The following is a 57,671-nucleotide window of genomic DNA, read 5'->3' on the forward strand; positions in this document are numbered from 1 at the left end:
GTGAGCACAAGACCTCGATTGCTCTTGGTTGTTTTCAAGATTCGAGGGCTTGCCGTGGCCATCGAAAGCATCGTACGCCGTGTCCGATAGATCGCAAGACCAATCAGTCACAATAGGGGCGTAACCAGCAGAAAGGCGGAATTCGCGGCTCTCCCGGGCTGCAAGGCCCGTTTGCGGCATTTTCGCAGTTCTCAGGAGATTGAACCATGACGTTGAGTGTGTCTTTTTCCCTATCCTGTACCGGTGCCGACAGGCCTGGCGATTTCCAGCATACGCGATCGCTTCGTGATTGAGGGGTGGGTTGGCGCCTCGTCAAGGTCCTGGGAAGAGAAAGTGCGTGGAGGGGCGCCGGATGGACTCAAGGTCCAAGAAGGTTCTCTACTGACACTGAGTCAGGCATGACTTCTGGATCTCCGTGTCTTTGAAGCCCTGGCAGGTGCGGAGGCACTCGTCCTTGCGCCGGCGCCGGTCGCGCTCGCGTTCCGCTTCTTCGGGGGAGACCCGCGAACCGAAATTCCAGAGTGAAGAAGGGAGTTCGGTTCCCGGCGAGGCGGCAGCGCCCGGCCGCTGGGCCGAGGAGGCGGGCTGGCTCACGATCAGCGACTCCCCTTTGGCGTCGGTCATGGTGAATCCGGGCTGGCCGTCGTCCGCGATGAAAAAACTGGCCACGGATTTGGCGTTCTTGTGAGTGAGTACAAGGCCGGCGGACCCCTTCTGGGAGACCGTGAACTGGGTGCGGAGGACGCCCTCTTTGTCCATGATCCTCATGCCCACGGAGCCGTCGGGGAGGAGTCCGAAAAAGGCCCGATTCTTTCCCTGTTCGTCTTTCACCACGTAGAGCTGGGCGCGTGCGATAGGGGCATCCGGGCTGTGCTCTTTCTCCGCACGGGCGGTGGTCGTGGCCAGAAAGAGGGTATGGACCAGAAGTGTGGTCATGACCGAGGCCACGACGGCGGACCAAACGGGTTTGAAAACCAGCTTCTTCATCTCATTCATGAGGATCTCCTTTCCATGGGGGATGTTCACGGCAGATCCGGCGGGATGATCGAACGGTGCGAGAACAACCAGGCCAACGCGACGAGGGCGGAGACCGTCAAGATCACCGCATAACCCGCCATCATCCGCGGCAGAAATGATTTGGGATTGAAGTTGGCCCGCAGCGATCTCGAAAGACCGGTTGCGACGGCGGAGGCGACGGTTCCCGCTGTGAGCGCAAGGATGATCCTGCCGTAGAAATCCATTCCGACGAGGCTCCCCGAGGCTGCGAAACGCCAGACGCGTTCGACCGGTTCGTACCAGAGGAGTCGAGTGGGCACGAGATACGCATACAGGAATGCCGCGAGATATCCGGTGACAAAAGTGCTTGCGGCAAGATGGCGGTTGGTCGCCGTGGGCATGTCAAACCGCCCGGTAGGAGACAATGGCCAGGCCGGAGACCACGTTGAACAATACGATCAGCGCCGTGGCACCGGACAGGAATAAGTAGAAAGGAAGCCCGCTCCGGTCGTTCTTGGGATCGAAAGACGGCCCGATCCACGCGATGGCCAGAACGAGCGGAAGACCGACGGCGCCCCACGCCTCTTTGAGGTCGAACCAATTCGAGAGCCGCGGCAGGTGAGAGTCGAAATAGGCGGCGCGCACGCGATAACGATAGGTGGGATAGGTCAGAAGGCCCAAGGCAACCGTCGCAACGTACGCGGCCGGCAGGATCCGGGAGTGAAGTTTCTCCAGCCGGTTTCGGATCGTCGATCCACGCTGATACTGGATCAGGGCGGCCAGGTGGTGAAAACTGGACCCGGTGGCGGCGAAGGCGAACAGCGCGTGGAGTACGAGGAGCGGCTTTCGGAAGTCCTCAAGGAAGAGTCGGATGGGCTCAGTGTCCAACGGCGTCGCCCGAGATCCGTTCCCGGTGGTAGTCGATGACTTTGGGGCATTCGGGGTCCGGCTGACGGGCATCACCTGTCGCGAAAGCGGCGACCGCCCGGCATCCGCCCCGGCAAAGGTGAAGGTACGCGCAGGATTGACATGGTTCAGGCGCATCTTGATTCCAGTTCCTGAACACGGCAAAACGCCCGGGATCTTCCCATGTATTTGGAAGCTCGGCCAGCGGGGCCTCGGCGCCGGTCCAGAAGCTGCATCCGGAAGCCGAACCATCCGCGTGCACCGCCATGAGGTAGTTCCCCGCGACGCATCCCTGAACGGTGAAGTGCTCCAATCGCTCCACGCCGGGGTCATGATAGCAAAGGAATGGCACGAACGAGCAGTCGGATTTCAGCCGGATGCGGTGCCGGCGAGTCCATTCAAACAGGAGTGGAAAAAACGATCGGCCCTGGGCTTCCGTGAGGCGCGTGCTTTCGTAACTGGACGCCGCCGCACTCGCCGCGTCATCCGGCCATCCTTGGCCGGAGCGAGAGGTTGCGAGTGCCGCAGGCTTCCTGCCTGCGGCTCGCCCCGTCGGTTTGTACCGGAGGAATTCGACCTCGTTGAGCTTCAGCGATTTGGCGTAGCGAACGACCTCTTCGAGCACCTCGAAATTCTTCCGGCTCACCACGCAGTTGATGCCGACGCGTTTGACGCGCCGCCGGAGAAGCCGAAGGGCCCGATCGGCCGCCTCGAATCCCCGATATCCGCGATGGACCGCATACGCCTCCCCCACGCCGTCGAGACTGACATTGACCTGGCCAAAGATACGGCTTTGGCGTGCCTGCTCTTCCGTCATGGACCTCCCGCTCGTGGTGACATTGGGGATCATCCCTTTTTCGCGGATGTAAGCGGCGAGATCGAACAGCCCATCGAAGGTGAACGGTTCCCCGCCGCCGAGAGCCACGTGGAGAGCGCCCAGGCGGTGAAGATCATCCACCCGCTGCTTCAGGACGTCGAGGGGGGGGCGGAAGGACGGCGCGGGTGTGGAGTTGGAGTAGCAATGACGGCAACCATTGGAACAGAAATCCGTAATCGAGAGATGCACTTCCACGGGCCCCGAGAGGAGCCCCACGGAGGTCTCGCCCGACCAGCGGGCGCCGCCTTCGTGCCCCATCTTCCGCATGAGGGCGCGGTCGGCCAGCACCAGGAGCGCCGGCTTTTCAAATGCGACGATGCCGCCGAAGTTCTCGAGGCGGACGCGCATTCTCAGGCGTTCGCCCGTACCTCTTTGGCCGCCTTCAGAATGTCATATCCCGTGATCTTCGCGCTGCGCGCGGCTTTGTCCGCCAGGTACGCGGCTTCCACGAGGCCGGCTTGAACGCCCTTGCTCAGGTCGCCCAGCGCCATCTTGGCCGTGGCCTCATCCACCATCTCGCCCCGGTGGTGGTCGAACATCGCCCCGCCGCCCTGTTCGTGATAGAGCTCGATGACGCGCTTGGCGTTGTCAATCTCGTCCTTCGACGGCGTGTAGCACTCGTTGGAAATTGCGGCCTGACTGGGATGGATCACCCACGTGCCGTCCATTCCAAGCGCCGCGGCCCCCATGTTCTTCTCACGAATCCCGCGTTCTATGGCAGCCACGTCCTCCGGTGATGCACCCTTGCGGGGAAGGCGGAGGAACACATTGTCGATGGCGTGCAGGCCGTGCGCCTTCGCGGCGGCGCACACGCGCTGCTTTGCATATCCGAAATTGACGTTCTGATCCTCCACGATATTGCGAATCCGCATCCAGGAGGCGTAGTCGGCGATGCCGAAAATGAGCCCCGCCATCCGGGGCGAGGAGGCGGCGATCTCGTAGGCGTTTTCGAGCGAAACCGGATTCTCGATCAGCGTTTCGATCTGGATCTTGTACGTCCAGCCGGCCTGCTTCTCGCACTCCGTCAGGAGCTTGTCTACCAGCCGCACATCTTCCGGCCCGAAAATCTTCGGAAGGATGATGCCGTGGAACCGGTTGGGCGCGCCGGTGACCACGGCACGAACGTCGGCTTCGAAGAACGACGACTTGATGTTGTTGGGCCTGAACGTGACGACCTTCGGCCCGTAGTTGAGCGTGTTGAAGGCCTCCACGATCGTCTTGCGGCTGACGTCGCCCTTGAACTCGTAGGGGCAGGCGTCCTCGAGGTCCGCCATCACGAGATCGACCGGGGATTTCACCGGGTCTGCCGCGTTGCGGTGGAACTTCATGTCGTGACCGGGATACGTGAGCTCCGTCCGCGGGACCACGACTCTTTTTCCGTCATCGAGAACAAACATGGGTTTCCTCCTTCTACTTTTTCCTGGGCGTTTCGCAAAGTTCCAGAAGAACACCGCCCGTTGATTTCGGGTGGATAAACGCAATCTTCTTCCCGTGGGCGCCGACGCGGGGTTTCTCATCGATGAGCTGCGCGCCCTTCGCCTTGCAGTCGGCCAGTTTTCCTTCGAGGTTCTCCACGCCGAGCGCCAGGTGGTGGATGCCGGGTCCCCGCTTGTCGATGAATTTCGCGATCGGGCTGTCCGGCGAGGTCGGCTCCAGGAGCTCGATGTGGGTCTCGCCCACCGGAATAAAGGCGGTGCGGACTTTCTGTTCTTCCACCTCTTCGAAATGATCCGGGTGGATGCCGAGGACCTCCTCGTAGAACTTCAGCGCGCCCTCCAGACTCGGGACGGCGATTCCGATGTGGTCCACCTTCTTGAACATGGTTGCCTCCGCAATGGGGATCGAAAGGGAATTTCGAACCGGAGCCGAATTAGCACAGGCGCGAGGGCTTCGTCAATTCGGGGCCGACGGGGAGTGGGAGATCCACAATGCCTGGCCTCCCCATCCTGGTAGCCGCAGCCCCTTGCCTAGGATGGCATGGGGCCATGATAGGTTGTGGCCCAGGGAATGGGCCACATGGAACATGGCCTTCAGGCTGCGCACAAGACGCGGGCTGAAGCCCGCGTCTACCGTCCCTTAAACTCCGGTTCGCGCTTTTGGATGAAGGCGCTCACGCCTTCGACCAGATCTTCCGTTTGCGTCACGATCGTCTGGCAGAGCGCCTCGTATTCCAGCGCGGCTCGAAGATCCGTTTCGGCCTGGCGATAGACGGCGCGCTTCACCAACTTCATCGGGATCGCCGGCCCCTTCGCCAATTTGCCCACGAACGCTTCCGTCACTTCCCGGAGTTTGTCCGGAGGAGCGATTTTGTTGACGAGCCCGACCCGATGCGCCTCCTGGGCTTCAATCATCTCGGAGGTCCAGATCAATTCGAGGGCCTTGGAGAGTCCCACCAGCCGCGGCATGAAGTAGGTGCCGCCCATGCCGGGACTGAGCCCGATCCGCAGGAACCCGGTGCTGATTTTCGCTTCGGTCGACATGACGCGTAGATCGCACGCGAGGGCGAGCATCATGCCGGCGCCCACGGCATGGCCGTTGATCATGGCCACCGTCGGGATCTCCAACTGCGTGATGCACAAGAACTTCGGGTAGAACCTGAGGAACCCTTCGCGCCGTTCGGGTACAGGGGCTTGGAGGTCCATCGAGGTGCTTCGGAGGTCCCCCCCTGAAGAAAACGATTTGCCCGCTCCGGTTACCACCACCACCCGGGCCTCGCGATCGTCCCGGAGTTCTGCGATGCATCGCGAGAACTCATCCCCCATTTCGGGGCTCATGGCGTTTCGCATGTCCGGCCGGTTCAGCGTGATCCAGACGGCGCCGTTTTTTCTCTCGACCAGAAATGTAGTGTACTCGGCCATGCTGAGGGTCACGTTTACCTCATGGAGGGGCGGGTGCGCAAGCGCGGAAGTGTGACCGCGCCTATTGAACAACCGCGGCAATTGGACTAGGTTTCAGAGCGGCGGATGCTGACAAAGAAACGAACCATTCTGCTCGGTACAGGCGCGATCCTGCTCCTGATCGTCGCTTCGGCGATTAACGGCTACCGGCATACGGTGGATGAAACCGCTGTCGATTTCAACCGATTCCAACTGGCCTTGGTGCGCACGGTGGCCCTGTCCGTTCATGCGCGTCTTGAAGTCATGGTGTCGGACCTCAAGCAGCTTAACAATCGCCCGCCGATCCAGTACCTCGATCAACCCTTCATGTCGGACAGGCTCCTCAAGTTTGTGCGTGAATCTCCCCGGAGCTTGGTCAAGGAGGCGTTCCGGGTCGACGCCTCGGGCCGTGAGGTGGCGAAGGTGCGGGGAGACGGCGAGGGACCGGCGCATCGCCGCCTCTGGTCCGAAAAGGAGATGTTCGACTGGGCACGCCAACTCTCCCACCGTGGACATGCGCGGTTTGGCGACGTGCGGAGTATTCCGGGTGGAGGGCAGGAAGTCCTCCTGATCATGCCGACCTACGAGGAAACAACCGGCACCTCCCATCGCAAAGCAACGAACCGGTTTGCGGGAGTGACGGGACTGGTCATCGACGTGGACCGAATGCTCCAGCTCTATGTCTCCACAACCGAGAAGGCGGCGCCGGCCAGTTTCATCTGCGTGGTGGACGGCGCTCATCGGTTCCTCCTGCACACGCGTGTTCCGTCGATGGTGGGGAAGGGGGTTCTTGAGGGGGTCGATCCTGAAAGCCGCGAAGGCCGGTTTCTGACCCGCGCCACGGAGGAGCCGGAAGGAACGGCCGAGGGATTCTCCCCAGACCGCACGGGACGGGGAAAACCGAGCGAAGAAGTGGTGGCGTGGTCGTCCGCCGAGGTCGAGAACCTGAACTGGCGGATCAAGCTTCACACGGCTCACTCCACGGTGGTGGCCAAGGCCCGCCATGCCTTTGCCATGCAGCTCTGGACGGTGGTCTTCCTGATCCTGACCGTGGGAGGGGGTGCCTGGCTGATGCTCCGGAGCGAACGGCTTGAGATCGCCGCCCGGGATCGCGACCTCGCCCAGCGGCGCGAGTCCGAACTTCGCTTCCTCGTCGATCGTATCCCGGCCATTCTCTGGTCGGTGGATACCGACCTCAAGATCACTTCCATCCTCGGGGCGGGACTGGCGCCCCTCGGGGTCAAGCCGAACGAGACGGTGGGGATGAGCCTGTATGACTACATGCAGACGCGCGACCCCGCGAATCCCGCGTTGTCTGCGGCGGCCCGCGCGCTGAAGGGTGAGAAAGTATCCTACGAAATGGAATGGCAGGGCCATCCCTTCCAATCGTTTGTGGAGCCTCTGCACGATTGGACCGGAAAAATCGTCGGTTGCCTCGGTCTGAGCCTGGATTTTTCCGAAAGAAAGAAAATCGAGGAGACGCTTCGTCGCAGCGAGGAGCGGTTTCGGATCATCGTGGAGAACGCGCTGGACCCGGTCATGATCGTGAATCGCGACGGCACCATCCGCTATGCCAGCCGAATGGTGGAAGAGGTTCTCGGCTATTCCCTGGACGAATACCTCGGCCAGTCGGCCTTCGAGTTCATGCACCCGGATGACCTCGGCGCCTCGGTCAGTGAGTTCACCCATTCCGTTGAGCATCCCGAAGAGACGAGGCACTTCACCAATCGCATCCGCCGGAAAGATGGATCGTGGAGAACGGTGGAGGCCACCGGCAAGAACCTGCTCGGCGACCCGGCCATCGCGGGCATCGTGGTCAATTTCCGGGACGTGACGGATCAACGCAAGGCCGAAGAGACGGCCCAGGCCGCGCAGAAGCAACTCCTCAGCATCCTGGATACCTTCGACGCGATCATCTGGTCGCAATCGCCATGGGACCGGAAATTCTTGTACGTGAGCCCGGCAGCCGAGCGGATTCTCGGGCACCCCATCGCACCCATCCTCGAGAACACCCGGTCCTATTTAGACGTGGTCCTTCCGGAAGACCGGGATCGCGTGGATTTCGGAACGGAGATCATGGAGAAGGGCAAGTCCGACACGGAGTACCGGATCCGGAGGCCGGACGGTGAAATCCGCTGGCTTCGGTCCCGGGGTTGGGTGGTCAAGGACGAGAAGGGGTCCGTGGTGCGTCTGGACGGCATCACCTCGGACATCACTCAGCGGAAGCGGGCGGAGGAAGCCCTCCAGCGGGAAAAGACCTACTTGCAGGGAATACTGGACAACTCGATGGACCTGATCTTCACCGTGAGGCGAGACGGGACCTTTGGCTACTTCAACCCCCGGCTCGAAGATGTGACAGGGTATCGGCAGCAAGACCTCACAGGCCGATCGTTCATGGAGTTCATACCGGAGCATCGCAAGGCCTTCATGCTTGAGCGGTGGGAGGAGATCAATCGCGGCATTTCCGGCCGGTACGAGACGGAGATCATTAGGGCAGACCGAACGCTGATGCAGTGCAGGATTTCTCACTCGGTCTTGCCCGGCTTCGACGAGTTTCTCGTTGCGTTGCAGGACGTCACGGAGCAGAAAATGGCTGTCGAAGCCCGGAAGGAAAGCGTGGCGTTGTTCGGATCGCTGGTCGAAAACATGCAGGCGGGGGTGCTCGTGGAATCCGAACAACGAAAAATCTTCGTGGTGAACCAGGCTTTCTGCAACATGTTCTCGGTTCCCGTTTCGCCCGACCGACTGATCGGTGCGGATTGTAAGGAGGCGGCGGTGCGCGACAAGGATCAGTTCGCGGAGGGCGAGACGCTTGTGCAGCGGATCGACGAGATCGTGGAGCGGCGGGAGGGAGTCATCGGCGAGGAAGTGCGCATGGCGGATGGACGCGTCTTCGAGCGCGACTACATTCCGATCGTCACCGATCATCAAAAGTTCATCGCTCATCTGTGGCAGTACCGGGATGTCACCGAACGGAAGCGCGCCGAGGCGGAGCGCATCCGGGTGAGCAAGATGGAATCGATCGGGCTCCTGTCCGGCGGGATCGCGCACGATTTCAACAATATTCTGACCGGCATCCTCGCGAACGTCTCCGTGGCGAAGAAAGAGGGGAAGGCGGACACCGAACTCTTCGCCGCCATGGCCGACGCGGAGAAGGCCGCTCTGCGCGCCCGGCAACTTACGCAGCAGCTCCTCACACTCTCGCTGGGCGGGGCACCGGTCAAGAAGACGGTGGATCTCGCGCCTCTCGTTCGCGATGCCGCGGATCTGGCGGTGAAAGGAACCCGGGTGAAATGTGAGTTCGCGTTGCCGGAGGATCTATGGCCCGTGGAGGCGGATACGGTCCAGCTCAGTCAGGCCGTGGCAAACCTTGTGATCAACGCATGGCAGGCCATGCCTCAGGGCGGCGTGGCCGAAATCAAGGCGGAGAACGTGTATGTCGGTCCCGGGCACGTGCTGCCGCTCAAGAGTGGTCAGTATGTGGTGGTGACGATTGGAGACCACGGCCCGGGCATCCCGCCCCAAAACCTTCAGAAGATATTCGAGCCCTACTACAGCACCAAGCCGAGGGGGAGCGGTCTCGGACTGACGGTGGCTCATTCCATCGTGGCCCGGCACCTTGGTTATCTCGCCGTGGACTCGAAGGTGGGCGTCGGGACGACCGTTGCCGTCTACCTCCCGGCCTCCGAAGGGCGCGTGATCCCCGCACTGGAAGAAAAGATGGAAGTGGCGATGGGCGAAGGACGGGTGCTCGTGGTGGATGACGATGAACACGTGCTGATCGCGGCCGAGCGGCTGTTGAAGAAGCTCGGGTACACGGTGGAAGTGGTGCAAGATGCGGAATCCGGCATCGATGTGTATCGCCGGGCCATGGAGGCCGGGCTGCGGTTCGACCTGGTGATGATGGATCTTACGATTCCCGGCGGCATGGGGGGGAAGGAGGCCGTGGCCGAGCTGCTCAAGATCGATCCCGAAGCAAGGGTGGTTTGCGCAAGCGGTTACTCCAGCGACCCCGTGATGTCGGACTTTCGCCGGTACGGTTTCCTGGGCTGCCTGCCGAAGCCGTTCCGAATCCAGGAGTTGAGCCGCGTTCTCGGCGAGGTCCTTGCGCAGCGCTTGCGCCCCTCATCTTGATCCGACGTCTCCGGTCCTGTAGCATCCGCCGATGCTTCCCCTTGGCTCGCTGAAAGATCAAGTCGCCGTCATCACCGGCGGCGGCACCGGTCTCGGGAAGGCCATGGCCGATGAATTCGGGCGGCTGGGAGCCAGGCTGGTTCTCGCGAGTCGAAAAAAAGAGAACCTCGATTCCGCTGCGGAGGATCTTCGCAAGAGGAAGATCGAGGTGCTGACCGTTCAAATGGACGTGCGGAAGCCGGAGGACTTCGTCAACGGCGACGTGTTCACGATGGACGGGGGGGAGTGGCTCAACCGGGGAATCTTCCGCGCTCTGGATCGCCAGGAAGCTCCCTCGATTCCTCCAAGGAAATAGAGGCCCGCACGCCCCTCACGGGGCGGGAGGATCTCCGGCTTTTTCTCTGAACCCGGCGGGTGCCCTATCGGGCCGGCGGCTTGAAAAGGTCGGAAGGGGAGACACGAAGGACCTGGCCCAGCGTGAAAATCGTGTCGAAGGACGGCATCCGCTGTCCCCTTTCGAGCAGTCCCAGGTAATTGGCGGAAAGCTTGAGCGCCTTCGCCAATTGCTCCTGCGTCATCCCCACCTTTGCACGGAATCGGCGCGTGTTGGCGCCCACCCATGTCGCGAGTTCCTGAGTATCTTTTGCCTGTCTCATGATCGCTTTGCTCCCTCCTCGGCAACGATCCGGCCTTTCGGCCGGTCGTGATACCGGCCGACCTCTGAACTTCTTCGGCGGACCCAACGCCCGCAATTCAGGCCAGAGAGCGGCCGGGAACGAATGCCCCTACAGGTCGCTCGGTTTCAGCGTCTTGCGACCGTTCGCTTTGCAGCGCGAGATCGCCTGACCGATCAGGTCGCGGACGACCTTGTCCAACGCGCCGTAGAATTCCGACGAAACGTTGTGACCCTTGGCGGCGCCCTTCGTTCGGCTCTTCGAGATGATCAGTTCTTTTGATTTTCCTTTTGCCATGTCGAATCTCCTTTCGGTTTCAATTTCAATTTGTGAGCGTAAAGCCATGTATCACAGGCATGAGGCCCATTGCAAGTCATTAATCACCGGGGTGACAAGCTGAAAGGGCCGTCAGAACCCGATCCCGAGGGAGAATCGGATGCCGGAGCCCTCACGGGAACCGGCAAGCGTCTCCTCCGCGGCCTGCCAAGACACCTCCGTGACCCATTTCAAGCGGCGGAAGAGTCCGAACTGCGCGCCGCCCTTGAGTTCGAAACCGAAACCGAATTTGGAATCTCCCCCCTGGTTCGTGGGATTGAAAACGGCGCTGTTGCTGAGGGACTGATACTGGAACGCCGGGCCGACCCCCACGAAAGGTCGGGCGAATTCCGAACCGCCCAGTGGGAAAAGGACGAGGATGCCGAAGGGGATCCGGGTCAAATTGGAAGTATCGGTCCGGCCGTCGGATCGGGAAAGGCTCGCCGAGCCGGAGAAATAACCCATCGATGCCTGAACGATCCATGGCTCACGCCATACGAAGCCGACGTCGATGGCGGGGCCGAGAAGCTGGCCGAAAACCTGCCCGGTCTTGGCCGAGGGGCTGAGGATGGAAAGGAATCCTGCGATGTGAATGCGGCGGCTCGGCGGCAGGGGCACGGGACGGTCCGCCTGTTTCGGCCCTGTGGCGTTCGCAAGCTCCGCCACCGGCTCTTCATTTCCGGGGTCGATCGGCTGGCCCTGAAGTTTGATCCAGCCGGGGTTGCCGAGGCTCCATTCCACGGTGCGTTCCAAAGGCGAGCCGACGAGGGCGACCAGCTGGCCCAGTTCGGGTCTCAGCCGGGATTCGAGGTGCTCCACGCGATTCAGGAGATCGTTCCACGCCAGCACGTCCGGAGCGGGGAGTGCGGTTCTCGGCCGGCGACCTTCCTCTCCGCTGATGGAAGCGGGCCTGCCTTGCCCCAAGTGGTCCAACCGGGCCACGAGCGCTCCCAGGGAAGTGCCCCGGCGTACCACGCGCTGCGCAACGATCCGGGGCTGCGCTGGTTTTGCCCGGTAGTCGCGGGCCAGGTAGATGACGGCCTCGAAGGGGGAATCCCAATCGAACGCCTCGATCGGGATGCTGCCGAGCCATCCACTGAGTCGCCGCGCCAGTCTGCCCTTCGTTTCCCTGCTGTAGACGGCGGTCCGGTCGGTCTTGACCCGGAGTCGCACCGCCTTGAAGTCAATCCCGCGACTGCGAAGAATGCGCTGCACTTCGAACGAAACGGGCTTGGGCACATCCGCCGAGACGAAGAGGGCGACCGTGGACCGCGACTTGGGGGGTGCGGCCATCGCAGGATGAGTGATTCCGAGGACCAAAAGGGCCGGCAGGAGAAATCTCAGACGCATCACGCCGCCATTATATCACCGGGATGATTTCGACAGGATGGCGGCGGAGAATTCCAGAGCGGAGGTCAAATGCAGCGCTTCTTCGAGTGTAGCCCCGATGGCATATGAGCCGTGGCCCCGCATCACGGCGATCCGATGCTCCCGAAGCACTCCGGGCAAGATGCGCGGCATCTTCCGGTAGCTCTCGATGGTGTTGGCGCCGACGACGGGAACGCGCTGAAGGTGATGAATGCCTTCAACATCCACCGGAACGACGTCCCTCCGGTGTAAGGAGAGAGCCACAGCCTGAACGGGATGCGCGTGCACGATGGCCCTTGCGCCCGTCAGAGCATAGATGGCCCGGTGGATCTCGACATCCACGGAGGGGGTTCTTGATCTCCCTCTCCCCTTGCCCGCCGCGGCGGGCTGGCGGGAGAGGGTCAGGGTGAGGGGTACCTTCACAATGTCCTTCGCCCTCAGAACCCCCAGCATTGCATCATGCCTCGTGATGAAAATGGCCTGCCCGATCCTCACACTCATGTTCCCACTGTGCGACCCGACAAGGCCCAGATCGAAGAGGATTCGGCCGACCGAACTGAAAGTGTGGGCAAGCGTCACGAATGCCGGATCTTCCGCTTCTTCTTGATAGCTCTACGTGCTGATGGCGAGGGTGGAAGCGAATCGGAAATGCTCCATAGAGCCTCGATTGCGGCTGCACCGTCCAGAGAACGCGGAGTTCGTTTCTTGAGCAGTCGGAGAAGCGGTTGGACGCCCTCTTCCTGTCCAAGTCTGCCCACCGCGATGGCAGCCGATCTTCTGACTTCCACGTTCTTGTCAAGCAAGGCGGCAAGGAGCGGTCGCAGGCCTTTTCGATCACCGATCTCGCCAAGGGCCATGGCAGCCGGGGCGCGCACCCTGGGATCCGATTCTTGTGTGAGCATCTTCAGGAGCCTTGGAACTGCGTCAAACATCCGGGCGGCTGATACGCCGAGGGTTCCTGCCCGTTTCACATCCGGGCTTCCATCCATCAACGCCTTCAGCAACGCATCTTTCGCCTGTGGAGAGCGCATGCCGGCCAGTGCAAGTATGGCGGGTGCGCGAATTTCCGGTCTTCGGTCCTGGGAGGCGTCGAGCAGTATTCTTTCCGCATCGGAACCTCCAATCCGTGCCAGAGCAAAGGCGACCTCCCGGCGGGTGTCACCGTCACTTTCACGCTTAAACCGCTCCTCAAGGGGACCCAACGCATCGGGATTTCCCAATTGAGCCAAGGCTTGGGCAGCGGCGCTTCTTACTTTCGGGTTGGAATCATCGGACAGGATGTTCAAGAGCGTCCGAATCGATTGGGCGCTCCTGAAAAGGCCCAATACCAGCGTCGAGGTGAATCGGACAACCGGGCTGTTGTCGTTGATGGCCTTGAAAACCTCTTCTTTCGCTCTGGCGCTCCGTGCCCACGTCAAACCGTTGATTGCAGAAGCGCGGACAGTGTCGTCGCGGCTCTGAAGCGCCTCGATCAGGATTTTCTCGGTTTCCGGAGTTTTCCTCCTGCCCAGTTCTGTTCCGGCCAACCACGAAAGGGGCGGATCACCGCCGTGGAGTTTTGTGATCAAAGCTTCAATGGGATCCTCGTCAGGCCACCACACTTGGCCTCGTCTCATTTTGACCAAGGCTCTTGAGATTTCACCGTGCAGGCCGGAGTGACGAACTTCCCTCAAAGCCCACTTCCAAACCTGAAAAGGGATTCTTGGGAAAGTCTTGACGAAGTTTGTTGCAATGGTCGCCCTTAGGTCTTGCGGCAATGCTTCCGTTACCTCCGCGCCTAGAAGAACGGCCAGGACATCCTGCTTGTGAAGAATCTTGGTGATCCAATTCCGCCTCCCGCCCTGACGAAGGTTCATGAAATGTTCGACGAGATTCCTTGCATCTTCCTGACGATTCTGGACGTGGCCCATGTAGCCTGTCCCGAGGCGAATGACCTCCTGCCATCTTGGATCATGGAGATGTTGAAGAACCTCGCTCTCAAAATTGCCTTCAGCGTGCAGGCCAACAGCCGCAAAGAACTCCTGAAACTCCAAGTGCATGAACCCCCACTGGCCGGGGCCTCTTTCAATGAGGATTTGGACCTCTTCCCCGGCCTTGTCCAGAAACACCGCGGCCACGCGACGGGCCTCGGCCTTGGACAGCTTTTCTCTCTCTCGAATCTTTTCCGCGAGGACGTCGATCACGAACTCTTTTGGGGCCGCTCCCGTCGGCCACTCTCGATGCAGGTTGAGTGCGAGATGTCCGAGGACGGGCACGGCCTGTTCCGCATACGGGATGGGCCGACCCGATACATGGCCGGAAACGAGTCGTCGAGCGGTCTCCCACGTTTCGCAAAGGGCGCGGGAGAATATCTCGTACGCCAGAACCCTGTGGTGAGGGAGATCTCCTTCAGCTCGGTGGATGAGGGCAAGGGCCGAGAGAGCGAACGGGTTTCGAGCGACCTCCGACAGGCGCGGATTCTCCCGAAGCCTGGAGAGGAGCTTATCCGCATCACGGAGAGCCATCGGATCGTCACCGCCGATCTCCCATTTCCGGTAAGCCCGCGTGAATGCCCTAACGTAGGTCTCAACCTGGCGGTCGTCGAATGAATCCAGATAGATTTCGGCTTTGTCGTTCATTTCGAAACCGGAATAGCCGACTGTTCGCGAAGAAATGATGAACCGATTTCTTGGATATGCGGTGATGAATGTTTCAAGCCAGGCGCGGGTCGCATGCCGGTTTTCGGTTTTTACCTCATCCAACCCATCGAGCAGGACCAAACATTCTCCCTGTTCCAGGGAGCGGTGAAGGAAGGTCCGAAGTTCATCTTCCTGCCCAACATTCCGCTCGTGGAAATACCGCGCCATGGCATCTGGAACCGAGGGGCTTCCTGTCATGGAGTTCCTCATTTCGGCCAGATGGCCCACACTGACAGGCAAAGGCAGAAGTCTTTCACTGAAGCCCAATTGCCGATCAAGACCGATCCTTCCCTCGGACGAAACGACGGCCAGCCACCTGAGGACCGTCGTTTTCCCCGATCCAGGTTCCCCCAGCAGGACGATCCGTCGATTTACCCGAAGGGCTTCCGCCAGATCGCGTGTTAAGAGAGGCGACAGCACTTTACCCGCCTCGACGTCTGTCTTTGCGGCCTCACTGGAAGGTCGGTCGAAGGGGATGATGCCGTCCGTAGTGCTTTCTTTCTCAGCTTGTTTGATGTGAGGTGAGACAAACACATCCAGGAGGCCCAAGACCGGGGGTTCCTTTCTGGTGAGGCGGAAACCGACGTAACGAAGATTTTTTATCTCCGGGCTGTTCGAGTAGTACCTGAATTTGTCCCAATACTTCAGATCCTTGTCGGGGAGAAACTTCTCCGGATCGGCTCGCTCACGCGCCGCCGGGGGGAAAACGTATGCCACCACATGATCCTTCTCGGAAAGACCGAGACACGGGAAATGTTCAGGTCGTTCGCGCTCGGGCAGCATTAGATAGACATCCTCCGTAACCGCAACGGAGTTGGAAGGCGTGGCCTGCTCCAGATGCCCGCACAAGTCAATGGCCTGGTGAGACATCTTTCCCGTTTCAGGCTCCCATTCCACGGTTGCGGAACTCACGGCAATCCGAGCCTGCAACCCCAGTGAAACACACACCTCTTCCCAGAGATTCTTTGCAAGCTGAAAACCCCGAACGGGCGCCGGTGTTCCTTCATCATCGGTGAGGTAAATCATGACGCCGTCCCCCTGCCAGGTCAGCGGTTGGACGGCATGAAAACCACGCGCGGCCGCCTCTACGGCCGCCCAGTAGCGATTGTTGCGCTTGCGCCATTGCCCCTCGATCAGCTCCTTCTTCTCCTGTGTGGACCCCTCCCTGTCGATCTTCACAAACGCAAGGGAAATCCTTTCCCCTGGGATGATCTTGTCCCACCAAAGGTAGGGTGAGGAGGGGGAATCTGTAATCAAGGTCTGACTACACGACCGCTGAGCACCACTCGGAAGTGCCCCCCTTCCTCCCTGAAATCGGGGTCCGGAGCCCCAAGTTGTCTCATGCGCCGGATCATCTCGGGGACGCCAAATCCGATGCTCTCCCGCTTGGTCGTGCGATTCAAGAGAGCGGAAATAATCGGATTCCGGCGCTGAGTGATTCCGTTCTTGATGTTCTCGATCGTCAGCTTGTTCAAGAGGCCGCCTGGGTTCACGATTTCAATCCGGTCATCGAAGACGAATAGGCGAATTTGTGAGCTGGCCCGGTAGTCCCGGTGAGCAAGGGCATTGAGGACCGCCTCCCGCAGGGCTTCTTCAGGTATGCCACCTGGTCCCGGTTGTTCCACACGGTCCCATCCCTCGATGTGTGAGGGGGACACAATCTGTTTTCTGATGAATGCGAGAACCGACTCCAATTGTTGGGAAATCCTCCCTGTGATGTCTTGTTGATCCTTGACATCATGCCTGAACTCTTTTCCTCGAATGCGGACGGCGGAGATCCTGGCATCAAGGAGCCATTTCCCGGGAAACTTTGCGAAGAAAAGAATTCCTGCGAGGGTAGGGATCCCACTTGGGTCGAGGCATTTCAATTCTTGGAGATAGCGAGGGAGTTCCTCTTCCGTGAAATTCCTCCCATACATTTCTTGGGTAAATTCGCTCGTGGCCTGCTGGTCCAAGTCTTCGTAGGTCGAGCCTGATACCGGTGTTTCGTCGAAGTGGGAATCGGCGGATTGGAGAAGCCTCACAAGCTCATCGCGTGAAGCCTCTCGCGACCGGTTGGCGTCTCTGACGTAGTAAAGGTGTCCTGCCCTAAAAGGTCTGTCCGTAGAAAACCCGGGGATTTCCACAACAAGAAGGGGCATTTCTCCGACCATGATCTTGTTTTGCGTACAGGAAATTGGCGGATGAACTTTATCCCGACATGCTTGACTGACCTTACGCATGATGGAGTCGGCTTGCCCCATGTCCCCGATGCCGGAGAGACTTCCATCATCCTCTACGCCGATGAGGATGACGCCGCCCCCGGAATTGGCGAAGGCCACGATTGCCTTGGCCATGATGTCGAGATCAACGTCGAAACCCGCCTTTGCGACGCCCTTGAACTCGGTCCTGGAATCTTCTCCTAGAGAGAGCCTTTGCTGGATTTGAGCTGCATCAACCATGGCAAGAGTATAACCACCGCAGGGACACGGCGCAAAACGCCAGAGCCGGAACCGGCTTGCCCCTCACCGCCCGAAAATGGAATAATGCGGCCCAAAGGAGAAAACGATGGATTGGGGAATGAAAAACAGAATGTCCGCCGTGTTCCGGCCGGAAACGGGCCGCGCCGTCATGCTGGCCGTGGATCACGGGTATTTTCAAGGTCCGACCACCGGCCTGGAATCGCCGAGGGATGTGGTGGCGCCGCTCCTGCCGCATGCCGACGCGCTGATGTGCACGCGCGGGCTACTCCGAAATTGCGTCGATCCCTCCACGAACGCTCCCGTAGTGCTGCGAGTTTCAGGCGGGCCGAGCGTGCTCAAAGAGCTTTCCGATGAGGAGATCACGACGTCCATGCAGGAGGCCGTCCGTCTGAACGCGGTGGGCGTGGGCATGTCCATCTTCGTCGGTTCCGAGAACGAACGGCGCAATATCGTGAATCTCGGCCGATTGGTGAACGAGGCGGAGGATTGGGGGATGCCGGTGTTGGCGATCACCGCGGTCGGCCGCGAGATGGAGCGCGATGCCCGTTACCTCGGATTATGCTGCCGGATCGCCGCCGAGATCGGAGCCCACTACGTGAAGACGTATTTCTGCAAGGATTTCGAGAAAGTGGTGCAAGGGACGCCGGTGCCCGTGGTCATCGCAGGCGGGAAGAAACTCCCCGAACGGGAGGCGCTGGAACTTTCGTACAACGCCATCCAGGGTGGGGCTTCGGGAGTCGACATGGGCCGGAATATCTTCCAATCCGAACATCCGGTGGCCATGATCCGCGCCGTGCGGGCGGTGGTCCACCAGAAAGCAACGGCCAAGGAGGCGTTCGATCTGTACGAATCCCTCGCCCGCGGAAGAGAGGAGGTGGCTCAGTTGCCGAAATCCCGGAAGGCGAGATAACAAGCGAAAGAGTCTTCCGGCTCCGCCCCTTTGCAAGGGGAGGTTGGGTGGGGTAGAAAAGCTACCATGCGCGTAGGAATGTACTACAGCAATAAGGACGTTCGGGTGGAGCAGAAGCCCGTCCCGAAAATCGGTCCCGGCGAGGTCCTCGTCAAAATCCACGCCAGCGGAATTTGCGGGAGTGACTTGATGGAATGGTACCGGGCGAATCGGGTCCCGGTGGTACTGGGCCATGAGGTGGCGGGGGAAATCGTCGAGGCGGGCGAAGGCGTCGAGGGCTTCAAGGTGGGGGATCGCGTTTCGGTGACGCACCACGTGCCCTGCCTCAACTGCCACTACTGCCGGACCGGACACGAAACCACCTGCGACACCCTCCGGCGCACAAACTTCGATCCCGGAGGCTTCTGCGAATTCGTCCGCCTGCCGGCCATCAACGTTCAGCTTGGCGTGGTGAGACTTCCCGATGGCGTGTCGTACGAGGAGGGCTCGATGGTGGAGCCGGTGGGGTGCGTGGTGCGCGGCCTCCGGCTGGCGCGCTTCCGGCCGGGCCTCACCGTGCTGGTGATGGGCACGGGCGCCTCGGGGCTGCTGTACGTGAATGTGGCGTTCGTGCTGGGCGCGGGACGAGTCTTTGGCGTGGATCTTTCCCCCATGCGTCTTGAGGCCGCCCGGACCTTCGGCGCGATTTCCACCTTCGAGGCGGAAGATGGCGTGCCGGCCCGCCTCCGCTCGATGAATGAAGGGCGGCTTGCCGACCTTGTGATTCTCTGCGCGGGCGCACCGGAGGCGATCGCCCAGTCGCATCGATGCGTGGAGCGCGGCGGCACGGTCCTCTTCTCGGCGCCATGCAACGGAAATCAGCCGGTCTCCCTGCCGTTCAACGACCTCTTCTGGCGGAACGAAATCACCTTGACGAGCACGTACGGCAGCGCTCCGGCCGATTCGAACGAGGCTCTCGCGCTGATCCGAAGCGGGCGGCTCCACCTGAAGAACATGATCACCCACCGGCTGGGCCTGGGTGAGATCGGCAAGGGCTTTCGACTGGCACTAGAGGCCCGGGACGCCCTCAAGGTGATGATCGAGCCTCAGCGGTAGTCGTTGGGGTCAAGTCTTGACTTGATACTTCTCACCGATCTCGGCAGGACCAAGAAGTGTCAAGTCAAGACTTGACCCCCAGGCGGAGGATCCGCCGGGCCATCGCAGTCGGACTCCTCATCTTTGTCATCCAGTTTGCCCTCTCTCTCGCGTTTCTTGCGAGTCAATCCGTGATGGGGGTCCAGGATCCCCGTTTTGAGGAGCTCTTCAAAAAGTATTTTCTCCTCTCCGCCGCCTGGATGCAGCTCCGGATTCTTGGCGCCTACGTGGCGGTGGGTTTGGTGCTCTCCCTATTCTCCGCCCTGCCGTTCGTGGCCGTTCCGAGCCTGTCCCGGTTGCCCGCGCGCGTGCGAGGGTACGGCTTTCTGGCCATGCTCTCCCTCCTGCACATCGGGTTTCTATGTGGAGATATTCAAGCCCACCCCCAGAACTATGCGGAGTTTCTTTATGATCGGGGGAGGGGGAGACGACTGCTCCAGATTCTTCTCACGGATCACGGGTTGGGGAACTGGGCGAGGGGATTCGCCTGGGGTCTGATGGGGGCCTGTGCCCTCGCGGGCTGCGCGGCGCTGTTTCGCCGATGGCCTCGTCGGACCTTGGCGGCGGGCGTGGCCTGTATCCTCGGGCTTTGGGTTGGATGGAAGGGCGTTGGGATTTCATCGAATTCGGGGCCCAACGTCATCGTGATTGCGGTGGACTCCTTCCGATCCGATCGCCTGTTTTCGCCGATCACGCCGCGGATCAGTCGACTGGCGGAGGACGGGGTGTCCTTCCTGCGCGCCTATCCCGACGTCGCCCGCACCTTTCCGTCCATGGTGACGATCCACACCGGCCGCTACGCGCCCCGGCACGGCATCCGGGAAATGTTTCCGACGCAGGAGCAACGGGCCCGCATCGGCACGACGCTCCCGCGGTTCCTTCGCGACCACGGCTACGCGACGGCCGTCGTGGCCGACTACGCCGGCGATATTTTCCCCCGCGTCGACCTGGGGTTCGACCATGTGGACTGCCCGGACTTCACCGCCGAAGTGCTGATGGAACAGCGCTCGCTGGAAACCCACCCACTGCTCCTGCCCTACGTAAGCCATCCGCTTGGCATGAAGTTGTTCCCCGCGCTTCGGGAATTCACAAGTCTCAGCGAGCCGGCTGCCCTGGCCGCGCGCGCCGACGGAATGATCGGCCGACTCTCTCGTTCGCAAAAATTCTTCCTGACGATCTTCTTTTCCTCGCCTCACTTTCCCTATTCGGCGCCGGATCCCTACTACCGGCAGTTCACTGATCCGGCCTACCGGGGGCCGTACAAGTATCACAAGGCCAATCGCATCGATCTGGCTGAAGAAACGCTCACGGTGGATGACCGCGCCCAGGTCCGCGGGCTCTACGACGGGGCTCTCTACGCCGCCGATGAAGCGGTGGGCGCATTGGTGCGGCGAATTCAGGAATCGCCCATCGGGCCGAACACCCTCGTCATCATCACCGCGGACCACGGCGAAAACCTTTATGAGCACGGGTGGATGGGACATGGCGACGAGTTGTGGAATGAAGAAGGGATTCGAGTCCCGATGGTGTTTCTGGGAGCCGGACTCACGCCGAGAAAAATCAGCGACGATCCCATCTCACTCGCGAGCTTCACGCCCACACTGGTGGAATGGCTGGGATTCCGGCTGGAGCAGTACGGCCCAACAGACGGAAAGAGTCTGGCGCCGGCGCTCCGCGGCGGGCTTCCACCGAGTGATCCCATTTATCTTGAGACAGGAGCATGGTTCGTGCCGAAAGGGAGCGCCCGGTTCCACCGCGAGCGCATTCCGTACGCGAGCCTGCTCGATTTCACCGAGATGGACGTGGACCACCGTTTCGAGATTGTGGTGCGCCCGGAGTACGAATCGATCATCAACGGCAGCAAGCATCGGGCGATCATGTCAGGAGACTCTCGACTGGTTTACAAGCCCCTGCGCGGCGGCCCGGAGTATAACTTGCTCCGGATCAAGGGTTATGACGTGGATCCCGGGTTTGATGCCGCGGAGGGACTCCGACTCCTCCTAGGGCTGAGGAGAATGGCGATGGAGATCGGTGGTGAAACCCTGTTTCACGAATTCCTTGTGGAGAATCCGGATGCTCCGTAGTTTGTTCAAACTGGTCGTCGCCCTGCTGGCGCTGGTGGCGCTCCGGAAGATCGCTTTCGAATTTCCCCACTGGCGGCCCGATGTGCTGGGAGAACTTCCCGAAGGCCGGCTCTTGAAGCAGGGCGAATTCGAGGTGGCAGAGCGGCTGGCCGAGAAGCACCCCGTTTTGGTGAACTTCGATGAATCAACGGATGTGCGAATCCAGTCGGCCTTCAACCTTGGAGTAGCGATGAAGGGGACCGGCCGTCGAGCCGGACAATCTTGGGCCGCCGTCGGGCGGCTTGGTCTCGCTCTCGAATCGATGCCCGTGGTTCTCGTTCCTCCGGGCGGTGTGGTGGCGTACCAGGTTGTCCTGCCCCCAAAGGCCGCCTTTGAAACGCACGTCGCGTCCTGGTTTCCCGATAGCGACTCGGCACGGCTCCTGCGGTTCAGACTGGACGTTATCTCTGAGGGGAGCGCTACCACGGTGATGGACGAATCGGGGCCCTCCCACCACCCTCCGCATTCTTCCCTCCTCTCGCGGGGCTTGGCCGCGATTGAAAAGTGGTTCGCGCGGGGTGCGCGACCGAAGCGGTGGCTGTTCAAGAGGGTGGAGACGGATCTTTCTCGATGGAGCGGTCGGTCTGTCATCCTGCGATTTCGAGTGGAGGGGGAAGGACGGGATTCCGCCGGCGTCGGCCTGTGGGGCGCACCGATCGTGATCGGAGAGCGGACCGCCCCGAAACCGAATCTCCTCTTTCTGGTGATCGACGGACTCAGCCCCCAATTCACCGACTGCCTGGAAGACCGCCCTTGGACGGACACTCCGGTCATTGCCGAACTATGCCGGAGTGGAGAGGTGGTGAGGCGGATGTACACGGCGGCGAACGGAACGAGGGCGAGCGTGGCTGCGCTTGCGTATGGTGTCCGCGCCTCCGATCTTCTGCTGCCGATTTACGACCGCGAAATCCCGGACCGTGTGCGCCGGCTCCGCGCTTGGGGGCCGCCGTCGATCTTCGAACAGTTGGCGGAGCGGGGATATCGGACCGCCGGCATCCACGACAATATCTTTGCCGTTGAAACCCACGAGGCGGGCTACGATCTCGGCATCGAGGAGAGCTACATCGTGCACGGCACGATGCAAGACACGCCGAACATCGTGCATCTTGCATCGAACTGGATCCGGAACCACCGCGGATTGCCTTTCGCTATGTACGTTCACGTGGATGTGACGCACGACTTGTTCAAAGTTCCGCCGATTCGCGACATGGCCGCGACGCTGGTCCACGCGCCGAGCTCCGTATTCAAAGCCTTCCGATATGCCTCAGGAGCCCACTACAGCGATCGCGTGGCCGGGTGGTTGCGGGATCTCCTGAAAGAGGAAGGGCTGGAGGACGATACGATTTTCGTCGTCCTCTCGGACCACGGCAACATTTTCAGCCGGGACAAGAAGCGTTCGTATTTCTCGAAGCGCGATGGCCGATGGCAGTGGAGCGATCCGTATGGGTGGCACGGAGGAACGACGTATGAAGACGACCTCCGCGTGCTGTGGGTCCTGAATGGACCGGGCGTGAAGCCGGGGGAGCGTGAATTCGGGTGGCTGCCCGAGGAGGCGGGGAAATGGGCGCGAGCGGCGGGCGACGACCTGCCCGATCCCGCTGAATCTTTCACCGATTCCTGCCGGCCGATTGACATGCAAATGGGGGAGGCATGGGTGTGTCCCGACTCGCTGAAGTTCGTTCGTTTTGCAGAAGGAATTCGGGTCAAAGGGGATGGCCCCGAGCGCCGCGCGGTGGATGAGGCGTGGCGAGTTTCGGATGATTTCCGTGAACACGTGCTTTCGGGAGCCGACAGCGAAGAGGCGTTTCGCCGAAATCCGCATCCCAATACCCATTCACCGCGAGGATGGGTGCTGAGGATACCCCCAAGTTCCTCGATCGATGGGCGCGTGGATTGGGAGCGGGGGGGGGGGCCGTCCGGGAAGAAGACAACAGCCGCGTCTCCTTCGTTGCCCGTCGTGGCGTCGGACGAATCGCTCGGATGCACGATTCAAGAACTGACCCCAAGCGGGATGGCATTACGGGCGAGGACGCAAACGGAATGGTGCGAATTCTATTTTGAATCCCCCGAAACCCGGATCCACCTGGACTTGAGCGAAAATGGGCAAGAAGTGAAAACGCTTTCGCTCGGCCCGTTGGGAGTAATCGAGAAGGGGTCTCGTTTTGAATTCGACTCGTCGAAAGCCCCGCTCCTGACAGCGGGCAAAGGGATGCCCTCGGTCTTTCTCACCGAGTTCCCCGTCCTCTTCATCACCGGGCGGCGAACGTGGGCCTATTCGAACCTTCCGACGAATCTGAGTCGCCAGACCCCCGAGGTCGTCCAGATCATGAAGGATTGGGGCTATCTCAAGTGACAGCTTGCTTGGAGCCGACCTCCGGACTGGGTTGTGTTCCGGGCCGGAACCCGGTAGCCGCGGGCTTTAGCCCGCGTCTAGTACGCAGCCTGAAGGCTGCGGCTACCCGGAACGGCCTGGAACAGGGATGGAATTCGGGTGTGGATCGAACAAGAAGAAGGGTAGTGGTAGAAGGGCGTGGAGCGTGAGAGCGAATTTCCATTGGGCGGGAGGGAGCGAGGCCGCCGACGTCGTTGCCCGCGAGCGAGCACTGCTCTCGGGAATGGGATCGGGCGAGATCGAACCGGTTCCTTGGATGGTCTGCTCCGCCTTCCGTTCGGAGTTCGTTGCGGCAGGCGCGTATCAACGGCACGATTCCGCTCTGAACCTCGATGCGTGCGCCCGCATGAAAACTCCGATCATGACGCGATGGACCGGCGGGATCTCCACGCGATGGGGCCCCGGCGTCCTTCACATGGCTCTGTTTCTTCCGAACGCTTCGGCATGGACGGAAACACCCATGGATCGCATCATCAACCGATACGTGAGAGGCATTCTGTCAGGCCTTGGATCAATGGGACTGGAAGCGGCTTATAACGGAAAGGAATTCCTCTGGGCGAACGGGAAACACATCGGGTATCTCTCGTTCGAGGTCGCCCCCGGTGGCGCCGTGTTGTTCGAGTGTTTGCTGGCCATGACAGGCCCGTGGGTCTTGCCGAAAGAGTTCCTCGCCTACCCGGCCGGTGAATCGTATCTGAGCGGAGGATTCCCTTCCGCCTGTCTCAAGGAATTCGACCTGGAGGCCCTCGCGCCGGACGTCCTGGCCCGGAAGTTGGCGGAAGGTTTTGAACGTCGATTCGGGGTTTCATTCGAGGAGGCGAAAGCGCCCGTCTCATCCGCTCCTGCGGTCGAGGAGGCCCCTCGAAGGACCGATGATCGCTTGCGGAGGGGTGGAGTGGGCCGGGCGAGATCCCGAGTCAGCATCGGGTTTCTTGAAGTCTACGCGTCCATCGAGAACGAACGGTTCTCGGACTTGGAGGTGTGTGGGGATTTTCTCGCCGATTCAGATGGAATCCGGCGACTGCGTGAAGGTCTGCTTGGCCGGGGAATTCGCAACGACGACGTCGAAGGTGTGGTCCGCTCGATTTTCGATCAGAAGAAGCACGTCCTCCTCGGGGCGCGGTTGGCGGAACTGACCTCGACCATTTTGGCGGCTGGGGAAGCTGCGACCGAATCGAAGTTGCACCCATGAAGATCGCCGTTGACCTCAAAGCCGTGGCGCGCGAAACGATGGGCATCGGTGTCTATGCAATGGAGTTGGCCCGTCGATTTCCTGCCCTGGCCCCGGCGCATCGACTCACGTATCTCGTCCGATCAAACGATATCTTCGAGGTGGCCGAATGGAATCGCTCCGTGCGATTCATCGCCGCCCCTCCCGCTCTCCGGAGCAAGACGGGTTTCATCGCGTGGGAGCATTTCTTGATGCCGGGCGACTTCGAGCGATTCGAGGCCGACGTCGTCTTTTTCCCGGAGACGGTGGTTCCGATCCGACGCTTCGACGCGCCCGCCGTCGTGACGGTCCACGATCTGGCCTACGCCGAAGCCGGTGAAACCCTGACGATGTCGAAGAGGCTTTATAAGGCGTGGTCTGCACGTCACGCCTCGCGCCGGGCAGCCCGCTTTATTGCCGATTCAGCCTACACGGCCGAGAGCATGGAACGCGTCCTCGGAATCCGGCGACAGCGGATCACGGTCGTTCCGCTCGGGGTGGACCCGGCCGTGTTTCGTCCTGTTCGGGATCCGGATCGTCGGCACTTGCTTTGGGACCGCGTCGGAATTGGCAATGCCCCATACCTCCTATACGCGGGAAACATCAACCCGAAGAAGAACATCGGCGTTCTGATCGACGCGTTTCGGGAAGTCCGGAAAGAGTGGGGGAAAGACCTTCGGCTCGTCTTTTCCGGAAAAGTGGGCTGGAAGTTGGACGAGATCGCACCCTGGATGACGGGGGAATGGAAGGATGGGATTCGGCACGTGGGATTTCTCTCGCGAGAGGAGTTGGTGAGGCTCTACTCGGAAGCGGCGACGTTTGTGTATCCGAGCAGCCATGAAGGATTTGGTCTGCCGCTGGCGGAGGCGATGGCCTGCGGGTGTCCCGTCGTTTCGACACGGCGGACGTCCATTCCCGAAGTGGTGGGAGAGGCAGGAATTCTGCTGGACGAAATGTCATCGGCCACGCTCAGCGCCGCCATTCTTCGTCTCCTCCGGGATCCGGGACTTCGCTCCGATCTCGTCGGGCGTGGCCTCGAACGCGCCCGCGCCTTTTCCTGGGATCGCGCAGCGCGGCTGACTCTGGACGTGCTGGAAGAAACGGCGCGAACGACCTGAACTTTCCGCTACGCGCGGCCCAAGTTCTTCACGCTTCGCAGGAGGTCTCGCGTCCACGCCTTTGTCATGAAGGCGAGAGCGAGGAAGAGGGCCAGGGAGGCTAGTGCGCCGCCGAATCGCCACAGCGGTTCGGCTTGGGAGAGCGAAAGGCCCAGACCCGCGGTCATCGGGATTCCGGCCACCAGGATTCTGGAGATGTTCACGCCATCCAAGAGTTCCCACGCCCGCGTCCGGATCGCGCGGGCCACGAGGATCAGAGTCAGAACGGCCATCAAGGCGTACGAGATCAGCCCCGCCGCGGCCGAGCCGCTCAATCCCCACACGGGAATCAGGAGAAGGTTCAGGCCGACGTTCAGCAGGGAGCCGACACCGATGGGGATGGATGCTTGGAACGGCCGATTCGTCGCTAGAAGAATGTTTCCCGTAAGTTGGGCGACGCTGTGCAAGAGGCACCCGGCGAGCAGGATGCGGAGCGCCGGGGTGGCCTGCCGGAAATCGTCTCCAAACCATCCCATGATGACATCTGAAAATCCGATCCCCGCGAGCATGATGGGCCAGCCCAGTAGGACGAGGTAGCGGTGGGTATCGCGGTAGGTCTTGAGAACCTGATGGCTCTCCCCGCGGTGCCAGAGCCCCGAGAGGGAGGAGAAAAGCATCTGGGCGGGCAATCTCGTAATCATGTCGAACACTTTGAAAACCGAGTAGGCGCTGGCGTAGTAGCCCAGTTGCTCCACCGTGAGCAGGAGGGGGATGATCAGGCGGTCGGCGTATTCAATGACGATTTCCGAAAGCTGCTGCGGCAGCGCGCGCGCGTTGTAACTGATCACGGAGCGGGAAGAAGGAATTGACCCGCCCGCCTCGGTGGTGCGTCGTCGGTATTCAAGCCATACGAAAATCCCGCCACCAATGAACGCGCAGAACGGGAAAAACACTTTGTACATCGCAGCCGATTGGGCCGATCGACCCAGAAGCCAGGGAAGCGCGAAGACGAAACCCAGCGTGAGATACTGCGCCGCGGTTTCCGCGCGGAAAAAGAATTTCATCCGTTGCGTGGCGCGGAAACGGCATTGGGCGAACTGCCAACTGTGCTCCAGGAACGCCGCGGCGAGAACGAGCGGGATCAGCGCCTTCCACAGTGATCCCTGACCGTACGCACGATCGAGAACGATCGCCGACATCGGTATCAACACCGCCGAGGAAAGCGCCATCATCCAGATGGATGTCCGGTAGGTTTTCCAGAAGAGCGACCAGCCGCGCGAGCTGTCCGGCGGATAGGCGGTGAGGGCATGGGCGAGCCCCGCCCCTCCCGTCAACCGGGAGACATAGGCCAGGAGGCCCGAGAAAAAGAGGAGCAGGGTGACCTGTCCCACCACCTCCGCCCCGAAAAGGCGGGCGAGCGCGACATTGATTCCAACGACGGCCGGGAACGGGATGATCCGTGCCATCGTGTTGTAGACGACGGCCGAGACGAGTTGCCTGGAAACAGTGGAAGGCGGGGGCCCCCCACTGCCCGAAAAGGGACGCGGAGCGGACTCGGAGCCTGTCGGCTCGCTCGGCGAGCCGGATTCAGGTGGTGGGGTCAAACGCGGCCTCGCAAGGCGGTCTGGTAGACGGCGAGAGTGTCTGTCGTGAAGCGTGCGAGCGAGAACATCCCGCGGGCACGCTGCCGGCCCGCGTCTCCAAAACGCCGTTCCCCCGAAGGCTCTTTCAGGACTCTGATCAGGGCAGGTGCGAGAAGCTCCGGGTGGTCATGCGGCACCACGAGGCCACAACGCTCATGTTCGACGACCTCGGGCAGGCCGCCCGTGTTCGACACGACGACCGGCACGCCCTCGGCCATCGCTTCCGCGACGGACAGGCCGAAACCTTCGATGGAGGAACCGGCAGGGAGACTGAACAGCACGAGGGTGTCGGCCACGGCGAAAAAAGCGGCGGCATCGGGCGCCTCGCCGCAGAATCGTACGGCGCCATCGAGTCCCATCGCATGGGCCTCCAACTTGAGCTCGGTCATCGAATCCCCGCTCCCCACCATGACGTAAGCCGCCTCCGGGACGGTCCGCAGAATCTCCGGAAGGGCACGGATCACCTCCATCTGTCCCTTGCGGGGGTGAAGATGCGCGATCGTGAGGATGACTTTCTTTCCGTAGAGGTCGAATCGCGACCGAAGATCAGATGCCGCCTCCGGAGCATGATATCGGGGGCGTGTGTCCACTCCGTTGTAGACCACGTGCAGCTTGTCGGCCGGCAGACCGTGTGATTCGGCCAGCGATCGCGTGAACCGACTTACACAGATAATACGGTCGGCCTCCAAGTAAGCCGGACGAAACAGTCGATCTCTCAGGCGGAGCCCTCGGCGATTCAGGTTTCGGAGCAGTTCCGTGCCGTGAACGGTCATGACGCGCGGAAGGGCCGGGGTTTCCATCCGCCCCAAAGCCAGATGGGCTATCGAACTCACCGCATGGAGGACGTCGGGCCGCACGCTATTCAGAACCTCTTCCATCGCTTCGACTCCCTTCCGATAGCGGTGGAAATCCGACCCGGTGGCATCGAAACGATGGATGTAGGGTCGCTGTCCGCCGGCATCCCACGGTGTTCCGGGGCAGACCACGTGCACTTCATGACCCAACTCGCCCAGACCGACCGCGAGACTTCGCGCATAGGCCGAAATCCCACCGATGAAGGGAGGGAAATCGTAGGTGAACAGAACAATCGTCAGTCGGCCCTGAGGAGTTTGCGTTTCCAGATCCATCCTCCGAAGAGTGCACAAAATAGGAGCGCGAGTCCACCCATCTCCAAGGGCGTATCCACGGTGATCCACGCCCCCAAGGCCCAGAGCAGGGCGGCCAGTGCGGCGCCGGCGGCGAGGACTTCGATCTGCGACAAACTGAAAGTCTGCACTCGGGTTTTGGAGTTCATGAGGAGGACGAGGGGAATTTTGGAAACGGCCGTCCCGGCGCAGGTGATCCACGCGGCGGTCACACCCGCACCCCCCGGGATCAGGAGCGGACCGAGTACCAGCGTGAGAATCATAGGGAGGCTGTTGAAGAGCGTGTAGGCGTAGGGTCTGCCCGTTGCCGCGAGAACCTCGCCGGCCGGCCCACCCGCCGTATACGCGAAGTGACCGAGGACCAGCAGGATGAGCGGCGCATGCCCGAAGCGCGGCTCCATTCCAAACGCTTCCATCAAGGGCGCCCCGAAGAGGAGGGCGAGAACCACGGCGGGAATCGTGGCCACGGTGCTCCACAGGGCTGCGGCGCGCGCCGATTCCCTGAGCCGCTTGTGGTCTCCGGTGGTTGAAGCCTCCGCCAGCAGGGGCGACATGATGGGGGGAAACGCGGCACGAATCTTGACGATAATGAATGCCACTTCCGTGGCAAGGTTATACGCGGCGACCTGCGGGAGAGGGAGGTAACGCCCGACCAGAAAAATATCGACGCGGCGGGAAAGAAGGGTGGACATGTTCACGCCGCCGAGCGCCACCGAGTAGGAAAAAGTCTCGCGGTGAAACCACGCAGGGTGCGGCATGAACATTTGGCCCAGGGAGAAATGGCGCCGTGTGGTGACGAACGCCACCAAGACCACGGCGAATTCGGCGACAAGATGCGCCACGAAAGGTCCCTCCGCTTTGGGGATCGGCAGCTGGAACTGTAGAAAGAGCAGGGCCAGAGAAACCATCGCGAGAGGCTCAAACATCTCGATCCCGATGACGTAGTACTTCATGATCTTGAGACCCCGCGTGGCGGCGAACAGGATTCGAGCCAGCGTGGCCAGCGGAAGGATGGCCCCCATCCACCGGAGTCCGGGGGCGACCTCCGGCTTGCGGAACAGCAGACTCGCCACCGGTTCGGCGCCCAGGACCAGTCCCGCGCCGAGGACGAGGGATGCGAACGCGGGCAGCAGTATCGCCGTTTGGAGGCAGGACCGCTCACGAGCCCTGTCGGTTCCCCGGTACCGCGGAATGAAGTTCCAGAGTGCGTTGTCGAATCCCGCGAGGCAGAGGAAGAGAAGAACGTCGTATACGGCGAAACTGAGGGAGTACACCGCGTACTCCGACGTGCCGTAGAGTTTGGCAACGATCCAGAGAAAACCCACGCGCGAGGTGCGAAGCGCGATGCCGGTGAAATTCGTCAGGACCCCCCGGCCCAGCGAAGACGAAGGGGTCAAGTCTTGATTTGGCACAACTTCCGCGGATGGGGGTTACGGGCGGTCGGGCCGCGGCCCAAGAAGTATCAAGTCAAGACTCGACCCCATGGGGCTCATACGGGGTCGAGGACCGATTCGATGCGGCGGGCCATCACCGGAGCGGCGAAATTCTTTCGAACGTGATCCGATGCCGCGCGGGCGATCCGTCCGGCCAGGGCCGGATCGTCCAAGAGTTTCAGAATCCCTTCCGCGAATTCGAGCGGCGCACCGGGCGGCACAAGGACTCCATCCTCGCCATCGTGGATGATTTCCGGGATACCACCGACCGCCGTGGCCACCACCGGCACGCCCATGGCCATCGCCTCGATGACGACCCGCCCGAACGGCTCTTGAAGCGAAGGAATGGCGGCCACGTTCACCTCGCTCAAATAGGGCCGGATGTCCGGAACGGCGCCGGTGAAATGGACCGCGCTTTCGACGCCCAATTGACGGACACGGTCGGCCAACCGTTGTCTAAATCGGCCGCTGCCTCCGACGGGCTCGTCGCCGACGAGAACGAACTGTGCGTCGCGTTGTCGTCGAAGCACGTGCGGTGCGGATTCGACGAGGATCTGCGGTCCCTTCCGTGGGATCAGATTTCCGAAATATCCGACGAGCGGCGCCGATCGCTCCAGCTTCAGCGCGCTTCTGACGGCTCCGGACGCGTTTTGCGCGGAGAAGCGATCGAGGTCCACCCCGTTGTGAATCACGACGGTCTTGCCGCCCACCCATCGCGCGTACGGTTCCCGCGAAGCCTCCGAATTGCAGATCACCTTTTTCACCCGCGGCGAGCGCGCGAGCATCGGATAGAAAGTCGCTCGGGCTCGCGTGTCATGGATATTCCGACAGTGAAAGACGACCGGCCTCCTGGCGCTTCCCCCCGCCAGCCAGCCGACCGGTTTTGTGAGCATATTGTTGCAGTAGATCAGATCGAACTCTCCGGATTGGGCGAGCGCGGCGACCTCCCGCGCGGCGAGCGCGAGCCCGATGACGCGCCGGGGCGCCGAGGCCGGAGACTCCATTCGTTCAGGCAGGCTTCGGATCTCGGTCAGCGGAACACGCAAGCCTCGATACAGTTCCCCGAAAATGCCCGAGGAGGGCACGACCACATGGGGTTCGAATCGGGTCCGATCGAGGTTCTTGATCAGGCTGTAGAGGCTCCAGCCGGCGCCGCCGCCTCGAACGCATGTGGAAAGGAAGAGGATCTTCTTCATGGGGTGGAGGCCCACATGCTATTGCGTTTGGCCCGAAAAAAAAAGCGCCTCGGGGGATACCCAAGGCGCCGATTAGACTCCAGGGGAGATCAGGCGGCCTTCTTCCCTCCGAGGGACATCAGCTTGTTGTACTTTTCAGTGAGCTGCTCCTTGGATTCGACGATCTCCGAGTGTTTGGGGATGCAGTCCACGGGGCAGACATCCACGCACTGGGAAGTCTCGTAATGGCCGACGCACTCCGTGCATTTGGTGGGAACGATATAGTAGACGTCATTGCCGATCTTGGCGGCTTCAACGGGATCATGGTCACCCGACTCGCCGGGGTAGATCCAGCGGACACCGGCTTCGTAAATCGCGTCGTTCGGGCATTCCGGCTCGCACACGCCGCAATTGGTGCATTCTTCTGTGATCATCAACGCCATGTTTTGCTCTCTCCTTCCGGGGTAATAATTGCCGGAAACACTATGCTACGCCTGCGGGAAACAGGAGTCAAATCGGGGAAACCGTCAGCTCTCAGCTTTCGGCTCTCAGCCACGAAATCCGAGCCGGTCCTGTTGATCCGATCGCTGCGCGCTGAACACTGATCGCTTTTCTACTTCTTCAGAGTCGCGATCCGATGCAGCTCGTCGTAGGTGTAGCTGGTCAATTCGCGGTCGGTAAATCGAAATTTCTTCACCAGATCGTCGACGTGCTTCTTCGCGTCGTGAACCGGGGTGGTTGGGTCCACCGGTGCCTCGATCTTGACGAACTTGCCGATGTCCAGCACGTCGTCCAGGAAGATCCGGATGGAGTCGAGCATGTAGCGGGATCGCTTGCGCTTGATCTCCACGCCCTGGCCGAAATTCGCCTGCAGGAACTGGCTCATCTTCCCGCGCTCTTTGAGCGGAAGTTTTTCGCACACGCAGAGCTTGGCGCCCTTGACCGCATCTTTGAAGTAGAAAAGGAGCGCCGACTTGCCGTCCTCGTCCGTCTTGAGCTTGTATTTGCCGCGCTTGACCTTGAAGTAGACGTCCTTCTCTTCCCACTCTCCCCCGCGGCGCGCCCCGAGGTCTTTGAGTGTCTTCTGGACGTCCGTGAACTCGTCCACCCTCGCCTTCGCTTCAACGGCTCTCATGGAATGTCAATACTCTCTACTGAAAAAGGGCGGTGAAATCAAGTGGCATCGTGGCTACTAAATGGCCCACGCGATTTTCTCCATGATGTTCTGGAGGTGGCGCGGAGTGGAGCATTCGGAGGCCACTTGGCAGAAATGGCCGTAGATGTGCATCAGGCTGTCGCCCGTGCCCCAGAGGAGGGGACTCTCGGGGTTGAGCCAGACCAGCATCCGCGATTTCTTGCGGATTTCCTGAAGGACCCATTCCTGACCCGGCCCGTAGTTGTTCCGGCCGTCGCCCAGAACGACCACAACGGTGGAGGACCTCACGTGGTTGAAATGCTCGTGGTAGAACTGTTCGAGCGCGGAACCGTAATCGGTGTACAGGTGCGGGTTCACCACCTTGCCCGTGAGGGCGAGCTGGATTGCGTCGTTGAGATCGTGCGCCTTGAAAAGATCCGTGCTCTCGCCGAGGTCCCCCGCGAACAGGAAGCTGCGCACTCTCCGGAACGCCCGCTGGAGTTGATGCACGAAGATGAGCATGAACCGCGCGGCGTGACGGACGGAGCTGGAAATGTCGCAGATGACGATCAGCTCGGGCTGGTTGTACGGCCGCTTGCGGTTGAACAGTTCCAGCGGCAGGAGATCGTGCTTGATGTTGTGGCGGAGAATGCGGCGGATGTCCGGCACCCCCGTGTTTTCGCGGTGCTTCTTGCGGGACAGTACATCGTAGAAATACTGGCTGAGGTTCTTGAGGATCTGCTGGACCTCCTTCGCCTCGTTCTCGCTGATGTTGTAGAAGGGGCGATCCATCAGGTAGTGCTCCCCGACCTTCCGTTCGGGCTTCACGTGCAGATCGCCGGGGAAGGCCGTTTCGATCTTCTTGGCCATTTCGGTGAGGATCCGGCGGAACTCCTCGGACATCGCCTGGATGACATTTCCCGGGAGGCCCTCGGCCTGGAGTGCCTCCTCGATCTTTCGGAGGTCGTCGAACAGAAATCCCTTGATTCGCATCGGCCGGCGGAACATGCGAAAGATGGGCGAGTCGGCCAGGTCGCGGTCCTCCCCGTAAAGGTCTTCGAGCATTTCGCGGAGGACTTCGAGCCGCCTCGGATCGGTGGAGAGGAGGTATCGGGCAAGGGGTGATAGGCGGTCCAGCAGCTTCGCCAGAACTTTCTCGATCGCCTCTTTCTGCGCGGGCGTGAGCTGGAGTTGGGAAAGCATGTCCCCCAGGCCGGGAAGATTGGCGTGGAGGCCGGTCGTCTGCCCGTAGAGGAAGAACAAGTTGTAGAGTTTGCGGAAAACTTCGAGGTCCACTTCACGCTTGATCAGGGCGGATTCGAGGACGGCTTCGACGGCTACGGAGTCGAGCAGGTCGATTTTGCAGAGTCCCTGCATGGCATCGAGAAGTTCCGCGGGGGAAACCTGCACCCCTTCCTCGCGAAGTTTCTGGATGAAATCGAGCAGACGGTTCTGCATGGAGGGGATTGTAGTCGTCGGCGCCGTGTGGGGCAAGTTCCGACTTGCACTGGGATTCATTCCGTGTCAAGAATCCTCCGAATGGATTGGCAGACCGTTGAAGTCACCGCAAAGAGCTTCAACGAGGCCGCACGGAGGATCTCGGCCTTGGTTGGGGATTCGATCGCCGAGGACGAAGTTCGGGTGACATACTCCGGCTGCCCCTCGTGCGGCCACCGCGTCTTCGCCTACGACATCCTGCCGAGACCCCAGCGGCTCACGGATATCCCGGCCGAGTTCTTCCTGGGCGCCTGAACCAACTTCCTGGCGAGCTCGATCGAGCCGCGGTCCGGGATCAGAGCCGGGAGCGGCTCAGTTCAGCGAGGAGCGGACGGCGGACTTGATGGGAGTGACGGGGGTGGAGGTGTCGGCGAGGACTTCGTCGAGACGGGAGCGGACTTTCTTGAGATCCTGTTCGTACTTCAAAAGCACGTTCAACGTTTCATCCACGAGCTTCGGATCGAGTTCCTTGGCGCTCAGCAAAACGAACACGCGCGCCCAATCGATGGATTCGCTCACGCCCGGTACTTTCTTCAAATCCATTCGGCGGATCTGCTGAATGGTGTCCACGACTTTCGCGGCCAAGGCGGCGGGGAGCTCGGGCACGCGGGTGCGGATGATCGTCGCCTCCCGGTCTTTCTCCGGGTAGTTGATGAAGAGATGAAGGCACCGGCGCCGCAGGGCGTCGGACAAGTCCCGCTGCCGGTTATTTGTAAGAATCACCAGGGGAATGTGGTTCGCCTTCACGGTGCCGATTTCGGGGAGCGTCACCTGCATGTCGCTCAGAATCTCAAGCAGAAAAGCTTCGAACTCCGACTCCGCGCGGTCGATTTCGTCGATCAGCAGCACGGTCTTCTCTTTTTTCAGGATCGCCTTCAGGAGCGGCCTCGGTTGAACAAAATCCATGGAGAAGAAAAGGCTGTCTTCCTTATGAAGGAGTTTCACGGCCTCGGCCAGGGAGGGGGCCTTGTCCAGAAATCCCTTGAGCCGGTCGCGCAGAATCTGTGTGTAGAGGAGCTGCTTGGAATACTCCCACTCGTATAGGGCCTTCGATTCGTCAAGCCCCTCGTAGCATTGGAGGCGGACCAATTCGCAGTCGAGCACGGAGGCCAGAGCCTTCGCGAGTTCCGTCTTCCCCACACCGGAGGGTCCCTCGATGAGGAGCGGTTTTTCGAGACGCAGGGCCAGGAAGACCGACGCGGCGATCCGGCGGTCGGCCACGTAGCCTGCGTTCAACAGGCGCTTCTCGACTTCTTCTATGCTGTCCACGCTGTTTCCTCTATTATTCTTCTGTGATGCTCGCGTCGCGCGTTTCCTACGGGCTTTTTCGAATGTCGCTGGCGCTCGGGTTGTCGGCCACGCCCCTGATGTTTCCATGCCGGGGGACGGCCGAAACGGCTTCGAGCCCGCCCAAAGCAGCGCGCATCGTGGACGGAATCATCGCAAAAGTCAACGGAGAGCCCGTGTTTCTGAGGGGAATGAAGGCCGATTACTGGCTCGCCCAGGGGGGGGGCGCCAAAACCAGAATCCGCGATCGGATGGACCGAGTCCTCGACCGCAAGCTGCTCGCGCAGGAGGCGGAGCGGCTCAAGATGGGGGCCGGCGATGCCGAGGAGTTGGCCCGTGAAGTTCAGAAGAAGGTGCGGGATCTTGGTGCACGAACAGGCGGGGGGAAGGGTGGGGTGTCGCGGGAGGAAATCGAACGGTGGGTGCGGGAGGATCTGGCCATTCGGGTGCTGAAAGAAAAGCGGATCGGCCTCCTTGTCGTGGTGTCCGATTCGGACGTGGAGACCTACTATGCCGAGCATGCCGGTGAGTTCGGCGGGGCGGCGCTTACGGGTGTCCGCCACAAGGTGGTGGATCGGATTTACCGGAAGAAATTCGATGAGCAGTATGATCGGTGGTTCACGTCGCTCAAACGTCGGAGCCAATTCGAGGTGTTTCTCGATGAAGACCCCTGGAAGACGTTCGATTTCGAAGCGTATTTCCAATCGGGGCCGTGAGTCCGAGTCCGGATCCTGCGCGGCGAGTTGACTTGACCGGATTTTCACGCGATAAACTTACTCATGCAAACCGTATCGGATGACAGCTTCGACAAAGATGTCCTGAAATCACCGGTCCCGGTGCTGGTGGATTTCTGGGCCGAATGGTGCGCCCCCTGCCGGGCCATCAGCCCGATGGTGGAGGAGCTGGCCAAGGAATACGACGGCAAACTCAAGGTTGTGAAGATGAACGTGGACGACAACCCAGGCACGCCGTCGAAATACCAGGTCATGGGCATCCCCACGCTGATTCTGTTCAAGGCGGGAAGCCCCATCGATCAGGTCGTGGGCGCCGTGCCCAAGGCGAAGCTGGTCCAGCTCCTTCAGGGCAACCTGTAGCGCCCCCATCCTGGTTCCCCGGAATGCGCCGGTGGTTCGACACGCTCACCACGAACGGGCTCTTTCGGCTGGACAGACGGAAACACCGCTCGCCCTGTCCGCCTCAGGCGGATTGTCGAAGGGTGTGCACTCCATCCCGAGATCGGCTCTCTCCGGATTGATCGCCGTGGGGGTACTGCTCCTCCCCGCCTGCGGGTCTGAGGAAACCGTCACCGAATGCCGGACAGAACTCCATGTGTCCTCCGCCAAACTCATTTGCCCAGCTTTCTCGGTGGTGTACGACTTCCAGAGGTCCCGGACTTCGATTGCCGACCGGAGCGGGCGGGTGGTGGTTCGCAACGCGACGGCCACCTACCAGGTTCTTGATCCCAACACGTTCGAGGAGAGGCGGCTCACGAACTACGATGTGTCGGACGCCGAGCCGTTCGAAGGAGCACGCCTGGGCCCAAAAGAGCGGCACGGCACCAATGTAAAGTTTCCCTCTCCATTGACGGAGACGGAATCCGATTTCGGGAAGCAGGTTTTCATGATGGTGACGGCGGGAGGTGGACTGGGCGGATTTGAACAGAGATTCGTCGGCTTCTCCAGGAAGGATTTCCTTCTCATCTACACCTCCTTTTCGAGCGGGGTGAAGTGCCCGGCGAAGCTTCTGCGCCTCTCCCCGCTTGAGGTGGACGGCGCCAAGCAGCCGTGGTCTTCCGAATCCGAAAGGAGTGGGTTGTTCGTTGCGGGGCGGCCCGAGGACACGTCCGTCGATTGGCCGGAACCTTCCTATCAGATCATCCGCGACCTCCGTTCAGACCGGATGCTGCTCACGGGCGTCTTGCGGAGCGCCTTTGAGGTTGCCGCTCGCCAGGTGCCCGGAGAGCCGGCGGAATGCTCGATCGCTGGGCAAGCCCCGCCCACGACGTTCACCGAGCCGGAGCGAATCGAGAAACTTGCCTTGCGCGATCGCGGTCGAACCGGCTACGGCCGGTGGTCCGTGGAACAGAAATTCGATGGAGTGATCATGGATACCTCCGCAGGTCTCTACCCCATGGCGGTGCTGTACTTGGACCTCGGCCGCCGTCCTCGTGAAGAAGCCGAAGCGGATTTCCTTTTCTACCGCGAGCATTTCCGACCAGACGGCCTGCCGGGCGAATTCCCCTTCGCCTTCGCCGAGCCCGAATGATCTCGGGCCGACCACGGGCCACTGACCACAAATAACGATCCTGGGTACTCCTGTCCCCATCGCATAGAAAAAAAGTCAGGAAAAATCGACGCAGAGAGTCCAAGAGAGCTTGAATTTGAAGTTGGCACGCCGTTGCTGTAAGACGGTGCCCCATGAGCCATAGGGAACACTTCACAAATCGAGCCAGAGCAAGTCTCCAGGCCATTGAAATCGACTCAAACATCAGCCCCAATGTTTTCTCTGTAGCCGCGGGCTTCAGCCTGCGTCCGAGAGTAATAGAAGGAGGTCACATGAAATCCAGGTTTCTGACATTGATCGGCGCCGGTCTGGCCATTGCATTGGCTGGATGTAGCGCCGAAGAACTGGCCGCGCTCAATGCGCAAATGCAGGCCGCCGGAGTCCAAGGCGCGCAGACGGGCACCGCCGTCACAGCCGTCGGCTCAACGACGACCACGATCAACAGCACCGTGCAGACCATTCAAACGGTGACCGACATGGCTTCAAGCGTGTCGGACATGAGCAGCTCGAGCGAGAGCCTGTCGGACAGCTCGTCCACCGCCTCCTCAGGCAGCGCCACCAACAGCTCGTCGCTCATGGGCGGCCTCCGCGGCGCGCCGATGAGACAGACGACCTCCACCACCACCGCCTGCGATCCAGCGAAAATGCTGTGCCCCCCACCCCCCTGTGATCCGGCCAAGATGCTGTGCCCTCCCCCCCCAACGGGAACGACAACGACCACTCAGCCCGTCCAGCCTCCGCCGCCCCCGAAGCCGCCGGATCCGGAAACCGTCTGCACCACAACACCCCCCGCAGGCTCTTACATTCCCTGCTTCTGCGTGTTCCACAAGCCGGCTCTGTTCGCCGACCAAGGCGCTGTAACCTGCGAAGAGCAGCGTCCACCCGCGCCCGGCGAAGGAAGCAACTTCCAGAAAATGACAGGCACGATTACCGTGGTTACTCAGGAGGACGGCTGTCTCAACGCCTCCTTTGCGATCGCCGGCATGCCGAGCGACGCCCAGGTGGGCGATGATATGAAAAAGAACTGCACGGCCTCCGGGAGCACCATGAGCTGCAAGCTGGGCATGCTCGTCTGCCCGGTCACCGCCAAATGCCAGGACGGGAGCGTGAAGACCTTCTATAACCCGGCTCAGCAGCAGCAGGGTGGCCCTCCAACCCTTCGAGGCCGGTTCCAATTTCCTCCGGGGCTGGAACCCCCCAAGGAGTTCACGAAGGACAACAAGGAAGACACGAAGGCGTGGCTCCGAAAGCTCGTGGACACCATCGAGGCGGCGAAAGACGAGAGCAACCTCCGCGCGCTGCTCAAAACGTTCGTCACCTCCGAATCCGGCTGGGTGACGATGGTCAATGTCGAGCGGTGCAACAACAACGGTGGAAAGCCTTGCCCTCCGGATCCGGATCCCAACGGACCGAAGGAGGTCAAAGCGACCATGATCCAGTTCGGCACGCAGCAGCTGCCTCCGGCCGTCTGCCCCGGTGAACAAGGACCCACCGCGCCCCCGTTGATGGTGAACTACCAAACGGGTTTCGCCGCGATCACGGTGGATGGGAAAGTGCCGGGCATCGGACAGATCAGCATGGACGTGTTCCACGCTGAGTTCGAGAGACCCTCCGACGAAGCGTGCACGCCAAACAAACTGGATGGCACACCGCTATCGGACAGTGTGAAGGGCAAGGGACGTCTGATCAACGGCCGTCGAGCCGAAATCGGCAGCCAGGGCGACTACTTCGCCGCGGGCAAGACCACCCGCTGCCAGGCCCTCGAGGCCGTGGCCGCCGCGAGCACCGCAGGCGCACAGTTCACCCCGCCGATCACCTACGTGGACGAGCTGCGGAACGACGTTCGCCAACTTCCTAAACCGCAAGCGAACAAGGACGGCAAATTGCCGTTCCGCTATCCGGTGTTGATGAATGAAGAAACACGCATGTCCATGGTGGTGAAACCGCAGGGCTTGCGCAGCGAAGCAGGCAAGTATGGCGGTGATCTCCCCCCCGTGCCGCAGGCGAGACCCGGTCAACCCGGTCCCGGTCAGCCCGGCCCCGGACCCATTGTCGGCCCGCCGCCGGCACCGGTTGGCCTTCCGGGTCCCGGAACCCCGCCTCCTCCGGCCATAGCCGTGAGCGAACTCAGATTGCAGGTTCAACGGCCCGGCGGTGATCAAACCAAGCCCGGCACCGGAGTCCAGGGCGGCCAACCCGGCCAAGGCCCCGGTGGCCCCGGCCAGATGATGGGCGGATGCCCCGGCGAAGGCGCGGGCCAACGCACGGAGGTCATCACGTTCTCCGACGACAAAACCGAAACCCGTGTCCAGTCTTTCATCAAGAAGGAAGGCCAGTGCCGTCCGACCCCGATCGGAAAAGACGGCAAGCCCCTCGAGATCACGGAGGACGACAAGGGCAACCTGAAAACGAAGCTGAAGGATGAAGCGACCGGCGAGGAGATCGAGGCGACCGTGGAGAACCCCGACTCTGAGAACAAGGTCGTGAAGATCAGCGCGGGCTTTGTGACGGGATCGATCTCGTATCACGCGGCCGACGAAAACGGCATCATCGCCGAGGGCGAGCTCAAGGTGAAAGTGCTGAAGACCGAGGTCGAAGTGACGATCCTCTTGAGCGAAGCCGGCTGGCAGCACGTGCGCGGCAAGGTTGGAACGTCGGATAGCAAGACGGTCACCTTCTGGCAAAACCGCACGACCTTCAAGGATGAAGCGACCGGCACCGACCGTGATGGCGCGGAGATCGTGTTCGCGCTCGGCAGCCAACCCCCGGCGAAGCTGACCGAAACGCCCGACACCACGGGCGCCGAAGCCACGGGATCGATCAACATGTTCGTCCCCGGCACCCCGGACAAGAAGGACTGCGAGAACACCGGCAATGGTGTGATGAAGCTCGTCACCGGAGGGGATTCGGGCCAGGAACTCACGCTCGCGCTCTTCGAGGATGAAACGTCCATCGTGAAAACGAAGGACGGCACGGTAGCTAACGAGCCGCTCGAAGGCTGTGCGCTCGCGAAAGGCGGAACGGGCAAAGCCACGTCCGCTTCCACCACGGGTCAGACCGCATCCAGCGGTCAGGCGACCACGACGGGCGGAACCACCGCGACAGCGACGGCCTACCGCTTCTAGACCGTCTAACTCAAGCCAACAACGCCCCCCATCACGAAAGTGATGGGGGGTTCTTTTTTCCGGCCAGAATCAGCCACGCTCAGGGTGGTTTTGGCGAAATCCGGCAATATCTCAAAATTGCACTGTGGCGCGCTCCATCTCCAATTCAGCCCCGAAGACCTCCGAATCTGGGCTGTAGCAAAATACTTGTAATTATATTGACTTATGAGAACGCTCCTTGGGTTTCCTATTCGAGCACTTTCAGAGCATTTGGATGGAGTGGAACCATTGTTGCACTTGAAAGACTGTGACGGGCACGGCCACGAGAAAACGCTTGACACGAAAAACTTGTGGTGCTTTAGTACGCGCGTTGGAGGTGCACATGCGACACCAAGTTGTGAGAACTAAGTTTCTAGCTGTCTTCATGGTTTCGCTCTCGGCCCTGATCGTGGGCTGCGCGAAAGGGGGGCCCGATCCGGAGCGAACTCTGAATCTCCGCATGTATGACGCGCAAGTCCCAAAGGCCCTCGCCAAACTCCAACTGCGCGCCGTCACCTTCGGCGGGTTCCAGGATTTCAACACCGATGGCGAAGCGAAAATCAATCTCCCGGAAGGGCGTACGCAAGTCGGTGTCGTCGTCGAGCGGAAGACCGATCGTATGGTGCTCCTCTCCTACAGCTTCCCCGAATGGATCGAACGCGATGCCCTCCGTCCCTTCACCAGCCGGAACGACAAAGTCAAAGTCAACGCCGAAAGCACCGCCCTCGCGCTCACCATGATCAACCCCCTGTTCTTCGGGACGACGATCGAGCAGAAGGCCGACATCGCGGAAAAAGCCGTGATCCTGCCCGAATTCAATGAACTTACCAGGCAAATCCGGAAGGCGTGGGATGACGATCCGACGAACGCCCTCGACTACAACCGCAATCCGCATCTTTTCTATCTGGCCCATGATGTGTCCGTCAGCGCCGCGAAGATGCTCGTCGATGAGCGCGTGCCTCAGAACGCCCCCCGCCGAGCCGCCTCCATCGACAAAGATGCCGCGTGGATCGAGCAAATCTCCGGCCTGAACGCCGTTTTCAAGAATCCGAAAATGATCTACTACGGCGCGGGCGTGTACACCCAGTCGGCCAGCGACAAGAATCCGACGGCCACCGTATTGGTGAACGACAAGGAGAAAGTCATCGATTTCAGCATCTGGCCCCCGAAGGTGGAAATCGCGGCGCCTCGCGAAACCCCCTACACGCTGCCGGGCCCCGGACTCTGGCGCGTGGGCATCTTCAAAGGCATGGACATCAACATGCCGCTCGAGGAGATGTGGGCCACTCCGCCCGCGCAGCTCGCCTTTATCGGCAACACCTGGCAGACAGTCATCATGATCATCAGCCTTGCGGGCGACACGGGCCTCGTGCCGGGCGCCGGCCAGGTCGGTTCCTTCATGCGAAGCATGATGGACTTTGACGACATCTACCCGATCTACCAGGCCATCCAGACGGGGGACCAAATGACGATCATCAACGCCTTCGTGAAGTTTTTCCAAGACCACTGGACGGACATCGCCGGCTTCATCTTCAACTCCGTGAAGTCCAACGGCGGCGACACCCAGGCCGCGTCCAGCCTCCTGGGCAAAGTCGGCGAACTCGCCGGCATTGCCACAAGCCTGTTCAACGTGGTGAATGTCGAGGTCCCGTTCTTCTATGATCTGATCACGGCCCATCCGAAAGCCGTCTACCTCATGCAGGACGGCGTCGTCTCCAGCAGCCAGGTTCAGACCAGCTCCTGCGCGCAGGTGTACTACGGCGCCGTTCCAGTGGGCGGACTCAAAGACGCTGCCGTGTCCGTGGTGTTGCTCATCGCACCCCTCCTCATTGTCATCTATATCCGTCGGCAAGAACGAAAGGTGCGCCCCCGGCGCCCCGTATCCATTAGCCTCGACAGAGGCTAGCTCCCCAGTACTCGCAGGGAGAGGCCCCGCTTCCGGGGCCCTCTTTTTTTGTGTAGCATAGCCGGGTGAATCCTCTTCCCCGCTCCGCACTGCTGTTCACTGTTCACTGTTTACTGTTCACTGCTTCGTGCGGCAGCGACAACCCCTGCGAGGGCAAGGCCGGCGGCCTTCCCGCCTTGAAGGTCATCAATCCGACGGATTGCGACTTGAACGTAACGGTAGAGCAGGGCCGGCTACTCTATGTTCCGGCGAAGGGCATCGGCTGCCAGGCGGATTTGGGATCTACTCCCCTGACAGGCGATCACACCGTCCAGGCAACGAAGAACAAGACCGGCGAAGTGTGCGAGACCCAAAGTGTGGATTTCGGTTCGGCCCCCTCCGATCCGGCGGCCCAAGGCCGCGTCGTGACCTACCAGCCCTCGCTGGCAAGCTGTATTTGCGAAGTCCCGAAGTAGCGGCGACTAGGCTCTGTTTGAAAACGCGATGGACCGGTAGCCGCAGGCTTCAGCCTGCGTCCGAAGACGCACCCTAAAGGCCATGTGACATGCCGTGCCATCCGTGGCACGGCGACATCTCATGGCCCCATACCGTCCTCGGCATGGGGGTGCGACTACCCAGAGATGCGCCTTGGCAATGATGGGTTTTTCAAGCAGCGCCTACGCGCCGAGGGCCTGCTTGATGCGCGAGAGGGATTCCGGAATGGCGTCCCGCTCCACGAGCTCCAGAGTGAGCAAGGGACGGCCCACCAGAGGCAAGTCTTCCTTCAAGATTTTTTCAAAGTCGATCTTCCCCCGGCCGAGCGGAAGGTGCTGGTCCTCGGTCCCGTCATTGTCGTGCAGGTGAAGCTCGATGATGTGGTCCTTCAGCGCGTCGAACCAATTCCGAACGGAAACCTTGGAATAGAGGTTGGCATGCCCCACGTCGATGCAGATCCCCATGCTGTCGTCCTTCAGGAGTTCGAGCAATTTCTGGTGCAGCACGGGGGAGTCTTCGTAGACATTCTCCAGCGCAATCCGAATTCCGGCATTCTGCGCCGTTTCCGCCAGATGGGACCAGGTTTCGACGCTGTTTTGAAGCCACTCATCGGTGTGCCGGTGGTGTTGCTTCGGCTCGTAGCCCAGATGGCACACAACCGATCGAGCGCGTAACACCTCGGCCACCTCCAGCAGTTCTTCCAGCCGCTCCCGGGTCGCCGTCCGCACCCGGCGGTCGAACGCGCCGGGGCTCAAGTCGCGGTAAGGAGCGTGAACGGTGACGTGAAGGGACTGGGGCAACTCGCGCGCGAGCTTTTCCACGTCCTTCATCTTCAGGGAATCGAGATCCTCCGCGTTGAGGCGAACTTCGGGTTGCACCGCGTGCGGAGTGAGGAATTCGAGATCCTGCCTCAGACGGCTGAAAGGTATGTATGCGTGATACGAGTAGGGTTCCATAGTGCGCGGGATATTACAGTGTTTATTTTCCCCCGTCCATGGGTTGACTCACTTTTCTGTTCGCCGTCAGTGCTTGGGAGTGGGTTTTCGGTCTGGGGTCGCGGCGCAGGGGGCCTATGACCCTTCCGATCGCCGTCCCCCCGCGTTCCGCGGAGGGGCTGAGGCGTTTTTCCTGAAGGCGCGCTTCTGTACGATCGTCTGCGCAGCGTGACTGACCGCGCCGGACACTTCCCTGCTCTTGGCCAACCGCTCGAGTTCGAGCAGGCTGCCGATCCCTTCGAGAAACCGGAGGACCAGAAAATGCGGTGTCTTGGGATTCTTGACGAGGAGATTCCGCACACGCGCATCCTTGGACCAATCGGTATGCGTTCCGATTCGGCGCAGGATGTCCTGCGACACGTTTCGGAGCTGGCAGAACTGGACGACCTCATCCACCGTCAGCGCCGGATTGGACAACACGCCCATCGCAACGTCCAGGAAACCATCCTGCACCAGGATGTATCGGACGAAACGATTCGCGATCGGCGCAAGGAGCACTCGCCGAGGTCCCTCCATGTCCTTGAGCAGAGACCGGATGGCCGGGAGTTGGTCCTCCGGCGTGCCGGCGTCGATCAGTGCGCTTGGGAAGAAGGATGCGTCCGGTGCGCCCTCGGAAGGGAGCCGCGCGGGTGCGGTCGCCTCGGGGGCGGCCGGTTCGGGCAGGGGAGGCGCCGTCGGTGCGACGAGGCCGGGAATGTCTCCCTCAAGCTGGAGGAGAAGCCACTGGGGGGTCAGGGGATTCTTGCGAAGGGAATGAAAGATTTTCGGAGCGGCGCGGATGCGGTCGTGGCGCTCGGCGATGATGCGGAGGATGAGCGGATCTTCGCAGTATTCTGAGAGGAAGCAGAGGGTGTCTTCCGGCATGGCCGGAAGAGCAACGAGTTTTCCGATGACGGCGCTTTCCTGCCGGTACTTCTGCGCCAGAAATCCGATCAGCCCGGGATCGTCCACGTGTTCGCACGCCGCCACCACGAGATTCTTCGGGAAGGATTCCAAGGTCTCGAGGGCCGTCTCGCGCACGGCGTCCTCATCCGCCTGGGTCAGAACGTGGAGAACATACAGTTGTTCCGGCGGCGAGAGCGGGAGCAGGCGGCGCGCGGCCAGCATGCGCGTCGCGGTCGGGCTGTCGGCCGCAATCGCCTTGCGGGCGGCTTCGGAGAGAATCACAAGAGGAAAGTGGACCGGCTACTCTTCGAGAATCTTGGGCTCGTACCCTTTCTCCTTGAGCTTGCCGACGAGTCTTTGTGCCTGTGGCCGCGTAAGATGATCCACCCGCACGACGCGAACCTGCTTGGCCCCTTCCTCCTTGCGAATGTTGCTGGGCAGGCCCAGCGAGCGCACTTTCTTGACGCGGCGGTCCAACAGGCCCTGATCGCTGACGGCCTCAAACGTGATGAGATAAAGGATGCTTTCATCCTTCCTGCGGAACGTTCGGAGGGACATCTCGGTGGGCTTGAATCCGTGCTCCGGAAGATTCCGGAACACCAGCTCGGCGTCCTCGCGCTCCGGGAACGGACCGATCCTCAATTCATACGAGGTCCCTCCGGAATTCTTCCGGGTGACCAACGGCTCGTACCCGATCCGCCGAATTTCCCGGAGGGCGCGCTGGTAGTACGTTTGGCTCGCATAGCTGCCGATCTGAACGCTGAGGTCGCCTGCAGGCATTCGGACCGGCTTGGGCGCGCTCGGCCCCAAGCCACCACGAGATTCGGAGCGCGTCCGCGCTGTGCCCTCACCCGGCCTCCGGCCACCCTCTCCCGCTTGCGGGATAGGGATGGGGTGAGGGGTATCGGGGCGGTTTTCATATGCGCTCTCGATGTTGTCTTCACTGGAGGGCAGCAGAAGGTCTGAGGGGCCCGGTGTTTGGTTGGGGGGAGGGGCCACCGCCACCTCCCCGGGAAGTTCGGGGCGTTCCAGAAAGGAGGCCACGTTCCGGTACACGAAGAAAGCACCGAGCGCGATTCCCCCGAGGAGAACCATCAGAATAGGGAGGGGCGTGATGCGGACCACGCGTTCGCGAGGCGGCGAGAAATCCCGGCGCGCGGGCGCGGGAGAGCCGATGGCATCGGAAACGAGGTCTTCGAGGAGTTTGTCTTCGTCGCCTTCCGGATCGTCCGGCATCTTTCCTTGATAGTACGGCAACTCCGAAATTGCAATCGAGGTCCAACACCTGGTTCCGCTTCTCCGGTAGCCGAACCCTTTACGGGTGCGTCTTTCCGCGCCCGCGTGTTTCCGTCATTCCCGCGAAAGCGGGAATCCCGTGCCCAGGAAGGTACGGGACCATGCAATGTCGCCGCGCCAGGGATGGCGCGGCATGGGCCATGGTCCAGATTCCTTCTGACCGACTCCTACCGCGGAAGTACCCTGCACACGAGCACCTTGAGGTACTGCGACTCGGGCATGGACAGGAGCACGGGATGGTCGGGGGCCTGATTCAGCGTGGCCAGGACTTGGAGACTCACGTTCGCGCGCACAGCGGCCTCTTGGAGGACTTCTTGGAAGGTGTCGGCAAAAATGTGGTGCGAGCAGGAGGCCGTAATAACGATGCCTCCGGATTCCACGAGAGCCAGAGCTTCCGCATTGAGGCGGAGGTAGGCCTTTTTCGCGCCGGGAACTTCTTTTCGCGAGTGGGCGAAGGAGGGGGGGTCCACCACCACCCGGTCGAACTTCCGCTCCTCCCCACGCAGGCGAGCGAGAGTCTCAAACACGTCGTCTTTGATGAATTCGCAACGCTCCTGCACGCCATTGATCTCGGCATTTTTCCGGGCACGTTCAAGGGCGCGATCAGAGGCATCGATGCCGAGCACGTTTGCGGCGCCCGATTTCGCGGCCCGGATGGCGAATGCCCCCTCACAGCAAAAGAGATCGAGCACCCTTGTCCCCTGCGAGGTTCCCGCGAGGAAGGCTCGTGCTTCACGCTGGTCGTAAAAGAATCCCGTCTTCTGACCCTCCAGGAGATCCACCTCGAACTCAGCCTCACCTTCCCGGATGAGCCGGACCGCGGGTCCGCGGCCTGCAAGAATGCCTTTCCGGCGCGGGAGGCCTTCCGCGTCGCGGAGCGAGGAGTCGTTCCTCTCAACGACGAGTTCCGGATGGAAAAGCTCCTCCAAGGCTGAAAGGATTTCCGGCGTGTGCCGGTCCATGCCGGCGGACACGGCTTGAAGGGAATAGGCTTCGCCGTAGCGATCGATGATCAGCCCCGGGAGGCCATCCGATTCGCCGTGTACGAGGCGATAGAACGGGTTCCCAGGGAGCAGGGCTTCGCGCAATCCTGCCGCCCCTCGGAGGCGATCGCGAAGAATCACATCGAAGGCCGCACCGCCATCCAGAGAAAGGATCCGAAGCGCAATGAGCGAGTGGGGGTGATAGAAAGCCGTGGCCGCGGGATGGCCCGAGGCGTCCGCGATCCGCACAATCGTCCCCGCCGCGAGCGGGGGATCGGGATGCTTGAGCTCATTCGAGTAAATCCAGGGATAGCCCTCCCGGGCATGTCGCAACGCGCGCGCGGAGACGGCCACAAGCGGAAGATCAGGTGCTGGACCCATGCAGGCGCCATTGTACCGTGAATCTCGCGTTTGTAACGATGTGGGGTGGCGGGTATACTGTGCCCTCCAATGAAAAAATGGATTCTGCTGATGGGCGTGGCCGCCGCCGCTGCGGCCGTCTGGGTGATGTGGAAGCCCCTCTTTCGGGGCATGGGCAAAGGGCCTGTGGCGGAGGCGTATCTCGACTTTCAGGATATGTCCTCGCGCGATTTCTATGGCCGCGCGTTCAAGCCCCTGAAGGGGAAATACGGCAAAGACGTTTCCTTTGAAGTCGTTCCGTTCCCCATGCCCCTCCATCCGCGGTCGCGTCGGGCGGGCGTGGCCATTGAATGCGCCCAGGAACTGGGGAAGGCGGATGTCTTTATCGATGCTCTCCTCGAGTTTTTTTCGTTTACGGAGAGCGAACTGGTCCGCGCCGCCAAGAAAGCGCAACTCCCCATCGAAACATTTTCGAAGTGCCTGGCCAAAGCCCGACGCGAAGAAAACCTGGCGAAAAAGCTGGAGGGGTATCGCAAATCGGGCATCGTCAATGTGCCGACGTTCGTCCTTGGGGACGAACGAATCACGGGGAGCCAGCCGGTCGAGGTGTACGAGCGGGCGGTGCTGAAAGTTCTCGGAAAGCCCGTTGAAGAGCTCAAGACGTACGGAGTGAAAATCGTCTACGATCCGTCGTGCGACGTCTGCGAGCACACCGCCTACATGCGAGCCCTGAAAGAGAATTTCTATCCGAGTTTGGAGTCTCAGGACGTTGACTGCTCGTCGGACGAGGGCCGGGCGCTGATGGAGTCGGCCAAGTCGAGGGCCGTTCCCCTCTACGTATTTGAAAAGGGCATCGAGGCGATCACCTCGTTCCCGCAGATCCGTCCGATTTTCGGCGACATGGCGGAGGGCTTTTACATACGCCCGGACGCCTACCGATTCACCATGCGCGTACTCGATTCTCCGAATCTGACGGGCCTCCCGGAGAAGGGGAGTCCCAAGGCGAAAGTCAGGGTGATCGAGTTCATGGATTTCCACTGCCCCCACTGCGGGCAGTTCGCGCAGAATCAGTTGCCGATTCTCGTTGAGAAGTTCGTGAAGCCGGGAATCGCCCGGTGGTCGGTGGCCGTCTACCCGCTTGGCGCAGAGAGCGTGCCCGTGGCGCAGGCCGCGTACTGCGCGGGCGAGCAGGGGAAGTTCTGGGAGTACCACGACCAACTGTTCAAAAGCCAAACGCATCGGCACGGGCGGGAAGATCTCCTCAAGGTTGCCACGGAGATCAAGCTGGGCATGGAGCCGTTCAAGAAATGCCTGGATAGCCCCGCCATGCGGGAGAAAGTCCAGAAGATCTCCAAGGCCGCCGCCGAGCTGGGTGTAAACTCGACACCAACGTTTTTTGTGGGCGATCTGAGGATCAAGGGGGGCCAGTCCGTACCGGTCTTCGAGGAAGCGATCCAGCAGAAGTTGAAGGACAAGGGACCGGCCTGCAGGAAATCATGACCCCGGGAAACCTGCGCCTCGTTCGGTGGGGTGTTTTTGTCCTGGGTGCACTGCTGACCGCAGGGAGCTTCTCTCTGAGTCTCGTGGGCGGTTGGACGCCCTGCATCTACTGTCTTACCTTGAGATACACCGGGCTGGTCCTGTCGGCGGCGGCGCTGGCGAATGCGATCCGTCCCCGAAGATTCCTTGGAGTGGCCGTGGTGGTCCTTTCCCTCGCCGCCCTCGGTGTGGCCGGATATCTCGTCCGCAAAGACTTCAAACGGCTTGGAATCATCAAGCCCGATCCCCTCAAAGCCCTCACGGGCGGGGATGAATCCTGCGCCCCCGGGCAGGATTGCTCAACGCCCGTTCTGGGAGGCCTGCCGGCTTCGGCCTACGCTCTGGGTGGGTTTGCGGTCCTCTTGGCGGGCTCCGTTTTGGTGACTTTCAAGACCCCAAAAGGCTGACAACATAAACGCAACGCGTTGTATTAACGCAACGCGTCACGGGAAAAAGTCCTCTGTAAGTGCCCAATAGTTCGATTGTTCCGATGGCACACCTATTGCGGTGAATTCTAGCAGAATGACGCAAAGGACCATCGGAAACAACATCGAATTGGAAGGGGCGGGTCTCCACACCGGTAGGGCCTGCCGAATTCGGGTTCGTCCTTCGGAAGCCGGCACGGGGATTCGATTCCAGAAAAAGAATGGATCGATGGGACCGGTGACGGAAGTGTCGTGGAAAAACGTATCCCATACCGAATACGCCACAACCTTGGGCACGAATGGGATTCGCTTTGCCACGATCGAGCACTTGGTCAGTGCGCTCAGCGGCCTCGGTGTAGACAACGCTCACGTTGAAGTTGAAGGTGGTGAAGTTCCCATTCTCGACGGCAGCGCGCGCCCGTTCGTGGACGCGATTCGAGCGGCGGGGATCGTGGAAATGGATGCGCCGCGAAAGACCCTCCGGGTCCTCCGTCCGGTCCATGTCGAAGCAGATGGGAAATCGGCCGGTCTGATTCCTTTCGATGGATTCCGCGTCGAGTGCGGCATTCACTTTGAATCGCCGCTCGTTCGCCACCAAGAGTACGACATGGAAATCACCCCTTCCCGGTACGCGGACGAAATTGCTCCGGCGCGCACGTTCTGCATGCGGGCGGAAGTGGACAAACTTTGGTCCCTGGGCCTCGCGAAAGGCGGATCGCTGGCGAACTCCGTCGTCTTCGAAAACGGCCATATCCTCAATCCGGAAGGGCTCCGCTTCAAGGATGAGCCGGTCCGGCACAAGATTCTCGACGCCGTGGGGGACATGGCCCTCGCCGGCTCTCCGATCAGCGGCGCCTACGTGGCCTCCCGATCCGGCCACACGCTCAATCTGGCCCTCCTCCGCGAACTCTTCTCCTCTCCCGACAACTACTCTCTCGAAGAAGCCTGACCTCGGTTCCGCTAGATGTAAATTCCCGCGCCAGGGGTCTATAATCCAGCCATGCGTATCCAGGCCCTTTTCCTTGCCCTGACGCTCGTGGGAGCCCAGTGGGTCCTCTACCTGCTGATCGCCCTCAGCATCGGATCGGTGGCCGTGATGGTCGATCGATGGCTCCATCTTCGAAAGCGCCTCGCCTCCGCCTTGGTTCTGCGCCGCGAGTCGCCGGCGCTCATCCGCGACGGCCACTCCAAGGACCTTGACGCGCTTTTTCGAAAGCACAATCCCGGCGTCGGAAAGGTTTTGGCCGTTGCTCTCGAAGCGTATCCCAGGGGCCGCACGGCGTTTGAAGGCGTCCTGGCCGCCGAACGATCGCAGGAGAAGGAAGCCAACGAGAAATATCTGGCCTATCTGGGGACGCTCGGAAACAACGCCCCCTTCATCGGACTCTTCGGCACGGTTCTCGGCATCATCAAGGCCTTCCATGATCTCTCCATCAGCCAGGAGGCCGGTCCGAGCGTGGTGATGGGTGGCATCGCGGAAGCCCTCGTCGCCACCGCGGTCGGACTCATGGTGGCGATCCCCGCCGTCGTCGCGTTCAACCTGTTCCAGCAGCGTTCGCGCCGCATCCTGGCGGTCATCGACGAAATCGGCAACCTCCTGGTCGCACAGATCCCCCCTCCAAAGTAACTTTGACGGCCCCGGAAAAAGAAGACGATCTTATCACGGGCATCAACGTGACGCCGTTGGTGGATATCACGCTGGTCCTCCTCATCATCTTCATGGTCACCGCCGTCTACATCGTCGCCCCAGCCATCAAGGTCAAGCTTCCCAAAGCCGCCACTGCCGAAAGCACGCCCATCACGAGCGTCGCCCTCGTCCTCGACATCAACCGGGTGCTGTACTTCAATGGAACGCCGACGAATGAGGAGGATGTCCGCAAGATTCTGGGCGACCTCGTCCGGGAGAAGACGGACGTGCAGGCCATGATCAGCGCCGACAAGGATGTGACACACGGCGAGGTGATTCATCTGATGGATCTCGTCCGACAACTCGGTATCACCAAGTTTGCCGTAAACGTCGAAGGCCCGCGTGTCGCTCCGGCGCCACATTAACCCCATCCATCTCGGGATCGGCCTCTCGCTGGCGATCCACCTCGTCGGTCTGGGCGGATTGAGCCGGATCGCGCCGGCCCTCGCGCAGTTCCTTCCCATCGAAGTCGAATTGGTGGAAGAGGAAAAGCCGCCGGACCCGCCGCCGAAACCGCCCGAACCGGAAAAGCCTCCCGAGCCGAAACCGGCCGAAGAAGTCACGGATCTTCGCGACGTGCGGGCGAGCGAGGTGCGCGACGTGTTCGGCGTCACTCCCGACTCGGTTGCCGCGGAAGGGGATTTCGAGGCGCCCATCGGTACCACGCTGATGAAAGAGCCCGAGCCCGAATACGTCCCCCTCCCGGCGGTCTCCGCTTTGCCGAGCTTCAAGACGAAAATCGAACCGGAGTACCCGGATCAAGCGCGCCGCGCCGGCCTCGACGGCCTCGTGGTCCTTGAGGTCGGGATCGACTCGGCGGGCAGGGTGTTCGAAGTTTCGGTCGTCCAATCTGCCGGGCACGGGTTTGACGAAGCCGCCATGACGGCGATGAAGAACTCGGTGTTCTATCCCGCTCGTCGCGGAAACGAGCCGGTGGCCGTGCGCCTTCGCATCCCCGTGAGGTTCACCCTCCGGTGAGGGCATCCCGGCCGTTTGTTCTCGGTATTCTGATTGCTTTTCCGTCCTTGGTCCTTGGCGCGTGGGCCGATCCCAGCGGCACTCCGTCTGAACCGGCCGGCCATGCGCGCATCGTCTTGAAGGGAAAAGTCCGGGAAAACGGGAACCGGAAGCCGATCGTGGGCGCGACGATCATGCTCATGGGACAGGCCAACCTCACGCTTACTGAATTTTCGGATGAGCAAGGACTCTACACATTCAAGGACCTCGCGCCCGGCCCGTACCAGATCTCCGTTCTGGCCGCCTCCTACGTGGTTGAAAAGCCGCGCTCCGTCGATCTTCAACCCTCGGACGAGCCCATCGAAGTGAACTTTTTCCTGACGCTCGATGTGACCGGCGGACTCTTCCTCGAAGTGGAACGCGAACGGGAGAAGCGATCCGTCTCCACCCAGAAGGTTCGCAAGGAGGAAATTCGCCGGGTGCCCGGCACGCTGGGCGATCCCCTCCGCGTCATCCAGCTCCTGCCGGGCGTCACCGTGCTCAACGAGGTCTTCGCGGACCTGATCGTGCAGGGCGGGGGGCCGGACGACAACAAGATCTGGTTGGACCGTACCCCGATGGCGTTCCCTTACCACCTTCTCAACAGCTCAAGTGTGCTCTCGGGTGAGTTCGTCGAGTCCCAGGAGCTCCACGCGGCCGGGTTCGGCGTGCAGTATGGCGATGCCACGGGCGGTGTACTGGAGATCACATCCTCCGACGGAAAGGAACAAGGCATCGGGGGTCACCTCAGCGTGGTAGGCGTGCGGGCCTATGAAGCCGAGAAATTCAGCGTGGGCCGCGTGGAGGGCAGCCTCCAGGCGGGCGACCCCGCGGTGGGCTCGGTGATTGCGGCGGGGCGATACCTGTTCCCACCGCCGACGATTCCCGGGTTTGAACTTCCCGGGCAAGGTCCGGTCTTCCAGTTTTCGCCGGTGGGCTGGGATTATCAGAGCAAGTACACCGGGAAAACGGGGCGAATGGGGACGTTCCGTCTTTTGAGCTATGGCGCGGTGGACGAAGAAAAACAGAACATCCACTTCGAAGGGCCGGTCCCTCAGACGGGCCAAAACCTGACGTTCGAGATCAAGTTCCTCCAGGAGAAGCAATTCCACACGCAAGGAATCCTATGGGACTTGCCGGTGGGACCCGTCACTTCACGCCTGTCCCTCTATCGGACCGAGAACGTGGACGATTTCAAGATCAGTCTCCCCCTGCTGCAACTGGAGGATTTTATCGACCGCCGGGAAGCCAATCGAGAGTTCGGAATATGGGACGATCTTGAGATCCTGGCCGGCAAGCATCAGACGATTATTCTGGGGGTCCAGGCCGAGCGGGTGAGATCGAAAATCGGGGGGGTCGCACCGGTGTTTATCGCAGCAGGAGGAGCGCAGTTTCGCCCGCCGGAAGACGGCGCCGTACCGGGGTCCTTCGCCGGCGGCGGCGCGCCCGCCAGGCAGGAAAGTGAGAGTGAGGGTGGAGGTGAGGAGGAGGCGGAAGAGGAAGAAGAAGAGGAGGAATTCACGCCGCTCTCGTTCAAGCCGTTCAGCGTGAAAGAGACGTTCAACGCGTACGGCTTTTACCTTGCGGACAAGGTTCGCCCGGTGGAGCGGTTGACGTTGGTCCCCGGCGTGCGCCTCGATCGCTCCACTCTCGTCTGGAAGAACTCCGACGTTCACTACCGCGACGTCTTCATGCCGCGAGCCCATGGTACGTTCCAACTCTTTTCCAAGACCAAGCTCCGCGGCGGGTGGGGGATCTACCGCCGGTTCCCCGAGGCGGACCAGGCAACCGATCAGGGGCAGGTGGATCAGGATGGCAATGTGACGCGGAAGTTCGGGAACCCGTACCTGCTTCCCGAGCGGGCGGTGCACTATGTCGGGGGCGTTGAGCAGAAGCTGACGGAAGCCTTGCGCGTGGAGGCCGACGTGTTCCACAAGAAGTTGACCCGCTTGATCATGGGCGAACCGGAATCGAACGACGGCAGCGGGTATGCCGATGGCGGCCAGGTTCTGCTACGGCACGACTTGACTCGACGGTTCTTCGGCTGGGTGTCCTATTCGTACACCAAATCGAAACGCCGGAACCTTCGCACGGGCAAACTCATTCCGACCCAGTGGGACCAGCCCCACGTCCTCAGTGTCGTCTCCAGCGTCAAGATCACCCCGGAGTGGGAAGTCGGCGCCAGCTTCCGGTACACAAGCGGCTCTCCCGTTACACCCATTTACAACGACGAGAAGCGGGACCCTGACTTGGACGAGGATATCCATGCGGATGCGCTGCCTGCCGAACCCAACTCGGGGCGCATGAGGGATTTTCAGCGGCTGGATCTCAGGGTTGAGCGGAGTCTGAAGATACGATACGCCGAAATCGCTCTCTTCCTGGATGGTTTCAACGTGTTCAACCGAAAGAACGAAATCTTTCGCATTCCCTCCTTCGAAGACCCGAGCCAGTACATCCCACTCTCCACGGCCGGACTCCTGGTCTATGGAGGCGCTACGGCGAGATTCTGAATGAACAAGTTTGTGATGAGGTTTTTCGTCGGGTCGTGGGCGCTACCGGTTCTGCTTGCAGCGTGTGAGGCGAAGAAACAGGACGCTCCACCGCCGGTGGCCGGAGTCGGTACGATTGAAGGCCGGGTGGTCCCCGCCCGAGCAGGCGTTTTCATTCGAGTTGAGAGGACTTCCCTCGCAACGACCACCGATTCGGCAGGAAAGTTTCGGATCCATCTTGCCCCGGAGGGGCAGATAAGTGTGACGGCGGAGTACCGCGATGAAGCGGGGGCGACCTTCATCGCACGACGGACCGTTACAGTCGAAAAGGAAGAAAAGACGACCGTGGAAGACTTGAGGGTGGTTCCGGCCGGAACGATTCGAGGGATGGCTCGACTCAAAGGGGGAAGCATACGCGCGGGGATCGAGGTTGTCCTGGTGGGGACCCGTCATGAGGCCCGAACGGAAAATGACGGATCGTTCGTGATGGGCGCTGTCGCACCGGACGCCTACACCGTGGCCTTCGTATCCACCGGGTTTGGTGCGGTTCAGCGCGAAGACGTGGAAGTGGCTGAAGGAGAGACCACGGACCTTGGCTGGGTGGAGCTCGAAGCGGAGTCGGATCCCGGCAATCGCACGGTGTATGGCACGGTCACCGGCATGGTTACGGATACCGAAGGGAGTCCTATCAGTGAAGCGGTTATTTCCGCCACACCGGGAGCGGGCCTTGCCATGACGGATGAGAATGGGACCTACACCTTGGGGGGGCTCTTCCCTGTGACGGTTTCCCTTCTTGCGCAGAAAGTTGACTATGTATCACGGTCCCTGAGCGTGTTCATTACGGCGGGCCAGAAGGCGTCCGGGGATATCACCCTCACCCGCCGGCGCCGGCTGGGCGACGCACGACACACGATCTTTTCCAATGAACCTCCAACCGTTGCGCTGAACTGTCCGGATGTCCTGGCGCCGGGTGGGAAAGGGTCCGTCTCCATCCGATCGGTGGATCCGGACGGGGATCACGCAACCCTTTCGAGTATTACCGCGTTGTCGGGCGCAGTCCTGTCGGAAAGCATCATCCCGTGTGCGGGAGAGGAAAGGGCGGCGTGCGCCACCGTGGAAGTGGTTGCGCCCTCTTCGGGCGGCGAAGTGACCCTTCAGGTATCAGCAACGGATGGTTCGCTGAGAGTGGACGGTCGCTGCGAAATGGCCGTGGCGGACGGAACGGGAGGGGTCAATCAATGCCCTGTGGTCTCGATGAGCGGTCCACTCACGGTTTCACCGGGGCGAACATTGCTGCTGCGGAACTCCCGGGTCGATGCCGACGGAGATCCCGTGTCGGTGAGATGGCAGGCGACGGGTGGGAGGATCATGGAAGCAACGGACGAGGCCGCGGCGTGGACGGCGCCGGGTCATACGGGTCAAGAAGAGATTCGGGCCTGCGTGACCGATGGAAAATGTGAACCGAGCGCCTGCGCGACGATCCGAATCCAAGTCGCCGAGTCGCCTGCGGACAGCCGCGCCCCGACGTGCGCTCCCACGGGGGCGTCTTCCGCCCGTATCCATGAAACGGTAACCCTGACCGCGGCCGCGTCGGATCCGGACGGGGATTCGATCCGGATCTCCTGGAGCTCCTCCGGTGGCCACCTTTCTTCCAAGAGCGGGCCGGTGGTGACGTGGACGGCCGGTGATGTGCCCGGCCCGTACGGTGTGACGTGCACGGCTCGTGACGAAAAAGGCTCCGAAGGAACCGGCCAGATCGGCATCTCCGTGACGAAGCCACCGGTGGGCAAGACGTGTCCGACCCTCGCGGCCCGCGGCCCGGCCCTGGTCTCGCCAGGCGGAAAGGTGTCCATCGATTTCCTGGCCTCGGACACGAACCAACCTGAGGAGGTCCTCACAGGCGGGTGCACAATGCCCCCGGGTTCATACGACGTGTCGAATATTCGGGCGACCGGTGCTGCGAATTTTGGCTGGACGGCGCCGGATGTTCCGGGCGTATTCGTGTTCCACTGCTCCACCTCCAATTCGGTTTGCACGCGATCGTTCGAGCATGCCGTCCAGGTGGTGGCCGCCCCAGTCCTGGGGATCGGCGTGAGCTGTTCTTCCCCCGCGCTGCTGGGCGGCCAGTCCACTTCCTGCGCGGTGACCGCCTCCGAGCAGGCGGATTTCCGCTGGACCGCTTCCGGAGGACGCTTGTCCTCGACCACCGGATCGGAAGTGACTTGGACCGCCCCTTCCTGTCCGCGGTGCGCCGGTATGTATGCCCTGACCGTGGCTGCTTCGGCGGCCGATGGCCGGGTCAACGCCGCACAGCAGACCATCGGTGTCCAACTGGCAAATCGGGCACCCGAGGTTTCGTTGGATGGACCGGCCGAAGCGGATCCGTTGCAACTGGTCGGTCTCACGGCCCGCGCATCCGATGCCGATGATCTCCCGGCGCCCCTCGCATGCGATTGGACGGCTTCGGGGGGGACCCTCGCCAAGGCAGAAGGCTGTGGCGAACAAGTTTGGACGGCTCCCGCCGTTCCTGGGAAGTATTCCGTCTTCGTCGTTGCCGGTGATTCGGACCGATCCTCCTCCGCTTCCACCGAGATCACGGTCAAACCGCCTGCGGGCGGGCGTCGGCCCACAGGATCCATTTCCGCGCCGGCCAAGGTCGCCGTCGGTGCGCCGGCGGATCTTGCGTGCAGCGGCATGGCCCCAGATGCCAAACTCCTCACTTACGCTTGGAACGCGACGGGTG

48 protein-coding genes (1 of these 48 running past the window's edge) are annotated in these 57,671 nt (G+C 61.2%); 23 read left to right on the top strand and 25 right to left on the bottom strand.

Annotated elements, in window-relative coordinates; all coding sequences use genetic code 11:
- Nucleotides 1-378 precede the first annotated feature (378 nt).
- From HYT87_09685 to HYT87_09715, 7 genes are all read right to left on the bottom strand, one after another.
- The gene (locus HYT87_09685; GenBank protein ID MBI2060028.1) at nucleotides 379-996 is read right to left on the bottom strand and encodes a hypothetical protein; all 618 of its coding nucleotides are present in this window, start codon (nucleotides 994-996) and stop codon (nucleotides 379-381) included.
- Nucleotides 997-1,022: 26 nt separating this feature from the next.
- Nucleotides 1,023-1,397, bottom strand: a complete 375-nt coding sequence (locus HYT87_09690; protein MBI2060029.1) for a hypothetical protein — start codon at nucleotides 1,395-1,397, stop codon at nucleotides 1,023-1,025.
- Nucleotide 1,398: 1 nt separating this feature from the next.
- Nucleotides 1,399-1,884 (bottom strand): hypothetical protein, encoded by a 486-nt coding sequence (locus HYT87_09695; protein MBI2060030.1) that lies wholly within the window; start codon nucleotides 1,882-1,884, stop codon nucleotides 1,399-1,401.
- Nucleotides 1,874-3,127: a radical SAM protein gene (locus tag HYT87_09700; protein MBI2060031.1), complete on the bottom strand. Its 1,254-nt coding sequence runs from the start codon at nucleotides 3,125-3,127 to the stop codon at nucleotides 1,874-1,876. Before HYT87_09700 ends, HYT87_09695 begins: the two co-directional genes overlap by 11 nt.
- 2 nt (nucleotides 3,128-3,129) lie before the next feature.
- Nucleotides 3,130-4,176 (bottom strand): CoA ester lyase, encoded by a 1,047-nt coding sequence (locus tag HYT87_09705; GenBank protein MBI2060032.1) that lies wholly within the window; start codon nucleotides 4,174-4,176, stop codon nucleotides 3,130-3,132.
- Nucleotides 4,177-4,189: 13 nt separating this feature from the next.
- Nucleotides 4,190-4,600: a methylmalonyl-CoA epimerase gene (gene mce, locus HYT87_09710; protein ID MBI2060033.1), complete on the bottom strand. Its 411-nt coding sequence runs from the start codon at nucleotides 4,598-4,600 to the stop codon at nucleotides 4,190-4,192.
- Nucleotides 4,601-4,845: 245 nt separating this feature from the next.
- Nucleotides 4,846-5,637, bottom strand: coding sequence for an enoyl-CoA hydratase/isomerase family protein (locus tag HYT87_09715; GenBank protein MBI2060034.1), 792 nt, complete (start codon nucleotides 5,635-5,637; stop codon nucleotides 4,846-4,848).
- A gap of 105 nt (nucleotides 5,638-5,742) precedes the next feature.
- Here HYT87_09715 and HYT87_09720 point away from each other — a divergent pair, with 105 nt between their 5' ends.
- Together HYT87_09720 and HYT87_09725 are read left to right on the top strand one after the other, a co-directional pair.
- Nucleotides 5,743-9,789 carry a PAS domain S-box protein gene (locus tag HYT87_09720; protein ID MBI2060035.1) on the top strand — a complete coding sequence of 1,349 codons (4,047 nt, stop codon included), beginning with the start codon at nucleotides 5,743-5,745 and terminating at the stop codon, nucleotides 9,787-9,789.
- A 31-nt stretch (nucleotides 9,790-9,820) separates the two neighbouring features.
- The gene (locus HYT87_09725) at nucleotides 9,821-10,144 is read left to right on the top strand and encodes an SDR family NAD(P)-dependent oxidoreductase (protein ID MBI2060036.1); all 324 of its coding nucleotides are present in this window, start codon (nucleotides 9,821-9,823) and stop codon (nucleotides 10,142-10,144) included.
- A 64-nt stretch (nucleotides 10,145-10,208) separates the two neighbouring features.
- Here the strand turns inward: HYT87_09725 and HYT87_09730 are convergent, their stop codons facing one another.
- The 6 genes from HYT87_09730 to HYT87_09755 all read right to left on the bottom strand — a co-directional run bounded on the left by HYT87_09730 (nucleotide 10,209) and on the right by HYT87_09755 (nucleotide 17,265).
- Nucleotides 10,209-10,445 carry a helix-turn-helix transcriptional regulator gene (locus HYT87_09730; GenBank protein ID MBI2060037.1) on the bottom strand — a complete coding sequence of 79 codons (237 nt, stop codon included), beginning with the start codon at nucleotides 10,443-10,445 and terminating at the stop codon, nucleotides 10,209-10,211.
- A gap of 129 nt (nucleotides 10,446-10,574) precedes the next feature.
- Nucleotides 10,575-10,736 carry a DUF1931 domain-containing protein gene (locus tag HYT87_09735; protein ID MBI2060038.1) on the bottom strand — a complete coding sequence of 54 codons (162 nt, stop codon included), beginning with the start codon at nucleotides 10,734-10,736 and terminating at the stop codon, nucleotides 10,575-10,577.
- Between the two features lie 135 nt (nucleotides 10,737-10,871).
- Nucleotides 10,872-12,131: a hypothetical protein gene (locus HYT87_09740; GenBank protein ID MBI2060039.1), complete on the bottom strand. Its 1,260-nt coding sequence runs from the start codon at nucleotides 12,129-12,131 to the stop codon at nucleotides 10,872-10,874.
- 12 nt (nucleotides 12,132-12,143) lie between these two features.
- Nucleotides 12,144-12,725, bottom strand: a complete 582-nt coding sequence (locus HYT87_09745) for a class II aldolase/adducin family protein (protein ID MBI2060040.1) — start codon at nucleotides 12,723-12,725, stop codon at nucleotides 12,144-12,146.
- On the bottom strand, nucleotides 12,722-16,003 hold the full coding sequence (locus HYT87_09750) for a HEAT repeat domain-containing protein (protein MBI2060041.1): 3,282 nt from the start codon (nucleotides 16,001-16,003) through the stop codon (nucleotides 12,722-12,724). Before HYT87_09750 ends, HYT87_09745 begins: the two co-directional genes overlap by 4 nt.
- Before the next feature lie 74 nt (nucleotides 16,004-16,077).
- The gene (locus HYT87_09755; protein MBI2060042.1) at nucleotides 16,078-17,265 is read right to left on the bottom strand and encodes a putative DNA binding domain-containing protein; all 1,188 of its coding nucleotides are present in this window, start codon (nucleotides 17,263-17,265) and stop codon (nucleotides 16,078-16,080) included.
- A 106-nt stretch (nucleotides 17,266-17,371) separates the two neighbouring features.
- On the opposite strand from HYT87_09755, the gene lsrF reads away from it, so the two are divergent.
- The 6 genes from lsrF to HYT87_09785 all read left to right on the top strand — a co-directional run bounded on the left by lsrF (nucleotide 17,372) and on the right by HYT87_09785 (nucleotide 26,173).
- Nucleotides 17,372-18,196 carry a 3-hydroxy-5-phosphonooxypentane-2,4-dione thiolase gene (gene lsrF, locus HYT87_09760; GenBank protein MBI2060043.1) on the top strand — a complete coding sequence of 275 codons (825 nt, stop codon included), beginning with the start codon at nucleotides 17,372-17,374 and terminating at the stop codon, nucleotides 18,194-18,196.
- Nucleotides 18,197-18,262: 66 nt separating this feature from the next.
- Complete coding sequence (locus HYT87_09765) at nucleotides 18,263-19,291, top strand: alcohol dehydrogenase catalytic domain-containing protein (GenBank protein ID MBI2060044.1); 1,029 nt, start codon at nucleotides 18,263-18,265, stop codon at nucleotides 19,289-19,291.
- Between the two features lie 71 nt (nucleotides 19,292-19,362).
- Nucleotides 19,363-21,414 (top strand): sulfatase, encoded by a 2,052-nt coding sequence (locus HYT87_09770; GenBank protein ID MBI2060045.1) that lies wholly within the window; start codon nucleotides 19,363-19,365, stop codon nucleotides 21,412-21,414.
- Nucleotides 21,404-23,806: a sulfatase-like hydrolase/transferase gene (locus HYT87_09775; GenBank protein MBI2060046.1), complete on the top strand. Its 2,403-nt coding sequence runs from the start codon at nucleotides 21,404-21,406 to the stop codon at nucleotides 23,804-23,806. Before HYT87_09770 ends, HYT87_09775 begins: the two co-directional genes overlap by 11 nt.
- Nucleotides 23,807-23,990: 184 nt before the next feature.
- Nucleotides 23,991-25,037 (top strand): hypothetical protein, encoded by a 1,047-nt coding sequence (locus HYT87_09780; GenBank protein ID MBI2060047.1) that lies wholly within the window; start codon nucleotides 23,991-23,993, stop codon nucleotides 25,035-25,037.
- Complete coding sequence (locus HYT87_09785; GenBank protein ID MBI2060048.1) at nucleotides 25,034-26,173, top strand: glycosyltransferase family 4 protein; 1,140 nt, start codon at nucleotides 25,034-25,036, stop codon at nucleotides 26,171-26,173. Before HYT87_09780 ends, HYT87_09785 begins: the two co-directional genes overlap by 4 nt.
- An 8-nt stretch (nucleotides 26,174-26,181) precedes the next feature.
- On the opposite strand, the gene HYT87_09790 is transcribed toward HYT87_09785, so the two are convergent.
- The 7 genes from HYT87_09790 to HYT87_09820 form a co-directional block, all read right to left on the bottom strand.
- A complete protein-coding gene (locus HYT87_09790) occupies nucleotides 26,182-27,618 on the bottom strand; it encodes a polysaccharide biosynthesis C-terminal domain-containing protein (GenBank protein ID MBI2060049.1) in 1,437 nt (478 codons plus the stop codon).
- Between the two features lie 134 nt (nucleotides 27,619-27,752).
- Nucleotides 27,753-28,922, bottom strand: coding sequence for a glycosyltransferase family 4 protein (locus tag HYT87_09795; GenBank protein MBI2060050.1), 1,170 nt, complete (start codon nucleotides 28,920-28,922; stop codon nucleotides 27,753-27,755).
- A complete protein-coding gene (locus HYT87_09800; GenBank protein MBI2060051.1) occupies nucleotides 28,886-30,337 on the bottom strand; it encodes an oligosaccharide flippase family protein in 1,452 nt (483 codons plus the stop codon). Before HYT87_09800 ends, HYT87_09795 begins: the two co-directional genes overlap by 37 nt.
- Before the next feature lie 92 nt (nucleotides 30,338-30,429).
- Nucleotides 30,430-31,569 carry a glycosyltransferase family 4 protein gene (locus HYT87_09805; protein ID MBI2060052.1) on the bottom strand — a complete coding sequence of 380 codons (1,140 nt, stop codon included), beginning with the start codon at nucleotides 31,567-31,569 and terminating at the stop codon, nucleotides 30,430-30,432.
- Between the two features lie 89 nt (nucleotides 31,570-31,658).
- Nucleotides 31,659-31,991, bottom strand: a complete 333-nt coding sequence (locus HYT87_09810; GenBank protein ID MBI2060053.1) for a 4Fe-4S binding protein — start codon at nucleotides 31,989-31,991, stop codon at nucleotides 31,659-31,661.
- 170 nt (nucleotides 31,992-32,161) lie between these two features.
- Complete coding sequence (locus tag HYT87_09815) at nucleotides 32,162-32,683, bottom strand: CYTH domain-containing protein (protein ID MBI2060054.1); 522 nt, start codon at nucleotides 32,681-32,683, stop codon at nucleotides 32,162-32,164.
- A 57-nt stretch (nucleotides 32,684-32,740) separates the two neighbouring features.
- The gene (locus HYT87_09820; GenBank protein MBI2060055.1) at nucleotides 32,741-34,141 is read right to left on the bottom strand and encodes a VWA domain-containing protein; all 1,401 of its coding nucleotides are present in this window, start codon (nucleotides 34,139-34,141) and stop codon (nucleotides 32,741-32,743) included.
- Between the two features lie 81 nt (nucleotides 34,142-34,222).
- On the opposite strand from HYT87_09820, the gene HYT87_09825 reads away from it, so the two are divergent.
- On the top strand, nucleotides 34,223-34,435 hold the full coding sequence (locus HYT87_09825) for a hypothetical protein (GenBank protein MBI2060056.1): 213 nt from the start codon (nucleotides 34,223-34,225) through the stop codon (nucleotides 34,433-34,435).
- A 57-nt stretch (nucleotides 34,436-34,492) separates the two neighbouring features.
- On the opposite strand, the gene HYT87_09830 is transcribed toward HYT87_09825, so the two are convergent.
- Nucleotides 34,493-35,557 (bottom strand): MoxR family ATPase, encoded by a 1,065-nt coding sequence (locus tag HYT87_09830; GenBank protein ID MBI2060057.1) that lies wholly within the window; start codon nucleotides 35,555-35,557, stop codon nucleotides 34,493-34,495.
- On the opposite strand from HYT87_09830, the gene HYT87_09835 reads away from it, so the two are divergent.
- The 6 genes from HYT87_09835 to HYT87_09860 all read left to right on the top strand — a co-directional run bounded on the left by HYT87_09835 (nucleotide 35,476) and on the right by HYT87_09860 (nucleotide 43,254).
- Entirely contained in the window at nucleotides 35,476-36,183 is a 708-nt protein-coding gene (locus tag HYT87_09835; GenBank protein MBI2060058.1) for a hypothetical protein, read from the top strand. The two genes, HYT87_09830 and HYT87_09835, sit on opposite strands and share 82 nt — an antisense overlap.
- Nucleotides 36,184-36,246: 63 nt before the next feature.
- The gene (trxA, locus tag HYT87_09840) at nucleotides 36,247-36,561 is read left to right on the top strand and encodes a thioredoxin (GenBank protein ID MBI2060059.1); all 315 of its coding nucleotides are present in this window, start codon (nucleotides 36,247-36,249) and stop codon (nucleotides 36,559-36,561) included.
- Between the two features lie 31 nt (nucleotides 36,562-36,592).
- Nucleotides 36,593-37,732 (top strand): hypothetical protein, encoded by a 1,140-nt coding sequence (locus HYT87_09845; protein MBI2060060.1) that lies wholly within the window; start codon nucleotides 36,593-36,595, stop codon nucleotides 37,730-37,732.
- Nucleotides 37,733-38,022: 290 nt separating this feature from the next.
- Nucleotides 38,023-40,875, top strand: a complete 2,853-nt coding sequence (locus tag HYT87_09850) for a hypothetical protein (GenBank protein ID MBI2060061.1) — start codon at nucleotides 38,023-38,025, stop codon at nucleotides 40,873-40,875.
- Nucleotides 40,876-41,236: 361 nt separating this feature from the next.
- On the top strand, nucleotides 41,237-42,799 hold the full coding sequence (locus HYT87_09855; protein ID MBI2060062.1) for a hypothetical protein: 1,563 nt from the start codon (nucleotides 41,237-41,239) through the stop codon (nucleotides 42,797-42,799).
- A gap of 65 nt (nucleotides 42,800-42,864) precedes the next feature.
- Complete coding sequence (locus HYT87_09860) at nucleotides 42,865-43,254, top strand: hypothetical protein (GenBank protein MBI2060063.1); 390 nt, start codon at nucleotides 42,865-42,867, stop codon at nucleotides 43,252-43,254.
- Between the two features lie 201 nt (nucleotides 43,255-43,455).
- Here the strand turns inward: HYT87_09860 and HYT87_09865 are convergent, their stop codons facing one another.
- From HYT87_09865 to HYT87_09880, 4 genes are all read right to left on the bottom strand, one after another.
- The gene (locus tag HYT87_09865; protein ID MBI2060064.1) at nucleotides 43,456-44,229 is read right to left on the bottom strand and encodes a sugar phosphate isomerase/epimerase; all 774 of its coding nucleotides are present in this window, start codon (nucleotides 44,227-44,229) and stop codon (nucleotides 43,456-43,458) included.
- 114 nt (nucleotides 44,230-44,343) lie between these two features.
- On the bottom strand, nucleotides 44,344-45,435 hold the full coding sequence (locus HYT87_09870; GenBank protein ID MBI2060065.1) for a hypothetical protein: 1,092 nt from the start codon (nucleotides 45,433-45,435) through the stop codon (nucleotides 44,344-44,346).
- 18 nt (nucleotides 45,436-45,453) lie between these two features.
- Nucleotides 45,454-46,389, bottom strand: coding sequence for an SPOR domain-containing protein (locus HYT87_09875; GenBank protein MBI2060066.1), 936 nt, complete (start codon nucleotides 46,387-46,389; stop codon nucleotides 45,454-45,456).
- A gap of 227 nt (nucleotides 46,390-46,616) precedes the next feature.
- Complete coding sequence (locus HYT87_09880; GenBank protein MBI2060067.1) at nucleotides 46,617-47,813, bottom strand: class I SAM-dependent rRNA methyltransferase; 1,197 nt, start codon at nucleotides 47,811-47,813, stop codon at nucleotides 46,617-46,619.
- Between the two features lie 69 nt (nucleotides 47,814-47,882).
- Here HYT87_09880 and HYT87_09885 point away from each other — a divergent pair, with 69 nt between their 5' ends.
- From HYT87_09885 to HYT87_09920, 8 genes are all read left to right on the top strand, one after another.
- Nucleotides 47,883-49,292, top strand: coding sequence for a thioredoxin domain-containing protein (locus HYT87_09885; GenBank protein ID MBI2060068.1), 1,410 nt, complete (start codon nucleotides 47,883-47,885; stop codon nucleotides 49,290-49,292).
- The gene (locus HYT87_09890) at nucleotides 49,289-49,738 is read left to right on the top strand and encodes a disulfide bond formation protein B (GenBank protein MBI2060069.1); all 450 of its coding nucleotides are present in this window, start codon (nucleotides 49,289-49,291) and stop codon (nucleotides 49,736-49,738) included. Before HYT87_09885 ends, HYT87_09890 begins: the two co-directional genes overlap by 4 nt.
- Before the next feature lie 115 nt (nucleotides 49,739-49,853).
- Complete coding sequence (gene lpxC / locus HYT87_09895; protein ID MBI2060070.1) at nucleotides 49,854-50,705, top strand: UDP-3-O-[3-hydroxymyristoyl] N-acetylglucosamine deacetylase; 852 nt, start codon at nucleotides 49,854-49,856, stop codon at nucleotides 50,703-50,705.
- Between the two features lie 51 nt (nucleotides 50,706-50,756).
- A complete protein-coding gene (locus tag HYT87_09900) occupies nucleotides 50,757-51,383 on the top strand; it encodes a MotA/TolQ/ExbB proton channel family protein (protein ID MBI2060071.1) in 627 nt (208 codons plus the stop codon).
- A gap of 2 nt (nucleotides 51,384-51,385) precedes the next feature.
- Nucleotides 51,386-51,808, top strand: coding sequence for a biopolymer transporter ExbD (locus HYT87_09905; protein ID MBI2060072.1), 423 nt, complete (start codon nucleotides 51,386-51,388; stop codon nucleotides 51,806-51,808).
- Entirely contained in the window at nucleotides 51,786-52,421 is a 636-nt protein-coding gene (locus HYT87_09910; protein MBI2060073.1) for an energy transducer TonB, read from the top strand. Before HYT87_09905 ends, HYT87_09910 begins: the two co-directional genes overlap by 23 nt.
- Nucleotides 52,418-54,949, top strand: coding sequence for a TonB-dependent receptor (locus tag HYT87_09915; protein ID MBI2060074.1), 2,532 nt, complete (start codon nucleotides 52,418-52,420; stop codon nucleotides 54,947-54,949). The genes HYT87_09910 and HYT87_09915 overlap by 4 nt, the downstream gene beginning before the upstream one ends.
- A gap of 15 nt (nucleotides 54,950-54,964) precedes the next feature.
- Nucleotides 54,965-57,671, top strand: the 5' portion of a protein-coding gene (locus HYT87_09920; GenBank protein MBI2060075.1) for an SUMF1/EgtB/PvdO family nonheme iron enzyme. Its footprint extends 2,438 nt past the window's final position; the window shows 2,707 of its 5,145 coding nt (coding positions 1-2,707); its start codon is at nucleotides 54,965-54,967; its stop codon lies beyond the right edge, outside the window.

This window comes from Nitrospirota bacterium (assembly GCA_016180645.1).
GTDB lineage: Bacteria > JACPQY01 > JACPQY01 > JACPQY01 > JACPQY01 > JACPAV01.

Excerpts from the sequence above, each read along its gene's own strand:
- HYT87_09880 (MBI2060067.1), bottom strand. The coding sequence starts at position 47,813 with ATGGGTCCAGCACCTGATCTTCCGCTTGTGGCCGTCTCCGCGCGCGCG.
- HYT87_09820 (MBI2060055.1), bottom strand. The coding sequence starts at position 34,141 with ATGCAGAACCGTCTGCTCGATTTCATCCAGAAACTTCGCGAGGAAGGG.
- HYT87_09875 (MBI2060066.1), bottom strand. The coding sequence starts at position 46,389 with ATGCCGGACGATCCGGAAGGCGACGAAGACAAACTCCTCGAAGACCTC.
- HYT87_09795 (MBI2060050.1), bottom strand. The coding sequence starts at position 28,922 with ATGGATCTGGAAACGCAAACTCCTCAGGGCCGACTGACGATTGTTCTG.
- HYT87_09805 (MBI2060052.1), bottom strand. The coding sequence starts at position 31,569 with ATGAAGAAGATCCTCTTCCTTTCCACATGCGTTCGAGGCGGCGGCGCC.
- HYT87_09790 (MBI2060049.1), bottom strand. The coding sequence starts at position 27,618 with ATGGCACGGATCATCCCGTTCCCGGCCGTCGTTGGAATCAATGTCGCG.
- HYT87_09855 (MBI2060062.1), top strand. The coding sequence starts at position 41,237 with ATGCGACACCAAGTTGTGAGAACTAAGTTTCTAGCTGTCTTCATGGTT.
- HYT87_09755 (MBI2060042.1), bottom strand. The coding sequence starts at position 17,265 with ATGGTTGATGCAGCTCAAATCCAGCAAAGGCTCTCTCTAGGAGAAGAT.
- HYT87_09685 (MBI2060028.1), bottom strand. The coding sequence starts at position 996 with ATGAATGAGATGAAGAAGCTGGTTTTCAAACCCGTTTGGTCCGCCGTC.
- HYT87_09775 (MBI2060046.1), top strand. The coding sequence starts at position 21,404 with ATGCTCCGTAGTTTGTTCAAACTGGTCGTCGCCCTGCTGGCGCTGGTG.
- HYT87_09890 (MBI2060069.1), top strand. The coding sequence starts at position 49,289 with ATGACCCCGGGAAACCTGCGCCTCGTTCGGTGGGGTGTTTTTGTCCTG.
- HYT87_09725 (MBI2060036.1), top strand. The coding sequence starts at position 9,821 with ATGCTTCCCCTTGGCTCGCTGAAAGATCAAGTCGCCGTCATCACCGGC.
- HYT87_09900 (MBI2060071.1), top strand. The coding sequence starts at position 50,757 with ATGCGTATCCAGGCCCTTTTCCTTGCCCTGACGCTCGTGGGAGCCCAG.
- mce (MBI2060033.1), bottom strand. The coding sequence starts at position 4,600 with ATGTTCAAGAAGGTGGACCACATCGGAATCGCCGTCCCGAGTCTGGAG.
- lsrF (MBI2060043.1), top strand. The coding sequence starts at position 17,372 with ATGGATTGGGGAATGAAAAACAGAATGTCCGCCGTGTTCCGGCCGGAA.
- trxA (MBI2060059.1), top strand. The coding sequence starts at position 36,247 with ATGCAAACCGTATCGGATGACAGCTTCGACAAAGATGTCCTGAAATCA.
- HYT87_09690 (MBI2060029.1), bottom strand. The coding sequence starts at position 1,397 with ATGCCCACGGCGACCAACCGCCATCTTGCCGCAAGCACTTTTGTCACC.
- HYT87_09850 (MBI2060061.1), top strand. The coding sequence starts at position 38,023 with ATGAAATCCAGGTTTCTGACATTGATCGGCGCCGGTCTGGCCATTGCA.
- HYT87_09835 (MBI2060058.1), top strand. The coding sequence starts at position 35,476 with ATGCTCGCGTCGCGCGTTTCCTACGGGCTTTTTCGAATGTCGCTGGCG.
- HYT87_09700 (MBI2060031.1), bottom strand. The coding sequence starts at position 3,127 with ATGCGCGTCCGCCTCGAGAACTTCGGCGGCATCGTCGCATTTGAAAAG.
- HYT87_09730 (MBI2060037.1), bottom strand. The coding sequence starts at position 10,445 with ATGAGACAGGCAAAAGATACTCAGGAACTCGCGACATGGGTGGGCGCC.
- HYT87_09815 (MBI2060054.1), bottom strand. The coding sequence starts at position 32,683 with ATGAGAGCCGTTGAAGCGAAGGCGAGGGTGGACGAGTTCACGGACGTC.
- HYT87_09720 (MBI2060035.1), top strand. The coding sequence starts at position 5,743 with ATGCTGACAAAGAAACGAACCATTCTGCTCGGTACAGGCGCGATCCTG.
- HYT87_09885 (MBI2060068.1), top strand. The coding sequence starts at position 47,883 with ATGAAAAAATGGATTCTGCTGATGGGCGTGGCCGCCGCCGCTGCGGCC.
- HYT87_09865 (MBI2060064.1), bottom strand. The coding sequence starts at position 44,229 with ATGGAACCCTACTCGTATCACGCATACATACCTTTCAGCCGTCTGAGG.
- HYT87_09765 (MBI2060044.1), top strand. The coding sequence starts at position 18,263 with ATGCGCGTAGGAATGTACTACAGCAATAAGGACGTTCGGGTGGAGCAG.
- HYT87_09830 (MBI2060057.1), bottom strand. The coding sequence starts at position 35,557 with ATGGAAACATCAGGGGCGTGGCCGACAACCCGAGCGCCAGCGACATTC.
- HYT87_09705 (MBI2060032.1), bottom strand. The coding sequence starts at position 4,176 with ATGTTTGTTCTCGATGACGGAAAAAGAGTCGTGGTCCCGCGGACGGAG.
- HYT87_09715 (MBI2060034.1), bottom strand. The coding sequence starts at position 5,637 with ATGGCCGAGTACACTACATTTCTGGTCGAGAGAAAAAACGGCGCCGTC.
- HYT87_09825 (MBI2060056.1), top strand. The coding sequence starts at position 34,223 with ATGGATTGGCAGACCGTTGAAGTCACCGCAAAGAGCTTCAACGAGGCC.
- HYT87_09785 (MBI2060048.1), top strand. The coding sequence starts at position 25,034 with ATGAAGATCGCCGTTGACCTCAAAGCCGTGGCGCGCGAAACGATGGGC.
- HYT87_09810 (MBI2060053.1), bottom strand. The coding sequence starts at position 31,991 with ATGGCGTTGATGATCACAGAAGAATGCACCAATTGCGGCGTGTGCGAG.
- lpxC (MBI2060070.1), top strand. The coding sequence starts at position 49,854 with ATGACGCAAAGGACCATCGGAAACAACATCGAATTGGAAGGGGCGGGT.